The organism is Pseudonocardia broussonetiae (genome assembly GCF_013155125.1).
Lineage (GTDB): Bacteria > Actinomycetota > Actinomycetes > Mycobacteriales > Pseudonocardiaceae > Pseudonocardia > Pseudonocardia broussonetiae.
The window spans coordinates 6,903,557-6,960,150 of record NZ_CP053564.1 but is presented as its reverse complement, the minus strand read 5'-3'; the positions used below and the strand labels follow the sequence as shown (position 1 = coordinate 6,960,150).

Below are 56,594 nucleotides of genomic sequence, written 5' to 3'. Positions count from 1 at the left end.
GGCAGCTGCGGCGCAACCTGCAGTGCAGCTACCACGCGTGGACGTACTCGCTGTCCGGTGAGCTGGTCGCCGCCCCGAACCTCACCACGATGCCCGACGTCGACCGCGCCGCCTACGGCCTGCACGCCGTGCACCTGCGCGAGTGGCTCGGGTACGTGTGGATCTGCCTGTCGGAGGGGGAGGAGCCCCCGTCCTTCGACGACGAGGTGGTCGGCGCGGTCGTCGAGCGGCTCGGCGACCGCGACTCCATCGAGCGCTACGACGTCGGCTCCCTGTCCCTCGCCCGCCGCGTGCGCTACGACGTGGCCGCGAACTGGAAGCTCATCGTCGAGAACTTCATGGAGTGCTACCACTGCGCGACGATCCACCCGGAGCTCACCGAGGTGCTCCCGGAGTTCGCCGACGGCTTCGCCGCGCAGTACTACGTGGGCCACGGCGCCGAGTTCGGGCCGGACGCGGCGGGCTTCACCGTCGACGGCCGCGCCGGCTTCGACCGCCTCCCGGGGCTCGCCGACGACCAGGACCGCCGCTACTACGCCATCACCATCCGGCCCCAGGTCTTCGTCAACCTCGTGCCCGACCACGTGATCGTCCACCGGATGACCCCGCTCGCCCCCGACCGCACCGTCGTCGAGTGCGACTGGCTCTTCGCGCCCGGCGTGAGCGACGTCGACGCGAGCGTGGAGCTGTTCCACCGGGTCAACCTGCAGGACTTCGACGCCTGCGAGCGCACCCAGCCCGGCATGCGCAGCCGGGCCTACCGCGGCGGTGGGGTGCTGGTGCCGAGCGAGCACCACATCGCCGAGTTCCACGCGTGGGTGGCGGAGCGGCTCGCGTGAGATGACGCCCAGCGCTGTCGGGGCCCGACCCCACAGCGCCGGCGGCGATCTCACGGGGGATGGCGCGAAACGCCACGGGCGGACCGGGCGCTCGGCGATGCTCCCGGCGTGTCGATCGTGCCCGTACCCGGCTGGCCCACCGTCTTCCGCGGGTCCACCGCGGTGGCGGCGGGCCTCGTCACCCCGGGCCGGTTGCGCGGGCCGGCGTTCGTGCGCCTGTTCCCGGACATCTACGCGCGGGCCGGCGCCGCGCCGCCCGACCTCCGGCTGCGGTCGGCCGGGGCGTACCTGTTCGCCCGGGGCCGCGGCGTGCTGTCCGGGTACTCGGCGGCGGAGCTGCACCGGGCGTCCTGCGGTCCGCCGGACGCCCCGGCCGAGATCGTCGTGCCGGGCGGCGGGGTGCACCCCTGTCCGGGCCTGGTCCTCCGCCGCGACCGGCTGGGCCCCGGTGAGGTGGAGCAGGTGGCGGGCCTGGCCGTCACCTCGCGCCGGCGCGCCGCCTACGACCTGGCGCGCACCTGCCCGGACCTGGGCGACGCCGTCGCCGCGGTGGACGCGCTCAGCAGGGTCGGGCGGTTCGCGCCCGAGGAGGTGCTGGCGCTGGCGGCGCGGTACCCGCGGGCGCGGGGTCGGCGCCGGCTGCCCCGGGTGGTGGGGCTCGCCGACCGGCGGGCCGGGTCTCCGATGGAGACGCGCCTGCGGCTGCTGCTGGTGCTGGGCGGGCTGCCGGCGCCGGAGGTGCAGTGGGTGGTGCAGGACGTGCGGCGTCGCCGGGCGGTGTGGCTCGACCTGGCGTACCCGGAGCACCGGGTCGGCATCGAGTACGAGGGGGAGGTGCACACCGAGCCGGAGCGCGTGCTGCGCGACATCGGCCGCGGCACCGACCTCGTCGACCAGGGTGGCGGTTGTACCGCTTCACGAAGTACGAGGTGTTCGGCGAGCCGACCGAGATCGTGGCGAAGATCGGGCGCGCGCTCGGCGCGTGAGAGCACACCCAGCGCTCCGCGGGCGGCCCCGCACAGCGCTCGGCGTCATCTCACCCGCCGAACCATCCCATCCGCCGGGAGATCTCCGCCGCCCCCGCCCGCACCGGCTCCACGAGCTCGGCGAGCCGGGCCTCGTCGAGGCGGTAGGCCGGGCCGCTGGCGGAGAGGGCGGCGATCACCTCGCCGCTGCGGTCCACCACCGGCGCGGCGACGGCGTTGAGGCCCACCTCGTACTCCTCCACCGCGATGGCGTACCCCTGCGACGCGACGGCCGCGAGCTCGGCGTCGAGGTCGCGGGCCAGGGTGACGGTGCTGCCGGTGAGGCGCTCCATGCCCGACGCGGCGAGCAGGGCGGCGCGGCGGGGGGCGGGCAGGTGGGCGAGCAGGATCTTGCCGCTCGAGGTGCAGTGCAGGGGGGTCAGGCGGCCGATCCAGTTGTGCGTCGAGACGGTCGAGGGCCCCCGCGCCTGGTCGACGTTGACGGCCCAGTGCTCCTGCAGCACCGCCAGGTTGACGGTCTCGCCCAGCTCCTCGGCGAGGCGCACCAGCACCTCACGGCCCTGCCGGGTGACGTCGAGCCGGTCGGACACCGCGCCGGCCAGGGGGATCAGCCCGAAGCCGAGCCGGTACTTCCCGCGGTCCTCGGCCTGCTCGACGAGGCCGCGCCCCTCCAGCGCCCCGAGCAGGCGGAACGCGGTGGACTTGTGGACGTCGATCTCCAGCGCGACCTCGCTGACGCCCGCCTCGCCCCGCCGCGCCAGGATCTCGAGCACCGAGATCGCCCGATCGACGGACTGCACGCCCCCATCCCGACCAGCAGCGTTGCTCATGGCGAAACTATAAGCGTCAATTGGAGCGCAGTGCTTGACGTGGCGCGTCCGGCGAGGACGATCAACGCGTGCCGAGCCTGCATATCGATGGGACGTGGACCGCCGGATCCGGCGGCACCGACGACGTGATCAACCCGTTCGACGGATCGGTGGTCGAGACCGTCGACCAGGCCGGCCCCGACGACGTGGCGGCCGCGGTGGCCGCCGCCCGCGTGGCCTTCGACACGGGCCCGTGGCGCACGACGCCCGCCCCCGAGCGCGCCGCGCTGCTGCGCCGGATCGCCGACCTGCTCGTGCGTGACAAGGAGTCGATCGCGCACACCGAGACCCTCGACACCGGCAAGACGATCGTCGAGAGCCGCATCGACGTCGACGACGTTACCGCCGTGTTCCGCTACTACGCCGACCTCGCCGACAAGGAGGCCGGGCGCGTCGTCGACGTCGGGAAGGCGCACGTGCTCTCGCGCGTCGTGCACGAGCCGGTCGGCGTCTGCGTCCTGATCACGCCGTGGAACTACCCGCTGCTGCAGCTGTCGTGGAAGCTCGCGCCCGCGCTGGCCGCCGGCAACACGTGCGTGATCAAGCCCAGCGAGGTCACGCCGCTCACGAGCGTGCTGCTGGTGCGGCTGTGCGAGGAGGCCGGGGTGCCGCCCGGCGTCGTCAACATCCTGCTGGGCGGCGGGCGCGACGTCGGCGCCCCGCTCACCGAGCACCCGGCCGTCGACATGGTCAGCTTCACGGGCGGCCTGCTCACCGGACAGGCGATCATCCGGGCGAGCGCGGCCACCGTGAAGCGGGTGGCGGTGGAGCTGGGCGGCAAGAACCCCAACATCGTCTTCGCCGACACCCCGGTCGACCTCGCCGCCGACTGGGCGCTCACCGCGGTCTTCCTGCACGCCGGGCAGGTGTGCTCGGCGGGGGCGCGGCTGATCGTCGAGGAGTCGCTGCACGACGAGCTCGTCGCCGAGATCGGGCGGCGCGCCGAGCTGATCCGGCTGGGCAGCGGGCTGGTCGACGGCACCGAGTCGGGGCCGCTGGTGTCGGCCGCGCAGCGGGACAAGATCGAGCGGTTCGTGGCCGACGCGCTGGCCGACGGCGCCCGGCTCGTCGCGGGCGGGAAGCGGCCCGACGACCCAGCGCTGCAGGACGGCTTCTTCTACCGGCCCACCGTGCTCGCCGACGTCACCCGCGAGATGCGCGTGATCCGCGAGGAGACGTTCGGCCCGATCCTCACCGTCGAGACCTTCCGCACCGAGGCCGAGGCGATCGCGCTGGGCAACGACACCGAGTACGGCCTCGCGGGCGCGGTCTGGACCGCCGACATGGCGCGCGCGCACCGCGTCGCCGGGGCCCTGCGCCACGGCACGGTGTGGATCAACGACTACCACCCCTACGTCCCCGCGGCGGAGTGGGGCGGGATGAAGTCCTCCGGCAACGGCCGGGAGCTGGGACCGACCGGACTGGCCGAGTACCAGGAGCACAAGCACGTCTGGCACAACACCGCGCCGGAACTCGCCGGCTGGTTCACCGGAGGTCAGGGATGAGTACGACGGAGAACAGGCCTTCGGACGACGGGATGGCCGACTTCGGCTACTCCCAGTCCCTGGACCGCAGCATCGGGAAGTTCGCCAGCTTCGCGGCCGGGATCAGCTACATCTCGATCCTCACCGGCACGTTCCAGCTCTTCTACTTCGGCTACGCCTTCGGCGGGCCGGCGTACTGGTGGAGCTGGCCGCTGGTGTTCGCGGGCCAGATCATGGTGGCGCTGTGCTTCGCGGAGCTGGCCGGGCGCTACCCGGTGGCCGGGTCGGTCTACAACTGGTCGAAGCGGCTCGCGAGCCCGATGACGGCGTGGCTGGCCGGCTGGATGATGTTCACCGCGTCGGTGGTGACGCTGACGGCCGTGGTGCTCGCCTACCAGGGCACCCTGCCGCTGATCTGGGACGGCTTCCAGCTCGTCGGCGACGGCACCGGGGAGACCGACTTCGCCGTGTCCGCCGTGATCTGGGGGGCGATCCTGGTCGCGTTCACCACCACGATCAACGCGCTCGGCGTGAAGCTCATGGCCCGGATCAACAGCGCCGGGGTGTTCATCGAGCTGATCGCGGCCGTGCTGCTCGTCGTCCTGCTCGCGGTGAACATCGTGAACCCGCCGACGGTGCTGTTCGACACCCAGGGGCTGGGCGAGGGCACCGACCTCGGCTACTTCGGGGCGTTCCTCGTGGCCGCGCTGGCCAGCGCGTACGTCATGTACGGCTTCGACACCGCCAGCTCGCTGGGCGAGGAGACCGTAGACCCGCGGCGCACCGCGCCCACGGCGATCCTGCGCGCCGTCATCGCCTCGTTCGTCATCGGCGGGCTGATCCTGCTGTTCGCGATCCTCGCCGCGCCCGACCTGAGCGCCCCGGAGATCAGCGAGGTCGGCGGCCTGCAGTTCATCGTGCTCACCGTGCTCGGCGGGCCGCTCGGCATCGCGCTGCTGATCAGCATCGTCATCGCGGTCACGGTCTGCGCGCTGGCCGTGCACACCGCCGCGATCCGGCTGATGTTCGCGATGGCCCGCGACAACGCGCTGCCCGCCGGGGCCCGGCTCGCGAAGATCGACCCCAAGCGCAAGACGCCGGTGGTGCCCGCGGTGCTGATCGGCGTGGCGGCGGTGCTCATCCTCGTGGTGAACATCGGCAGCCCGCAGATCTTCACGGCCGTCACGAGCGTCGCGATCATCATGATCTACATCGCCTACCTGCTGGTCACGGTGCCGATGCTGCGCAAGCGGCTGAAGGGCGAGTGGCCCGGGCCCGGCGCGGGCACCGACGGCTACTTCTCGCTGGGCCGCTGGGGCCTGCCCGTCAACATCATCGCCGTCGTCTGGGGCACCGGGATGGCGATCAACCTGGCCTGGCCGCGCGAGGACGTCTACGGCGCCGGGGTGCTCAGCTTCATCGCGCCGATCTTCATCGGGGCCGTCATCCTGATCGGGCTGGCCTGGTACCTGGCCCGCGGCCGGCACCAGACCGGCACGCTGCCCGAGCACATGGCGAAGAACCTCGAGCAGGCGCCGTGATGCGGCTGCGCCACCCGTGCGTGGCGATCGTGGCCAGGGCCACGATCGCCACGCACGACCACCGGAGGGACGCATGACCGAGCAGTTCGACTACGTCGTCGTCGGCGGGGGGTCCTCGGGCTGCGCGCTGGCCGCGCGGCTGTCCGAGGACCCCGCCGTCACCGTGTGCCTGCTGGAGGCGGGCCCGTCCGACGTCGACGACCCGGCGATCCTCAAGCTGACCGACTGGATGGCGCTGCTCGACTCCGGCTTCGACTGGGACTACCTCGTCGAGCCCCAGGAGCACGGCAACTCCTTCCTGCGCCACGCGCGGGCGAAGGTGCTCGGCGGGTGCTCGTCTCACAACTCGTGCATCGCGTTCTGGACCCCGCGCGAGGACCTCGACGAGTGGGCCGCCCAGGGGTGCGAGGGCTGGACCGCCGATGAGTGCTGGCCGCTGCTGCGCCGCCTGGAGACCAACGACGGCGAGTGGGACGGCCACGGCCGCTCCGGCCCGGTCAACATCCACCACATCGCGCCCGACGACCCGTGCGGCGTCGCGGTGCTGGAGGCCGCGGCGGGCGTCGGGCTGCCCACCGTGAAGTTCAACGAGGGCACGACCGTCACCGAGGGCGCCGGGTTCTTCCAGATCAACCGGTTCCCCGACGGCACGCGGGCGTCGGCGTCGGTGAGCTACCTGCACCCGGTCCTGGACTCGCGGCCCAACCTGTCGGTGATCACGGGGGCGTGGGCGTCGAAGGTGGTCTTCGAGGGCAGGCGCGCCACCGGCGTCGAGTACCAGCAGGACATCGGGCCGGGCCGGCGGACGGTCACCGCGCGGCGCGAGGTCATCCTGTCCACGGGCGCGATCGACACGCCCAAGCTGCTGATGCTCTCGGGCATCGGCCCGGCCGAGCACCTGCGCGAGTTCGGCGTCGACGTGCTCGTCGACGCGCCGGGCGTCGGGTCGAACCTGGACGACCACGTCGAGGGCCTGGTGATGTGGGAGGCCTCGCGGCCGATGGTCACGCGCTCCACGCAGTGGTGGGAGATCGGGCTGTTCACGCGCACCCGCGAGGGGCTGGACCGGCCGGACCTGATGATGCACTACGGGTCGGTGCCCTTCGACCTCAACACGGTGCGCTGGGGCTACCCGACCACCGACAACGGGTTCTGCCTGACGCCCAACGTCACGCGCGGGCGCTCCCGGGGCACGGTGCGGCTGCGCAGCCGCGACTTCCGCGACCGCGCACGGGTCGACCCCCGCTACTTCACCGATCCTCCAGGTCACGACATGGCGGTGATGCTGCACGGGGTCAAGCTCGCGCGGCGCATCGCCGAGCAGCCCGCGCTGAAGGAGTGGATCACCCGCGAGCTGACGCCCGGGCCGGACGCCGTCACCGACGACGACCTGGTCGACTACGTCACCAAGACCCACAACACCGTCTACCACCCGGCGTGCACGGCGAAGATGGGTCCGGCGTCCGACCCGATGGCCGTGGTCGACCCGCAGCTGCGGGTGCGGGGCGTCGAGGGGCTGCGGGTCGCCGACGCGTCGATCCTGCCGTTCCTGCCGGCGATCAACCCCAACATCACCTGCATGATGGTGGGGGAGAAGGCCGCGGACCTGCTCCGTGCCTGACCCGAGGGTGCCCGACCCCTGGGCCCGCCAGCACGCGCTCGCCCGCTCCACCACCGCGTGGGGCGCGGCGAGCGTCGTCGCCGGACTCGGTCTCGCCGCCGCCCGGCGGGGCCCGTTCGTCACGGCGTTCGGGCGGCAGAACGCCGGGTGGGGTGCGGTCGACTTGGCGATCGTGGTGGTGGCCGAGCGGCTGCAGCGCCTCCGGATGGCGCAGCTGCCCGACCCGTACAGCGACGACGCCCTCGCCGCCGAGTCGCGGACGCTGCGGCGGGTGCTGTGGGCCAACGTCGCGCTCGACGCCGCGTACGTCGCGGGCGGCGCGGCGCTGTGGCGGTGGCGCCGCGACCGGCCGGGCGCGGCCGGGGCGAGCGCCGGGATCGTCGTGCAGGGCGCGTTCCTGCTGCTGCACGACGCCCACCACGCGTACTGGTCGGGCCGCCGGTGACGCCGTCCCCCGTCGCACCGGGGGCCGCCGCGGAGTTCCTGGCCGCCCACCCGCCCTTCGACGCCCTCGACGCCGCCGAGCTCGCCGCCCTCGCCGCGCTGGCGGAGGTCGAGGAGCACGCCGCGGGGGCGACCGTGCTCGCGGAGGGGGCGGCGCCGCCCGCGCACCTGCGGGTGGTGCGGACCGGCGCGGTCGAGATCGTCCACGACGGGCGCGTGCTCGACCTGCTCGGTCCGGGGGAGCTGCTCGGGCACGCCCCGATGCTCGCGGGGCTCCCGCTCGGCTTCACCGCCGTGGCCCGTGGTGCGACGACCTGCCTGCGGCTGCCCGGCCCCGCGGTCCGCGACCTCCTCGGGCGCCCCGCCGGGCTCCGGTACGTCACGCGCTCGCTGCTCGCGCCACCGCGCACCGACCTCGGCACCCCGGACCCGGCGCAGCGCCCGGTCGGTGAGCTGCTGCGCGCGCCGCTGTGCACCGCCGAGGAGTCGACGACCGTGCGGGAGGCGGCGCGGCGGATGACCGCGTGCGGGGCGTCGGCGGTGGTCGTGCCGATCGGGCACGGGCGGGTCGGCATCCTCACCGACCGCGACCTGCGGACCGTCGTCGCCGACGGGGTCGACGCCTCGGCCACCCCCCTGCGCGAGGCGATGACCGCGCCCGCGTGGACGGCGGCGGCCGACCGCCTGGGCGGCGAGGTCCTGCTCGACATGCTCGACCGCGGCGTGAGCCACGTCCCCGTCCTCGGCGCGGGCGGGGAGCTGCTGGGCGTGCTGGAGGACGTCGACGTCGTCGCGGCGACGACCCGCAGCAGCGTCGGGCTGCGGACGCGGATCGCGCGGGCCCGGGACGTCGACGAGGTCGTCGCCGCGGCGCGCGAGCTGACCCCGACGATCGTCGCGCTGCACGACGCCCGCGTGGCGCCGGCCGACATCGCCGGCATCACCTCGGTCGTCGCCGACGCGGTGACGCGCCGGCTCATCGAGCTGGCGACGCCCGAGGCGCCCCCGCGGCCGCTGACCTGGCTGGCGCTGGGCAGCCTGGCGCGGCGCGAGGCGGTGCCGTCGTCCGACGTCGACAGCGCCCTGGTCTGGGTCGGCCCCGAGGACGACCCGGTCGCCGCCGCGCACGCCCGCGACCTGGCCGCGCGGGTCATGGCCGGGCTCGCCGCCGCCGGGTTCCGGGCCGACGCGAACGGCGCCGTCGCCACCAACCCGCTCTTCGCCCGCTCCTACGAGGCGTGGGCCGCCGCCGCGCGGAGCTGGCTGCACGACCCGACGCAGGAGAAGGCGCCCATCCTGGTCTCGCTCGTCGTCGACGCGCGGCCGGTGTGGGGCGCCCGGCAGAACCCGGCCGTGCCCGACGTGTTCCGCGACGCCCGCCGCCATCCCGACCTGCTGCGCCTGCTCGGCCGCTACGCCCTCGCGCACCGCCCGCCCACCGGGTTCCTGCGCGACTTCGTCGTCGAGCACAGCGGGCGGCGGCGGGGGCGCCTCGACCTCAAGCGCGGCGGCCTCGTGCCGATCGTCGACCTCGCGCGCTGGGCGGGCATGGCGGCCGGGGTGACCGGGGCGTCGACGCCGGCCCGGCTGCGCGCCGCGGCCGCCGCCGGGACGCTCCCGGCGGCCGCCGCGGCCACGCTGGAGGAGGCGTTCCACCTGGTGCTGGGCCTGCGGCTGGCCCACCAGGTCGACCAGCTGCGCGCCGGGGAGGACCCCGACGACCTCGTGCGGCCCGCCGATCTCAGCGCGGTGACGCGGGCGTCGCTGCGCGAGGCGTTCCGGGCCGTGGCGTCGGTGCAGCGGCGGATCTCCGCGGAGCTCGACCTCGGGATGCGCTGACCGCCGCGTCCTGCGCCTGCATCTCCTCGGCCACCTGGCAGGGGTTCACCGGGGCCGCGCCGAGCGCGATGCGGGCCAGCAGCTCGCGCAGCACGGTGCGCTCCTCCTCGGCCAGCGGCGCCAGGACCCGCTCCTCGGCGCAGCGCAGCCGGCGTTCCAACGTGCAGAGCCGGGCACTCCCGTCGGGGGTGAGCCCGACGCGGCGGGCGCGGCGGTCGGCCGGGTCGGGCCGGCGCTCGACGAGCCCGGCGGCCTCCAGGTCGTCGAGCAGGTAGGTCATCACGGTGCGGTCGACGCCGAGGTGCTGGGCGAGGGCGAGCTGGCTGGACGCCTCGCCGCGCCCCGCGGCGGCCAGCACCTGGTAGCCGCGGGGCCCGCCGGGCACGTCGGCGACGACCTCGTCGATGCCGCGGAGGTAGCTGCGCATCACCGTTCCCAGCGCCCAGCCGAGGTCCGACTCGGGGCGCTCGGGTGTGGTCACCATCGCAGTCTAGCCGGGACGCGCCGGAACAGATTGTCTGTTGCAGCGATCGTCTGCTACACAGAACATCACACGTACCGCGCATCACAGGAGAATCCGATGAGCATGTTCCGCCTCGACAGCAGCATCCGCACCGAGGGCTCCGTGAGCCGCGGGGTCGCCGACACCCTCGAGCGCGCCTACCTCGAGCAGCACCCGAACGCGACGGTCGGGCGCCGCGACCTCGTCGCGGACCCGCTGCCGAACGTCTGGCCGGTCGCCGCGTTCGCCGGGTTCACCCCGGAGGACCAGCGCTCCGACGAGCAGCGCGCTGCGCTCGACCTCACCCGGCAGCTCGCCGACGAGGTGCTCGGTGCCGACGTCGTGGTCATCGCCACGCCGCTCTACAACTTCGGCGTGCCGGCGCACCTCAAGGCGTGGATCGACCTGCTGATCACCGACTCCCGCTTCGGCCCGGGCACGTCCCCGCTGGCCGGGCGCCCGGTCACGCTGGTGATCGCCCGCGGCGGCGGCTACGGCGCCGGCACCCCCCGCGAGGGTTGGGACCACGCCACCCCGTACCTCGTCCGCATCCTCGCCGACGTCTGGGGCGCCGACCTCACCCTCGTCGAGGCCGAGCTGACCCTCGCCCCCGTCACCCCGGCGATGGCCGAGCTCGTGCCGCTGGCCGAGGCCTCGCAGGCGCAGGCCCACGAGCGCGCGTCCGAGGTCGGCAAGGCGCTGGCGGCCCGCACCGCCGCCTGACGTCCTACCGCAGGTCGGGGTCGGCGAACACCGGCGCGCGCCGCTCGAACCGGGCCGTCACGGCCTCGGCCTGGTTCGGGCTGCCGATCAGGGCGCCGATCTCGTCCTGCTCGGCGGCGAAGCCCGTCTCCAGGTCGACGCGGCCGGCGGCATCGAGCAGGCGCTTGGCCGCCCGCACGGCGTGCGGGCTGAGGGCGGCGATCTCGCCGGCCATGGCCAGTGCGGCGGCGAGCGGGTCGTCCTCGACGCGGGTGGCGAGCCCGAGCGCGACGGCCTCGGTGCCGCTCACCCGGCGTCCGGTCAGCGTCAGCTCCTTGGCGACGTCGCGGCCGACCAGCTCGGGCAGCACCTGCGTGCCGGTCATGTCCGGGATCAGCCCCCACTGGATCTCCAGCACCGACAGCACGGCGTCCGGGTGGACCAGGCGGATGTCGGCGCCGAGCGCGATCTGCAGCCCGCCGCCCAGCGCGTTGCCCCGCACCGCGGCGATCACCGGCACCGGGATCCGCGCCCACGCGTGCGCCGCCCGCTGGCCGGTGGCCCGCGCCGGCCCGTCGGCCGGGGGGAGGTCGACCGACGCCGAGAGCCGCTCCCCGTTGCGCATCGCCCGGAACGCGCCGAAGTCGAGGCCCGCGCAGAAGTCGGGGCCCTCGCCGGAGAGCACGACCGCGCGGACGCCGGGCGTCGTGCGCAGGGCCTCGCCGGTGCGGACGATCGCGGCGAACATCGCGGGGTCCAGCGCGTTGCGCTTCTCCGGCCGCGCGAGCCGCACGTCGGCGACGCCGTCGGTGAGGGTGGTCGTGACCCGGGTGGGGTCGACGTCGGGGAAGGCCGTGCCGCTCATCGCGCTCCGTCCGGTCGGGTGAGGCAGCGGGTGCAGGCTAACCCCGCTCCGTCCCCGGGACCCGCCTCCCGGCTCACGTGTGCCCGACACCGACCGCGGTCCTCGCCCGCCCGCCCGCGTTGCCCTGCGCCGCCCTGTGGGTCGTGATCAAGGGCAGATGGTCGCCAGTGGATCACCCGCCGCGACCATCCGCCCTTGATCAGCGGGGTTCACCCCGGCCGGGCCGCCGGTACCCCGGCGACGCCGCCCGCGGGCTGAGCGATGATCGGGGGATGCATCCGCTCGACGACCCGGTGCGCTCCGCGCTCACCGGCACGCACGCCCCCTTCGCCCTGCGCCACGGCTCCGCGCTGCGCTACCCGCCGGAGATGTCGGTCTGGGGCGTGTTCCCCGACGACGCCGACGGCTGGCGCGACGCCGAGGAGTTCGGCGTCGTCGCGACCGCGGGCGACCCGCGCACGGCACCGGCGGGCTGGGAGCGCACGATGCTGATCCCCGGCGTCCAGTACGACGGGTCCGGGATGGTCGTGACCCCGGATCCGGAGGCGGTCGTGCTCGGCCCGGACGACGTGCCCGAGATGCTCGACCTCGTCGAGCGCACCCGGCCCGGCCCGTTCGCCAAGCGCACGATCGAGATGGGCACCTACCTCGGCATCCGGCACGGCGGGGCGCTCGTCGCGATGGCGGGGGAGCGGATGCGGCCGCCGGGCTGGTCGGAGATCAGCGCGGTCTGCACGGCGCCGGAGGCGCGCGGACGCGGGCTGGGGTCGCGGCTGGTGCGGGCGGTCGGGGCGGTGATCCGCGAGCGCGGCGACGTCCCGTTCCTGCACGCCTCCGCGGCCAACACCGGCGCGCTGCGGCTCTACGAGCACCTCGGCTTCACGCTGCGGCGCACCGTCGAGTTCGCCGCCTACGAGCACGTCGCCGGGAGGCCCGTCTCACACCGCTGACGGCGCCCGCGCGACGTAGGGTCGATAGCGATGACAACGACCCTCGCCGCCCCTGTCGGCCACGAACGCGGGACGCCCGGCTACCGCCGGCTCGGCGCGGCGCTGTGGTGCGGCGGCCTGGCGACGTTCGTGCTGGTCTACAGCGTGCAGGGGCTGCTGCCGACGCTGGCCGCGGAGTTCGGCGTGTCGTCGTCGACGTCGAGCCTGGCCCTCTCGGCCACCACCGGCACCCTGGCCCTGGCGATCGTGCCGCTGGCCGCCGTCGCCGAGTCGTGGGGCCGGGCGCGGGTGATGACGTGGGCGCTCGCCGCGTCGGCGGTGCTGGCGCTGCTCGCGCCGCTGTCGCCGACCTTCGCGGTGCTGGTCGGGATCCGGGCGCTGCAGGGCGTCGCGCTCGCCGCCCTGCCGGCCCTGCTCATGGCGCACGTGACGCGCGAGGTGGCGCCGCGCTGGCTCGGCGGCGCGGTCGGCCTGCTCATCGCGGGCAACACCGTCGGCGGGCTGTCCGGGCGGCTGATCGCCGGCACCGTCGCGGAGTTCGGCGGGTGGCGCGCCGGGCTGGCGGCCGTCGGGGTCGTGTCGCTGGCGTGCACGGTCGCGTTCCGGTTGCTGCTGCCGCCGACCGTCGGGGGTCGGGCGCCGCGGATCCGGCTGCGCGACCTGGGCGGCTCGGTGCGCCTGCACCTGCGCGACCCCGGCCTGCGCTGCCTGTTCGGCATCGCGTTCGCGCTGATGGGCACGTTCGTCACCGTCTACAACTTCCTGTCCTTCCGGCTGCTCGACGCGCCGTTCGCACTGCCGGGCGCCCTGGTCGGGCTGGTGTTCCTCGGCTACCTCGTGGGCACCGGCGCGTCGACGACGGCCGGGCGCCTGGGCGACCGCTTCGGTCGCCGCAAGGTCCTCTGGGGCACGGTGCTGATCGCGCTGCTCGGGGCGTGGGTGACGGTGCCCGACGTCCTGCCGCTGGTGCTGGCGGGCGTGCTCCTGCTGACGGTCGGCTTCTTCGGCGCCCACTCCGTGGCCAGCAGCTGGGTGGGCCGCCGCTCGGTGCTGCTGCCGGGCGGCGACCCCAGCCAGGCGTCGTCGCTCTACCTGTTCGCCTACTACGCCGGGTCGAGCGTCGGCGGCCTGCTCGGCGGGGTCGCGTTCGACCTCGCCGGCTGGCCCGGGCTCGTCGGCTACGTCAGCGCGCTGCTGGGCGCGGCACTGGTGCTGGCGGTGCACCTGCGCCACGTCCCCGCGCCCTGAGGCTGCACCTCTCGTGCGGTCACCCGCATCGTGCCGGTGGACACGCCGTCACCGCTGGAGCGCCTGGTGGCCGAGGGGCGGATCCGGCCGAGGTGTCGAGATGGCCGATCACCGACGCTGGTCGCTCCGCCCCTCGTATGACAGTGGAGTGGCTTCACTGCCGCCCAGTGACAGTAAAGCCACTCCACTGTCACTGGGCGGGGCGGGGCGGGGCGGGGCGGGGCGGGCGGGGCGGGCGGGGCGGGGCTGAGGCCTACATGTTGCGCCGGTACTGCCCGCCGACCTCGAAGAACGCCTCGGTGAGCTGACCCAGCGAGCAGACCCGGGCGGCGCGCATGAGCTCGTCGAACACGTTGCCGTCGCCCGTGGCCACGTCCTGGAGGCGGCGGATCGCCTCCTGCGCCTCGGTGCTGTGGCGGCCCTGGAAGTCGGCGAGCCGCTCGAGCTGGCTCTTCTTCTCCGCTTCCGTGGCGCGCATGAGCTCGATCTCGACGGGACCGGCGTCGGGGTCGTCGGGCTTGAGGAACGTGTTGACGCCGATCAGCGGCAGCGTGCCGTCGTGCTTGCGGTGCTCGTAGAGCATCGACTCGTCCTGGATGCGGCCGCGCTGGTAGCCGGTCTCCATCGCGCCGAGCACGCCGCCGCGCTCGGAGATGCGGTCGAACTCGGCGAGCACGGCCTCCTCGACGAGGTCGGTCAGCTCGTCGACGATCGCGGAACCCTGCAGCGGGTTCTCGTTCATCGACAGGCCCCACTCGCGGTTGATGATCAGCTGGATCGCCATCGCCCGGCGCACCGACTCCTCGGTCGGGGTCGTCACCGCCTCGTCGTAGGCGTTGGTGTGCAGCGAGTTCGCGTTGTCGTAGAGCGCGCACAGCGCCTGCAGCGTGGTGCGGATGTCGTTGAAGTTCATCTCCTGCGCGTGCAGCGAGCGCCCGGAGGTCTGCACGTGGTACTTGAGCTTCTGGCTGCGCTCGTTCGCCCCGTACTTCTCCCGCATCGCGACGGCCCAGATCCGTCGCGCGACCCGGCCGATCACCGTGTACTCCGCGTCCATGCCGTTGGAGAAGAAGAACGACAGGTTGGGGGCGAAGTCGTCGATCGACATGCCGCGCGCGAGGTAGCTCTCGACGAAGGTGAAGCCGTTGGAGAGCGTGAACGCGAGCTGGCTGATGGGGTTCGCCCCGGCCTCGGCGATGTGGTAGCCCGAGATCGAGACCGAGTAGAAGTTGCGGACCTTGTGCTCGATGAACCAGGACTGGATGTCGGCCATCATCCGCAGCGAGAACTCCGTGGAGAAGATGCAGGTGTTCTGGCCCTGGTCCTCCTTGAGGATGTCGGCCTGCACCGTGCCGCGGACGTTCGCGAGCGTGAACGCGGTGAGCTCCTCGCGCTCGGCCTCGTCGGGCTCGCGGCCCTCCTCGTCGCGGAAGCGCTGCAGCGTCTGGTCGATCGCGGTGTTGAGGTAGAAGGCGAGGATCGACGGCGCCGGGCCGTTGATCGTCATCGACACCGAGGTGCTGGGCGAGGTGAGGTCGAAGCCGTCGTAGAGGACCTTCATGTCCTCGAGCGTGGCGATCGAGACGCCCGAGGTGCCGACCTTGCCGTAGACGTCGGGGCGGGTGTCGGGGTCGCGGCCGTAGAGGGTGACGGAGTCGAACGCCGTGGACAGGCGCTTGGCGTCGGAGTCGGCGGAGAGGATCTTGAAGCGCCGGTTGGTGCGGAACGGGTCGCCCTCACCGGCGAACATGCGCGCCGGGTCCTCGCCCTCGCGCTTGAACGGGAAGACGCCCGCGGTGAACGGGAAGCGGCCGGGCAGGTTCTCGCGGCGCAGGAAGCGCAGCAGGTCGGCGTCCTCGGTGAGGGCCGGCAGCGCGACGCGGCGGACCTTCGTGCCCGACAGCGTCTCGCGGGTGAGCTGCGTGCGGAGCTCCTTGTCGCGGATCCTCACGACCATCTCGTCGCCCGAGTAGTCCTCGACGACGTGGCGCCAGGTGTCGAGCAGCTCCGCGGCGTCGGCGGGCAGCGCCTTCTCGGCCTTGGCCAGCTCCTCCTCGACGGCCTCGCCGACCAGCTCGCGCGCGGTGCGCAGGTGCTGGCGGACGCGGGCGGCGGCGACGGCCTTCTCGGTGTCGGCGTGGTAGCCGCGCACCGTCTCGGCGATCTCGGAGAGGTAGCGGGTGCGCTGCGGCGGGATCACCGCGGCGTGCTCGGCCGAGGTCTTGCGGTCGGTCCGCGGCAGCCGGCCCTGGACCTCCTCGCCCAGGAGCAGGTCGCGCAGGTGCTGGTAGAGCGCGGTGACGCCGTCGTCGTTGAACGTGGCCGCGGACGTGCCGTAGACCGGCATGTCCTCCCACGTCTTCCCGAACTCCTCGCGGTTGCGCACGAGCTGGCGCCCCACGTCGCGGCGGGCGTCCTCGGCGCCGCGGCGCTCGAACTTGTTGATCGCGACGACGTCGGCGAAGTCGAGCATGTCGATCTTCTCCAGCTGCGACGCGGCGCCGAACTCCGGCGTCATCACGTACAGCGAGCGGTCGACGAGCCCGGCGATGCCGGCGTCGCCCTGGCCGATGCCGGGCGTCTCGACGATCACCAGGTCGAACTCGGCCGCGCGGAGGACGGCGATGGCCTCGGTGAGGTGCTCGGGCAGGCTCGCGTCGGCGCCGCGGGTGGCCATCGAGCGGAAGAAGACCTGCTCGCCGAGGCTGTTCATCCGGATGCGGTCGCCCAGCAGCGCGCCGCCGCCCTTGCGCCGCGTCGGGTCGACGGCGAGCACGGCGATGCGGAGCTTGTCCTCCTGGTCGAGGCGGAAGCGGCGCACGATCTCGTCGGTCAGGCTCGACTTGCCCGAGCCGCCGGTGCCGGTGATGCCCAGGACCGGGACGGGGCGGCGCGGCTCCAGGTCGAGGTCGGCGGGGAGCTTCCCGGCCTCGGCCAGGGTCAGGACGCGGGCGAGCGTGGTGTGGTCGCCGGTGCGCAGCCCGTCGAACGAGTCCGGGGGCGCGGCCGTGAGGTCGACGTCGCACTCGCGGATCATCAGGTTGATCATCCCGGGCAGGCCGAGCTTCTGGCCGTCCTCGGGGGAGAAGATGCGCGCGACGCCGCGGCTGTGCAGCAGCTCGATCTCCGCGGGGACGATGACGCCGCCGCCCCCGCCGTAGACCTTCACGTGCCCGGCGCCGCGCTCGCGCAGCAGCTCGACGAGGTAGGTGAAGTACTCGACGTGCCCGCCCTGGTACGAGCTGATGGCGACGCCCTGGGCGTCCTCCTGGATCGCCGCGGCGACCACCTCGTCGACCGAGCGGTTGTGCCCGAGGTGCACGACCTCGGCCCCCTGCCGCTGCAGGATGCGGCGCATGATGTTGATCGCGGCGTCGTGGCCGTCGAACAGGCTGGCGGCGGTCACGAACCGGACCGGGTTCACGGGCACGTGCAGGTCGGCCATCAGGGTTCCTCTCGGCGGGGCGCGTCGTGGCATTCGTACCGACGGCGCCGACGGATTTAGTCTGACATCCGACTATCGGACGTACAAGCGCCGTGGGAGTGACCCCGCCTGCACCTACGCGGCCGGTTCGAGCTCCGTCTGCTCGGAGGAGACCATCCGGCCCTCGGCGGTGGCGCGCGTCAGGCGCCCGGCCAGCAGACCCGCCACCACCAGGGCCAACCCGGCGACCACGATCGACCCGACCGCGGCCTGGGGTGCGACGAGCACCAGTACGAAGGAGACCCCGGGCCACCAGAGCAGCGCGCGGAGTGGGGCGGGAACCGTCCAGTCGGGTGAATCAGGAGCCACGACAGGTCTCTACCCGATCCCCTCCGGATCCATGCGGACCCCGCGTTAGCGTCTCCCCATGGACCACTCCGCCGCACTCCTGGAGCAGAACGCCCAGCTCGCGACGCGGGTCGCGGACGCCGACCCCGCGACGCCCGTGCCCACCTGCCCGGGGTGGACCCTGCAGCAGCTCGTGCGCCACGTCGGCCGCGGCGACCGCTGGGCGGCCACGATCGTCCGGACCGGCGAGTTCGCCGACCCGCGCGAGGTGGTGGGCGGCAAGCCGGGCGACGACGTCGACGGCTGGCTGCGCGGGAGCCCCCGAGACCTGCTCGACGCCGTGGCGGAGGTCGGCCCGGACGTTCCGGTCTGGACGTTCCTCGGCCCGCGCCCGGCGGCGTGGTGGATCCGGCGGCGGCTGCACGAGTCGACCGTCCACGGCGCCGACGCGGCGCTCGCGCTCGGCGCCGGCGTCGGGCTGACGCCCGAGGTGGCCGCCGACGGGGTGTCGGAGTGGATGGACCTGCTGGCGACGCGGGCGGCGGGCGAGGGCCCCGGCCCGCTCGACCCCGGCACGACCCTGCACCTGCACGCCACCGACGACGGGCTCGGCGAGGCGGGGGAGTGGATGGTGGCGACCGACGACGGGCGGACCGTCCGCTGGGAGCACGGGCACGGCAAGGGCACGGTCGCCGTGCGCGGTGCGGCGGCGGACCTGCTGCTGGCGGTCCTCCGCCGCATCCCCGTCGACGACGGGCGGCTGGCGGTGCACGGCGATCCGGCGGTGCTGGGGACGTGGTTGGAGCGGACGGGGTTCTGACGGGGCGCCGGCGCGGGCCCGACGCGGCCCCCGGAGTTGCAGGAAAGCCACGTTCACGCAATCCGACGGCAGGAACGTGGCTTTCCTGCAACGGGGTGGACGTGCCAAGGTGAGCCTCACCTGACCTGAGGAGCGCCATGTCCGTGTCCCTGCCCGTCGACGACGCCACCCGCCGCGACTTCGTGTTCGGATCGCTCGGGCTCGCCGCCCTGCTGGCCGGCTGCGGCGCCGCGCCCGCGACCTCCGCGGACGCGCCCGGCGCGTACCCCCGCACGGTCACCGACGCCACCGGCACCGACGTCGTGCTCGACGCCCGGCCGCGCCGGATCGCGTGCGCGCAGAACGTCTGGGACCTCGACGCCGTGCTGGCGCTGGGCGAGGTGCCGGTGCAGTTCGGCCTGCGCGACTTCGCCGAGTACACCGGCAGCACGACCACCTCGTGGCCGTGGCACGAGCGGGCGCTCGACGGCGAGCAGCCCGAGCGGGTGTCCGTCGGCGAGGAGCTGAGCGTCGAGGCGATCGCGGCGGCCGCGCCCGACCTCATCGTCGGCGACTCCGCGGTGGCCGACGTGCGCGACCGGCTCGGGTCGCTCGCGCCCGTCGTGCAGATCGCGAGCTTCGACTGGCGGCGCAACCTGCGCATCCTCGGCGAGGCCCTCGACCTGTCCGACGACGCCGAGGCGCTCGTCGCGCAGACCGACCAGCGCCTGGCCACCTCGCTCGACGGCTACGACCTCGCCGGCGCCCGGGTGGCGGTCATCGGCGTGTACGACGCCACGGCCTTCTACTTCTTCGGCAACGACGCGATCCCGGTCGTCGACCTCCTGCGCCGGGCCGGCTTCGGCTCCCTCGACGAGCTCACCGCCGGCGCGACGCCCGACGCGCCGCGCGTCGAGTACTCGGCCGAGCAGTTCGGCCTGCTCGACGCGGCCGACCTCGTGGTCGTGTTCGACTACGGCGACTCGGGTGTGCCGAGCACCGTGTCCACCGACCCGCTGTTCGCGCGTCTGCCCGCCGTGCGGGCCGGGCGGGTCGTCGTCGTCGAGCAGGGGGAGCGGGCGCAGGGGCTGAGTGTGTTCGGCCCGCTGAACCTGCAGCTCGGGCTGGACTTCGTGCGGGAGTGCGCCGAGCTGGTGGTCTGAGGGGCGCCCCCCGGTCTCAGGTCAGGTCGTCGGGCAGCAGGTCCATCAGCAGCCCGTCGTGCCAGCTGCCGTCGAGGCGCCGCTCGTAGCTCCGCATGATGCCGATCGAGCGGAAGCCGACCCGGGTGTAGCTGCGGATCGCGCGCTCGTTGTGCGCCGCCGGGTCGATGACGATCCGGTGGTGCCCGCGGACGTCGAACAGGTAGCGCGCCATCGTGCGCATCGCGTCGGCGCCCAGGCCCTGGCCGTGGGCGTCGGGGTGCAGGGCGAGGTCGATGCCGGCGTGGCGGTGGTCGGCGTCGTCCTCCTCGTAGTAGATGATCAGCCCGACGACCTCGCCGTGCTGCTCCACGGCGTAGCCCTGCGGGCCCAGCAGCTCGCGGCGCACCCGCTCCAGGTCGTAGCCGCCCCACCACTTCGCGACCTCGGGGTGCGAGAGCACCTCCAGGAACCGGGGCACGTGCGCGGCCGTGGTGGGCCGCAGCACGACCGTCTGGCCGGCGATGGCGGCCGGCGTCGTCACCGGGCGACCTCGGCCGGGACGGGGGAGGTGAGCTCCAGGCGCGCGCGCTCGGCCAGCGCCGACGCCGACGTCGGCTGCTCGAAGAACACCTCGGCGCGGCGGCCGTTGATGTCGAGCGTGGCGATCGTGTTGCCGAACAGCGGGCCGGCCAGGCGCTCCCAGTCGACCGCCTTCGGCGGCGCGCCCGCCCGCTCCGACCAGCGCTCGGTGAGCCGGCGCGTGAACCGCGACCAGCCCAGCCGGAACCCCGGCTTCACGAACCACTCGACGTGGTTGTGCACCGGCGAGCAGGTGAGCTGGTGCACCGCGGCGGACGGCTGCGACTGGAGCTCGGCACGGGCGGCGTAGCTGTGGTGGACGTCGCCGGACAGCACGTTCACCGAGGCCACGCCGCTGCCCGCGGCGCGCTCGATCATCGCGGTGAGCCGGTCGAACGACTCGCGGAACGCCGCCCAGTGCTCCAGGTCGGCGCCCTGCCGGATGGCCTCCGCCACCTTGCCCCGAAACCCCGGCCTCGACGCCGCGATCTCGTTGACGGTCTGCAGCTCGCCGATCGCGTGCGGCAGCAGCCACGGCAGCGACGTGCCCAGCACCAGGTGGTCGACCGTGCCGGGCGCGTGCACCGCCGCCTCGATCCAGTCGAACTCGGGGTCGCCCAGCATCAGGTGCTGGCCGTTCTCGAGGATCCGCCCGTTGCGTGAGTCGATCATGACGAACCGGCTGCGGCCCAGGTCCCAGCGGAAGCTGAAGCGGACGCCCTTCGCGCCGTCGGTCTCGGCGTCGGCGCGGTCGGCGAGCTCGACGAGCAGCGGCCAGGTGTCGCCCTCGGCGGCGCGGACGCGCTCCCAGTCGCGGTCGGCCTCCAGCTCGTCGGGCGCGAGGTTGCCCAGGTGCTGGAACACCCAGTACGACGCGAGGCCGCCGCGGATGCGGTCGCGCCACCACGGCGTCGCGCGCATCTCGTCGCGCCACGGCTCGGAGGTGTTCCAGTCGTCGCGGATGTCGTGGTCGTCGAAGATCATCGCCGTGGGAACGGTGGAGAGCAGCCAGCGGATCTCGGGGTCCGACCACGAGTCGCGGTAGAGGCCGACGTACTCGCCGAAGTCGACGATCTCGTCGTCGGGCCAGTCGGGATGGCGGTCGCGGCGGCCCGCGATGCGGCGGCGGTTCATCGGCGTCAGCTCGTCGGCGTAGACCTGGTCGCCGAGCAGCAGCAGGGCGTCGGGCCACTCGCCGGGGTCGCGCCCGACCATCCGGGCGGCGTAGGCGTCCAGCGCGTCGATCCCGAGCTTCGCCGACAGCTTCGGGTCGGCCACCTTCGCGTAGCGGCACGAGCCGAAGATGATGCGGTTCGACCCGTCGCACTCCGCCCCGCGCGTGCGGATGAGGCTGGCCGGGAAGGGCGTGCTGGGCAGCGGCCAGACCTGCTCCCCGTCGATGTGCACCTCGTAGGGGGTGCGGCTGTCGGGTGACAGCCCGGTGACGCCCACGAGCGCGAAGTGGTGGCCCTGCACCTCGAAGGTGCGGGCCTCGCAGCCGAGCACGCGGACCGTCGCCGGACCTGAGGTCTGCACCCAGATCTGAGCGGTGGTCTCGCCGACGTGGCGCAGGACGGGTCCCAGGACGAGCATGTGACCTAGCCTACTGGGATCCGGGCGTCCTCGAGGGCGAGGAGTGCGGCGCCGACCATCCCCGCGTCGCCGCCGAACACGGCCGGCAGGATCGGCGTGGCCTCGCGGGCCTGCGGGGCGTAGGCGAACTCGCGGGCGGCCCGGCGGGCGGGCTCCAGCAGCAGGTCGCCCGTGCTGACCAGCCCGCCGCCGACGATCACCGCCTCGACCTCGAAGATGTTGGCGAGCGAGGCGATGCCGACGCCCAGCCAGCGGCCGAGCCGGCCGAACAGGTCGGTGGCCGTCGGGTCGCCCCGCAGCGCCGCGGCCGTGACGGTCTTGCCGGTGACCTCGCCGTCCTCGGCGCCCAGCCGCGCGATGAGGCCGTCGGGGGAGTCCTCGGCCGCCTCGCGGCCCATCCGCGTGAGCGCGGTGCCCGACGCGTACGCCTCGAAGCAGCCGTGGTTGCCGCAGCCGCACTCGGGACCGTCGGGGTTGAGGACGATGTGGCCCAGCTCGGCGCCACGGCCGGTGGGGCCGCGGTAGATCTGCCCGCCCAGCACCAGCCCGCCGCCGATCCCGGTGCCCACGGTCACGAGCACCATCTCGCGGTAGGGGCGCGCGCCGAGACGGGCCTCGGCCAGCGCGGCCACGTTCGCGTCGTTGTCGATGACGGCGGGGAGCCCCGTGGCCGCCTCGAGCTGCTCGCGCACCGGCCAGTCGCGGTAGGCGTTGTTCGGGGCCCAGATCATCCGGCCCTCCGGCCACTGCACGATCCCCGCCGCGCCGACGCCGACGGCCACCACGTCCGGGTGCTCGGCCCGCAGCCGCGCGACCAGGTCGAGCAGCACCGCGGACACCGCCTCGGCGTCGGAGTCCTCCGGCGTCGGCTCCACCAGCTCCGTCAGCAGGCGCCCGCGCTCGTCCACCACCCCGCCCGCGATCTTCGTGCCGCCGACGTCCAACCCGATCGCCTGTCGTGTTCCCACAGCGGAATGATGGCACCGCCGGTGTTTCGCCCGACCCAGGATGGGGAACTGCCCGACATGCTGCTTCGACGAGTCGCTCGACCCATGCTGGCCGCTCTGTTCATCCAGGGCGGCATCAACGCGCTCAAGGCGCCCCAGGGGCACGTCCAGGTGGCCAAGCCGGTCCTCGACGCGGTCTCCCCGGCGGTCGACAAGGCCGTCGAGGTGGCGCCGATCGACCAGCGGCCCGACGACGAGATGCTCATCAAGATCGACGCCGGCGTGAAGATCGTCGCCGGCTCGATGCTGGCACTGGGCAAGTTCCCGCGCCTGGCCTCCACCGCGCTGGCCGCGTCGCTCATCCCGACCACCCTGGCCGCCCACCGGTTCTGGGAGGAGGAGGACGAGCAGGCGAAGGCCCAGCAGCAGATCCACTTCCTCAAGAACGTCGGTCTCCTCGGCGGCCTGCTCATCGCCTCCGCCGACACCGAGGGCAAGCCGTCGGTGGCCTGGCGGGGCCGGCGCGCCGCCCGTGCCGCCCAGGCCGCGGTCGCCGGGCTGACCGAGACCTCCGGCCCCGGCATCGGCGAGCGCGTCAGCGCGGTCGCGCAGGACGCCTCGGGCGCGGTCGGCGGCGTCGCCGCCGGTCTCGTCGGCATGGCCCCGGGTGCGAGTGCCGCCGTCTCCTCGCTCGCGCAGAAGGCCGGCACGCAGCTCTCCGCGGCGGGCACCGAGGCCTCCTCCCGCGCGTCGGAGCTGTCGCAGGACCTCTCCGCGCGCGCCGCCCGCGCGGCGAAGAAGGCCGAGAAGCGCGGGGCGGCGCTGCAGGTCCTCGCCGAGAAGCGCGGCGCCGATCTGCAGAAGGCCGGGGAGAAGCGCCGCGCCGAGCTGCTCAAGCGCACCGCCAAGCAGCGCAAGCAGCTCGCCAAGCAGGCGGCGAAGAAGCGCCGGGACATGGAGAAGCGCGGCCCCGTCGTGCTCGACCAGGTCGCCACGCAGGCCGCCACGCTGGGCCACGACCTCGCCGCCCGCGCGTCCGCCGTCGGTGCCGAGATCGCCCTCCAGGCCGAGGGTGCCGCCAAGGACGCGCGCAAGCGCGTGCACGCCCTGTCCTCCGCCTGATCCCACGCACGTCCGCCGCGGAGCCGGGCACCCCGACGGGTCGCCCGGCTCCCGCGCGTCGGGGGTCAGTCCAGGCAGAACTCGTTGCCCTCGGGGTCGGCCATGACGATGAAGCCCGCGCTCATCGGCGGCTCGGGCTCGTCGCGCCGGATCCGCGCGGCGCCCAGCGCGACCAGCCGCTCGCACTCCGCCTCCAGCGCCGCCATCCGCTCGTCGCCGCTCAGCCCGGGCGCCGCGCGGACGTCGAGGTGCAGGCGGTTCTTCACGACCTTGTCCTCGGGCACCTGCTGGAAGAAGATCCGCGGGCCGTGGCCGTCGGGGTCCTCGATGGCCGACTTCGCCCCCCGCTCGGCCTCCGGCACGCCGAGCCGTGCGAGGAAGTCGTCCCACGCGGCCAGCGGGTCGGCGCCCTCGGGCACGTCGACGCCGGGCGGGCCGGGGTGGACGTAGCCGAGGACGTCGCGCCAGAACGTCGACAGGGCGCGGGGGTCGTGGGCGTCGAAGGTGACCTGGACGTGGCGGCTCATCGGGCGGCTCCGGTCGTGGGACGGGTGTGGAGGTGCAGGTCGCGCAGCAGGCAGACCTCGGACAGGTGGTGGATCAGCTCGCGCTGGACGTGCAGGACGAGGTCGCCCATCGGCAGCTCCGGGTAGGGCTCCTTCTCGCCCAGCGGCACCAGGAGGCCGTCGTCGCCGAGGGCGCGCACCCCGGCGGTCCAGGTGGCGAGCTGGGTGTGGAGCTGGTCGAGCGCCGTGGCGGCGTCGCCCGCGTACTCCCAGTCCTGGTACGACGCGGGCGGTGCGCCGAAGTGCGCCGCGTTGCGCACCGCGAGCACCCCGACGACGACGTGGCCCAGCCGCCACGCGATCGTCGTGAAGGGGGCGGGGGTCGGCTCGGGGATGGCGTAGTCGATGAGGAAGGCGCCCGCGCCGAACTGCGAGGGCGACGCGCCGCGGGGGCGCACGCTCCAGGCGTCGGGCACGGGCGACCAGAGGTACTCGTCGTCGGTGAGGCCGGCGAGGCGGTCGCGCAGCTGGTGCTCCCAGTGGAACTCCCACTGGTCGCGCACCATCCGGTTCCAGTTCGGTGGGGCGTCCATGGGAACAGCCTGGCACCCCTGGCGGACAGGATCGGTCCGCTATCCGGGGCAGGATGGGACCCGTGGACGCGGAGCGGGGGACGACCGAGCGGGTGCTGACGCTGCTCGGGCTGCTGCAGCAGCGCGCGGTGTGGACCGGGCCGGAGCTGGCCGGGCGGCTCGGCGTCACGCCGCGGACGGTGCGCCGCGACGTCGGGCGGCTGCGGACGCTGGGCTACCCGGTGCACGCCGGGCAGGGCGTCGGCGGCGGCTACCGGCTCGGCGCGGGCCGGGACCTGCCGCCGCTGCTGCTCGACGACGAGGAGGCGATCGCCACCGCGGTCTCGCTGCTGGCCGGCGCGGGCGGGGCCGTCGCCGGGGCGGGCGACGCGGCGCTGCGCGCGCTCACCAAGCTCGACCGCGTGCTGCCGACCCGGCTGCGCCACGAGGTGCGGGCGCTGTCGGGGTCGGTGGAGTCGTTCGACGGCGGCCGCACCCCGGTCGACCCGGACGTGCTGATGACGCTCGCCCGCGCCTGCCGCGACGCGGTCGAGACCGGCTTCGACTACCCCTCGGGCGACGGGCTGCACCGCCGGCGCACCGAACCGCACCGGCTCGTCGCGTCGGACCGGCGCTGGTACCTGCTGGCCTACGACCTCGACCGCGACGACTGGCGCAGCTTCCGCGTCGACCGCATGAGCGACGTGGCCGCCCGGACCTGGTACTTCCGCCCCCGAGACGCCCCCGACGCGGCCGCCTACGTGCAGGAGGGCGTGGCCAGCCGGGTCTACGCCCAGCGGGCGCGGATCCTCGTCCACGCCCCGGCGGAGACGGTCCGCGCGCAGGTCCCCGCGTCGGCGGGGGTGGTGGTGGACCGGGGGAGCGGGCGGTGCGAGCTGCGCACCGGCGCCGCCACCCTCGACCACGTGCTGGTGCACGTGGTGCTGCTCGGGCACGACTTCGCGGTGCTCGACCCGCCCGAGCTCGCCGACCGCTGCCGGGAGTGGGCGCGGCGGCTGTCTGCGGCGAGGGGGTCACCAGATCCGGACGCGCTTGCCGGGCGGGGTGAACAGCGCGTCGGTCTCCTGCACGTCGAACGCCTCGTGGAACGCGTCGAGGTTGGTGACGACGGCGTTGCACCGCAGGTCCGGCGGGGAGTGCGGGTCGAGCGCCAGGCGGCGGATCGCCTCCGCGTCGCGCGTGACGGCCCGCCACACCTGCGCCCACCCGAACAGCACGCGCTGCACGCCGGTGAGGCCGTCGATGACCGGCGGCTCCTGGTCGGCGGTGGCGATCGCGTAGGCCTTGAGGGCGATCGTCAACCCGCCGAGGTCGCCGATGTTCTCCCCGACGGTGAGCGCGCCGTTGACCTTGTGGTCGGGCAGCCCGATCGGCGACAGCGCGTCGTACTGGGCGATCAGCGCCGACGAGCGGCGGTCGAACTCCGCGCGGTCCTCGGGGGTCCACCAGTCGACCATGTTGCCGTCGCCGTCGTACTTGCTGCCCTGGTCGTCGAACCCGTGCCCGATCTCGTGCCCGATGACCGCACCGATGCCGCCGTAGTTGGCGGCGTCGTCGGCCTCGGGGTCGAAGAACGGCGGCTGCAGGATCGCGGCCGGGAAGACGATCTCGTTCATCCGGGGGTGGTAGTAGGCGTTGACCGTCTGCGGCGTCATGAACCACTCGTCGTGGTCGACCGGCTGCCCGATCTTCGCGAGCTGGAAGTCGGTCATCCACTCGCCGGCGCGGGCGACGTTGCCGAGCAGGTCGTCGGCGCGCACGACGAGGGAGGAGTAGTCCTTCCAGGTGTCCGGGTAGCCGATCTTGGGGGTGAACCGCTCCAGCTTGTCGAGCGCGCGCTGCCGCGTCTCGGGGCTCATCCAGTCGAGCGTGGAGATCGACTGCCGGTAGGCCTCGACGAGGTTCGCGACGAGCTCGACCATCCGCTCCTTCGACGACGCCGGGAAGTGCCGCTCGACGTAGAGCTTGCCGAGGTCCTCGCCCAGCGCGTCCTCCACGAGCGAGACGCCGCGCTTCCACCGCTCCCGCAGCGTCGGCGTGCCCGACAGCGTGCGGCCGTGGAACGCGAAGCTCTCCTGCACGACGTCCTCGTTCAGGTAGCCCGCGCAGGCCGACGCGGTGTGCACCGCGAGCCAGGCCTTCCACTGCTCCAGCGGACGCTCGGCCCACAGCCGGGCCGCGGCGGTGACGAAGCTCGGCTGGCGCACGACGACCTCGTCGAACGCTCCGTCGGGCGCCCCGAGCGCGGCGAGGAAGGGCTCCCAGTCGAACTCGGGCGCCGACGCGCGGAGCTCGCCCAGCGTCATCAGCGTGTAGGTCTTCTCGGCGTCGCGGTTGGTGACGCGGTCCCACGACTCCGCGGCCAGCGCCGTCTCCAGCTCCATGACGGTGTCGGCGTGGTCGGGGAGCCCGACGAGCGCGCACAGCCGACGCAGGTGGGCGACGTACTCCTCCCGGATACCGGCCGAGGACTCCTCGCGGTAGTACGACTCGTCGGGCAGCCCGAGGCCGGACTGCGACAGGTGCACCAGGTAGCGCGTGGAGTCCTTCGCGTCGGTGGAGACGAACGCGCCGAACAGCGCCGCCCGCCCCTCCCGCTGCCGGCGGCCCAGCACGGCGGCCAGCGCGGCGCGGTCGGGGGCGCCGGCCGCCTCGTCGAGCAGGGGCGTGAGCGGTGCGACGCCCGCCGCCTCGATCCGCTCGACGTCCATGAACGACGCGTACAGGTCGGCGACGGGACCCGGCCCCGCCTCCTCGACGATCGCGCGGACGTCGGCCTCCGCGTTGTCGCGCAGGACGCGGAAGGCGCCGTCCTGCGCGCGGTCGTCGGGGATCTCGTGCGTGCTGATCCAGCGGCCGTTGACGTGCGAGAACAGGTCGTCCTGCGGACGGGTGCCCGCGTCGACCCACTGCAGGTCCAGACCGCTACGGGTCGACGAGGTCGTGGGGGTCGAAGTCATGCACCCATCGTGCCAGGAGGAGCGGCCCCCGCAGAGGGATCAGTGCTCGTGCGCCTGGTCGTAGCCGAAGTCGCCGCCGTCGAGGTCGAGCTCGCGACCCGCCATCCGGCCGGAGACGGGGGCGCGCCTGCGGCTCGTCGGGAGGTTGAGGATCGCCTTCATCTCGTGGGCGAGGTCGTACCCGTAGTCACCGCTGGCATCATCGTTGACCGGCATGGTCGTCTCCTTGAACGTCGTGGCTTACTGACGCTCCGTGACCGATGTACTTCGGACGGTGCTCAGAAATGATCGCCCGATGCGGTGTCCGGTGGCAAGGGCGTTCCACCGGTTGGAGTCGAACTGGACACCGATGCCCGAACGGGTCGGTCCGGCGCTGACGGACGGGAGCGACGACGGGCGGCATGGGGGCCGCACGGGGTCGGGGATCGGGACGCGGGATCGGCTAGCCTCGCGCCCCGAGGGGCGGTAGCTCAGCTGGTCAGAGCAGCGGACTCATAATCCGTCAGGTCGTGGGTTCGAGCCCCACCCGCCCCACAGCCTCTACCAGTACATACAGGGTTCGAGGCGAATGGCTGTGCAGGTTGCGTGACACGAGTTGTGACACCAACTAGAGGTACGCTCCGGCCATGGCTTCCCACGGTGCAGGGCGGCGTCGCGCTCGTGGCGCAATCGACGTGCTGCCGAGCGGGGGCCTCCGCGTGCGTGTCTACGCCGGCATGGACGCAGTCACCGGGCGGCGGCGGAACCTGGTCGAGCTGATTCCGCCTGGGCCGAAGGCGGCGCGGCAGGCAGAGGCCGCCCGCACCCGTCTCCTGAACCAGGTCGATGAAGAGCGCCAGCCGCGAACCGGTGTGACGATGAACCATCTGCTGGACCAGCACTTCGAGTTGAGCAGGTGGGAACGCAGCACCCGCGAGACCTACAGCGGCTACGCCAGCAAGCACATCAGACCGCTGATCGGGGCTGTTCAGGTCGGAGCACTGAACGCGCGCACCTTCGACTCGTTCCATGCGGAACTGCGGCGCTGCCGGAACCACTGCGGTCGCAAGCGCTATGTCGATCACCGCACCCCCTACGAGCACGAGTGCGACGAGCGCTGCCGGATGCACGAGTGCCAGCCGCTCGGGGCCGCAACGATCCGGCAGATCCACTTCATCATCAGCGGCGCGCTGAACCGGGCAGTGCGTTGGGGCTGGATCTCGTCGAATCCCATCGTCTTCGCCGAGACCCCGCCTGCACCGAAGGCCAAGCCCCGGCCGCCGTCGCCCGAGGAGGCTGCGCGGATCCTGGCTGAGGCCTGGGTCGATCGGGAGTGGGGCACGCTCGTGTGGCTCGCGATCGTGACCGGCGTGCGGCGGGGCGAACTCTGCGCGCTGCGGTGGCGGGACGTGAACCTGTCGACCGGCGTGGTCTCGGTATCGCGGAGCATCGGCCAGCGCAACAGGGACACATGGGAGAAGGACACCAAGGATCACCAACACCGCCGCATCGCCGTCGACGAAGAGACCGTCGACATCCTGGCGGAGCACCGTCAGCGTCTGCAGGACCGCTGCGACGCGCTCGGCGAGCCCGTCCCCGCCGATGCCTACCTGTTCTCGCTCGCGCCGGACAACTCGACATTCATGCGACCGAACTCGGTGAGCGAGCGATACAGCGACCTGGCCGATCGACTCGGCATCGCGACGTCGCTCCACAAGCTCCGGCACTACTCAGCGACGGAGCTCATCGCCGCCGGCGTCGACATCAGGACGGTCGCGGGCCGGCTCGGACACGGCGGCGGAGGGACAACCACGCTGAGGGTCTACGCGGCGTGGGTGTCGGAGTCGGATCAGCGCGCGGCCGGGCACATGGGAGCGCGAATGCCGTCGCGACCGACAGTGCCGCAGCTTCCGGTTTGCGACACCGAACGCAAGCTCTATCCCTACGAGGTGATCGCCGACGCGATTCGCCGGCAAATCGGATCGAGGGAGCTGGAACAGGGACAGTTCCTGCCAGGCATCAAGGCCATCGCAGCTTCACATAACGTCGCCGTGGGTACTGCGCACCGCGCCGTCGCTCTCCTCGTTGATTCCGGGCATGTGACAGTCGTCCGGGGCCGAGGAACTGTTGTCAGCTAATTGCCCTAGCGCAGGACGGTGCCCGCTATGGCCGGGGCCCATCCGGCCAGATGCGCGAAAGCGCGGTCGGGGTCAGAGGGTCGCGATAGGACTCACGGATAAGATGGTGGCTGGTTTCGGATGACGCTGTGTCGGCGAGCCGAACGAACCAGTCGATGCCAGCCGGGTACGACCACAGGTAGCTACGCAGCAGTGGGTCGACCGCGCGGTCGGAAAGCATGTCGCCGATGGCCGGGGATGACCAGAAGGGAACATGAGCGCGGGCGATCTCCACGCACTCCGGCACGCTGGTGCCTCCGTTGATGGCAAGGTGCAGCTTTGACCGGACGAGCTCGAGGTAATGCGCCAGGCGGACCCGCGCAACGAGCGGCTGGTCATTCGGCCTGACGAACAGCGGGAACGCCTGTGCCAGCCCTTCGAAGAGGACCTGCTGCTGAGCGTGCACGGACGTCATGCGCATCCAGGGGACATCCTGTCGCCGGCACCTTTGCGCGTAGCTTGCCCCCTGCAGCCCGTGGCCGAGCAACTCGTGCAGCGCGAACTGGCGCGCCTGTACCTCGGTGAAGCTCGCGTTGCGCGAGTTGATGCGGAGCCGGACGTCCGAACCGGTGCCATCGAGCCAGTAGGCCCAGTAGACGTCGAGGTCGACATGCTCGACGGTCACCGAAAACGGCGCGTCCGTGTCGGCGAGCCGGCGGACGTCGCTCTCCATCTCCCGCGCGTGGGCCTGAATAACCGCGGCCACGTCGTCGTCCGCAATCGGAGCCTCGGTGGCCTTGAGTGCCTTCGCTGTATCGACGTCCCAACCGACGTCGAGGCGATCTAGTTCTGCGACGGAGACCAGGCGCACCGACTCGATGTACTCGTCCGACCAGCCGTTGGCAGAGCAGCCTTGAGTTGCGCGCACGTACTCGTCGAGTGGAAGTCGCACGCCGAGGAGCGCGTCAAGGTAGGCGACGCTCGCGCCGAGCCGGTCCTCGATCTCGATGAGACCGACGCTCCGTGCCTCCGTCTGCAACGCGACCAGTTCAGCCCGGGCGTCGAGCCGGCTGGACACTGTGCGCGGGGCATCAGCGCCTTCGGGATAGCAGTCGAAGTCGATGACAGCTGGAGCGCCGCGCCCGATCTCGTATGAATTCCACGCCCGCAACGCTGCCTCCGCCCGATCGCGCAGCGTCACACGTGCTCCCATCGCAGGGTCGCGTACTGGTTCGGCTCAAGACGCTCACGGGTGAACGTCATGATCAAGTCGTCGCCATCGTAGTCCCAGATGACAGACTCTTGTGCCAGTCTCTCCGCCCCGTCAGGCAGCTCCTCGATAGCCGTTATGCCAGCTACCTCGTGAATGCCGGCGTGGCGCACGTTCAGGACGTAGGCCTGGGTGTGGCGGGCAAACTGTTGACGCCAGTACCAGTCGCCACGGAACTCAGCCCCGGAGCAACGGTATCCGAACAGGGCGGTTTCACCGGGGTGGATGGGCGGCGACAGTTGGCACGCGAACTTCGCGACGTTGTCGGCGGTGTGCAGGCGTTGGATGGCGTTCCTCGTCGCGCTCTCGCGCAGCGCGACTAGGTCGAGCTGCCCGCGGCTGTGCTGGAACCACAGGTCGCGGGGTGCCCGGTGAACCGGCCGGTCTGTGAGGTTGAGGGAGTGGTACCAGTAGGTCACTGAGCAAAGACCATCTGCAGCAATCTGCAGATCGACGGTCACGCTCAGATCCACGAGGTAACCGGCTAACAGGGCGATCTCGGTCGTCTGTTCCCTGGACAGCTCGTGCGGAGGCCGGGCGGGCCGAGTCCGCTACTGGCTCCCGCGCCCAGCTCCTGGCGCCGCCCCGGCGGCTCGCATGCTCACCCCATCGTGGTGCTCGACGAGCCAACGCCAGGGTCAGGTGCCTGGTGGTGATCGACCTCGACGTACCCAAGCCGGGACATAAGATCCCTGATGAGTGGGCGGGAGCCAGCATCACATCCGGTGCCGACGTGCTCACCGTTCTAGCCGAGATTCAGGAGGCGCCCGCCGTCCGTGCGACGTACACCGTGAGTGAGTCCAGAGTGGCCTGCCCGCTTGGTGGATCATTCGGTGCGAGGGTCGAACTGAGGGCCTACCAGCCCCGCGCAAACGTGGCCGTGCACGGACGACGACGGACGCCGGCAGGGCGCTGAGCAGCACGAACCACGTGGCAAATGCTCCCGCCATCATTGCTTCACGCCGATGACGTCACTGGTTCGATCCCAGTATCGCCCACGCAGGTCATCCCGCTTCGAGATCTTCGGACCGGGCCTCTGCCGTTGTTCAGATCTGCCCTTCCGCTGCGGAACGCGGGCCGGACGGCGCGCCGTGGTGCATATTCGGACAGCTCCCTGTCATCGCGCTGCGCTAGCGTCGTTCGTCGGCGTTCCCGCGACCGCCGTTTTTCCGCCTACCGACTGACCGGGTCCTCGACCCGCTGTAGGAAGGGATACGACGGATGTTCGTCTTGGTCGACACCACAGTGCGGCCGGCCACCGTGGCCCTGGCCGAGCCCGAGAACTGCGCCCGGTTCCACCTCGCGGTCACCGGCGGGGATGAGGTGGCCGTGCGCGAGGCGCTCGCGAGCAGCGACACCGGGACGCTGGTCGACCGGGACAGCGCCGTCGTCGCTGTCGAAGCCGTGCGGCGCTTGGCACGGGGCCACGTCGGCGACGACTGGCCCAGCCGCTTCGCCGCCATGCTGGCCTATGCGGAGAAGAAGGGCTGGCTCACCGCCGACGGTGCTGCCGTTCAGGCCCATTGCGAGTGGCAGTAGCGACCGGACCGGCGAGGAGATGACGTGGCGTTCTGCCCGACGGTGTCGAGCTACTCCAACGGTCCGAAGCCGATCGGGGAGCGGCGACCGCACGTGGGGCGGTCCGAGGAGGAGGGGGTCACGCCCGCCCTGCGCGGCCTGGGTCCTCCGGTGGCCCGGACCCGGGGAGATCCCGGTACCACGCGGGTCGGGAGCTGGCCGCGCCCGCGCTCGACGGCACCCGACACGTCGCGCACGGTGTCGGCGCGAGCACCCCGATTCGCCCGTCCGGCGCGGCGCCAGGGGGCCCGGCTGCCGGGTTTCGCCGTGGCGCAGGCCGCGCTGCACCACGGCGGCACCGCAGCAACCGACCACGAGTGGAGGATGACGATGCCCGCACAGCCCGCACCCCTGGAATCGATCGACATCGGCGACATCAAGGTGACATACCTGCCCGACGGCGATGCGACGCTCTCGGCCACCACGGTCTTTCCGGCGTCCAATGACGCGCTGTGGGAGGCACACCGGGAACTGTTCGACGCCGACGGCCGCCTACTGCTGACCCTCGGCGGTTTCCTCATCGAAACCGGTGACCAGAAGGTGATCGTCGACCTCGGTTTCGGGGACCTGACCGTCCCGTTCGACGCGGTCGACGGTGTGTTCCGAGGGGGCAAGCTGCTGTCGAGCCTGCGCCAGGCCGGCGTGCAGCCCGCCGACGTCGACGTCGTCTTCTACACCCACATGCACCTCGACCATGTGGGCTGGACCGCGCAGAACGGCACGCTGACCTTCCCCAACGCCCGACACGTCGTGGGCGACGGGGAGTTCGAGTTCTGGCAGGGGGTCTCCGACCCCGATCTCGCCGGGGTCGGACCGAACCCCGACGCGGTGCTGGCGCCGCTGCTCAACCGGATCGAGTCGGTGTCCGACGGCGCCACTGTCGCGCCCGGGGTCAACGTGCTGGCAAGTCCGGGCCACACACCGGGTCACTGCTCGGCGGTGGTCTCGTCGGGTCAGAGCCGCGCGATCATCCTGGGGGACGTCATGCACTGTCCGCTGCAGCTGTCCGACGGGGATCTGAGGATCATCTTCGACGTCGACCCGGACACCGCGGCGCGCACCCGCGACCACATCGCCGCTGAACTCGAGGCCGACTCCGCGACGATCGGCGCCGACGGGCACTTCCCCGGCTCGGCGTTCGGTCGCGTGGTGCAGGCGAACGGCCGGCGCTGGGTGGGCCTGGCCGACACCGTCGCCCGGTAACCCTCCATCGGCCCGAGCTGCGTGCGGGCGCCGGAGCCTGCCGGGGCGACACGCCGCTCTCCACGGCGACGCTGATACACACCAACGAAGGGACGTGCTCGTGAGCAACCACACCTACCGGGTCACCGACATCGTGGGGTCGAGCCCCGACTCCATAGACGACGCGGTTCGCAGCGGGATCGACCGGGCCGGCAAGACCCTGCGCAACCTCGACTGGTTCCACGTCACGGAGATCCGCGGCCAGCTCCAGGACGGCCAGGTCGGCCACTACCAGGTCACCATGAAGGTCGGCTTCCGCCTCGACGACGCGGACGCGTGAAACCGGCAGCCCAACGGCGGGAGGACGATCGGCCGCTGGAACACGTGTGCCGATGGCGATATCCCCGGATGGCCCGCCCTCCGGCCCGCGCTGCCGTGGCCGATACTTCCCTCCCGCTGATCCGGAAGGGTCCGTATCCGGCGAGAACATCGGCGGTAGCAACCGACGGTGCCCGATGTGCGCCAAGAAGCAGGTCCTGGTCGGCCCGACCAGGACCACGATTCCGTGGGCTGCGTCGCCCGTCCCGAGGTTGTCATCGTGACCCTTTCCGGCGTCGCCGAGCCGTGGGGGGTACGCGTGCCCTCCGGGCTCGACTGGCAGATCACCATCGCGGATCGGTTCGTCGCAGGCGGCGTGGACGTCGCCGCCTTCGTGCCGGACTCGCGGCTCGAGGGCGTTCTGGTCGGGCTCGCCGGACGCGGTGTCCTGCTGCGGTCGCTGGCTCGCGAGGAGGAGTGCGTTGCCTACGCGGCCGGGCAGCGGATCGCCGGGCGGTATCCGATGGTGCTGATGCAGAGTTCCGGCGTCGGCAACGCGCTGAACGCGCTGGGCTCGCTCGCCGTGCCCTACCGCCTCGGACTGCCGCTGGTCGTTTCCATGCGTGGGACGCTCGCGGAGGCTAACCCGGCGCAGGTGCCGATCGGCAGGGCGACCAGGTCGTTGCTCGGTGCGCTGGGGGTCCAGTGCTTCCCGCTGCACCGGGCCGAGGACGCCGCCACAGTGAGCGACGGTGTGCTCGAGCTCGCCTTCGGTGCCCAGGAGTGCGCGGCGATGCTCCTCGAGCCGGAGCTCGGTGGTGGCCGTGAACGTCGTTGAGGCGACGCGGACGGTCGCCGACGTCTTCCCTGATGCGATCATCGTCCCGTCCCTGGGCACGGCCACGTCAGCCACCAGACTGGTCACCGAGGACGGCCCGCACTTCTACTTCGGTGCAGCCATGGGCTCCGCCCTGGCCGCTGCGCTCGGCCTGGCCGAGGCCGTCCCGGAGCGGCAGGTCGTCGCCCTCCTCGGTGACGGCGAGTGCCTGATGGGGGCCAGCACGCTCTGGTCGGTAGCGGCCTGCCGACCACCGAACCTGGTCGTCGTGGTGCTCGCCGACGGCGCGTACACGATCACCGGCGGTCAGCCGGTCGCGCCCGCGCTGCGGCTGGCCGAGGTCGGCGACGCACTCGACGGGCTGGCGGGCGCCTCGGCAGGCTCCGTCGAGGACTTGCGCACCGTGCTCAGTTCGATCACGCAGCCCGGGGTCGTGGAGGTGCGCATCACGGAGCGGGTCTGGCCGGGGCCGTCGCCGTTCGTCGACCCGACCGAGGTCGTCCGTCGTGTTCGGCAGAACGTCGGCGCGCCGTCGGGAGGCCTCGATTCGCGGGTCGCGCCGCCGAGCGCAGGTGTTGTCCGCCAGGCGCACGGACGGGCACCTGCTCCGCCAGACGCCACGTGAGCAGTGATCGATCTTTCGTCGAATCCCAGTCCGGCACCGGTTCCCCGGTCAGCATCATGGAGAACCGGGAGCTGGGGAGTGTGTCGAAGTGGCCAGCACGTCTCTCTTGACGCCCGCGCCCACGCAGCTCTCCGAGGCCGCTGAACGGGTACACGTGGAGGTGCGCGAGTTCCTGGCTGCCGAGCTCGCCGCTGGAAGCTTCACGACCCGCGTCGACACATGGCGCTCCGGCTTGACCCGGTGTTTGCAGGATGCTCGGCGACCGCGGCTGACTGGGCATGACGTGGCCCGAGCAGTACGTGCCGGTTCACGCGGCCCACTGGGTCGCGGACCGGCAATCCGGTCCGAATCTGCTGCGATGTGGCACCGAGGAGCAACGCACGTCGATCCTGCCGCGCACCGCCTCGGGGGGAGTGCTTCTTCGTGATCGGGACGAGTGAGTCCGACTGCGGCTCCGATCCTGCCTCGATCCGTACCAGGGCCACCCGCAACGCCTCCGGTGACTGGGTGGTCAACGGGGCCGAGGTGTGGACGTCGAACGCACACATCAGCCACTACTCGATCACGCTGGTGCGTACCGACCCGCCGGGCGAGGTCTCGCGCGGCAGGCATCAGCGATTGACCCAGCTGCTTCTCGGTCTGTCGACACGAGGCATCACGATCAACCCGATCCGGATACTCGACGGCGGGCACAACGTCAACGAGGTGGTCTTCGACGACGTCGTCGTCCCCGGCGACGTGCTGCTCGATCCGGCACCGCATCGCGTGCGATTTCACGCACTCCACGAAAGGCCCGATTTTGGATCTCACAACCGGGGTCGCGGCGTCATCGGTCGGAGTGCGGTGCGCGGCCAGGTTGACGGGCTCTTCGATCTCGACGGGGCATCCTGGAGTTGGGTCGGTGCGGCGCGCCTGGGTCCCGGTCGTCATTGATTGATGGGAAGTCGATTCTTGTCGATCCCGAGCAGGCGCATCTTGCGGTACAGGGTCGAACGGGCGATGCCCAGCCGCTCTGCGGCGGCTTGCTTGTTGCCCCGTGCCTCGGCGAGTGCCTCGATCACGATGTCGCGTTCCGCTCTCTGCAACGACGTGCAACCGGAGCGGCTGCGGGGCGAACGGTACTCGGGCGGCAGGTGCTCGTGGGCGATGTCCGAGCCCAGTGAGCGGACCGCGGCCGTGGTGAGGACGGCCCTGAGCTCGCGCACGTTGCCCGGCCAGTCGAGCGATGTGAGCGTGCGTAGCGTGCCCGGCTGCAACCGCGGGGTGGGTCGGCCAGTGGCGTCGGGGGCGAGGAGCGCGGGGACGAGGTCGGCGATGTCCTCTGCGCGGTAGCGCAACGGCGCAACGGTGATCGAGATGGGGAAGTGGTCCAGCACCCGGCTCGCCTCGTCGTGCCCGCCCCGTGCGCGCGCCGTGGCGAGCAGACGAGTCGGGGCTGCTTGCTCGACAACCCCTGCCACGCGCGCGGCCAGACGGGGGACGAGTTCGTCGAGGTGCCGCAGGACGACCGTGGCGCCGCTGGTGACGCTGCTGGTGAGCCGCCCCATCCACGCGACGGGATCGTCGTGGGAGGCCCGGGCGTCGAGCACCGTGAGGGGTTCGCCATCGGCCCGTCGCCGATACAGGTGGGTGGCGACGAACAGCTTCCCGGTGCCCACCTCGCCGCAGACCAGCAACGGCCCGCCGGCCGCGATCGCGGCGTCGACGTCCTCGCGCAGGCGTGCGGTCGCGATGCTGCGCCCGGCGAGTTGCCCGTGCGCGTTGTCGCCCGGGTCGCGCCGGGTGCGCGGTCCCACAGCTGCAGGCGGGCTGGGGGCCCGGGGCCGGGGCCGCATCTCGACGACGACGCCGGCCGTGGCACCGGGTTCGCCGACCCGGGTCGCTCGTGCCAGGACGACGACGTCGTGCGCGAGTCGGACCTCACCGTTGCACTCGTCGCGATTGCCGAGGAGCCGGCAGGCCCACTCCCAGAGCATGGCCTGGTCGGACAGGTCAAGCAGACCGGACGCGGCGGTGTTCGCGATGACCACGTCCTCGTTGAGGGTCACCACCGCCGTGCTCGACCGGCGGCCGGCGCGCAGGAAGTGGTCGAGCAGCATCTGCTCGCGACGCGACGCGTCGGCGTAGATCCGGGACTCGATCTCCCGGACGGCGGCGAGCACCAGCGGCTTCAACAGCTCCTGGGTCTCGTCGACCCGACAGGTGACGTCGAGGACGCCTTCGGTCGACCCGGTGATGGGGTGCCGCAACGGGGAACCGATGCAGGTGAACTGCTGCAGGTTGTCCCGGAAGTGCTCCGGTCCGGACACGACGAAAGGTCGGCGCTCCTCCAGGGCGCTGCCAACCCCGTTGGTGCCGGTGTACTCCTCGGCGTAGTGAAATCCCGGTGCGACCATGGCCCTGTCCAGCGCCTGAGCAAGCTTCGGGCTGCCCGGGCGCCGGTCGATGATCTGGGCCTCGGAGTCGGCGAGCAGGATCGAGACCGGGCTGCCCAGGAGTTGTTCGGCCAGCCTGTCGATCACTGGACCCGCGGCCCGGAGCAGCCGGTTTGGCCGTTCGAAGTTCGGCTGGTAGGGGACGTCCTCTCCGGCGTGGGCGACGCCGACGAGCTTGCACCGGCGCCACGAGGAGACGATCTCGTCCCGGAACGACGCCGGACGGCCGTCCTCGCTCGTGAGGGGCCCGTCGAGCATGCGCTCGCGTTCGGCACACAGGTCGCGGTTCACAGAACCTCCTCACCGTTGACGAGGGCGACGACGTCGAGCGCTGACCGCGAAGTCAAGCAGGGCAAGTGTCTCGGCACTGTCCGACTTCGCTACACCGCCGCCAACCGTGTCAACGCGCTGTAGCGAAGTCGGACATTGCCCACGGTCACGGTTCCGCAGACTCCACCCGTGTCCATCTCGAGGAAAGGGTGTCGACCGTGACCGACCGGAAACTCACCCCCGTCGTCGACGGGTACACCTACCTGGAAGGGCCGCGCTGGCACGACGGCCGGCTGTGGATGTCAGACTTCTACTCCCACCAGGTCGTCGCGGTCAGCCCGGACGGCAAGACCGAGCTCATCGCGACCGTGCCCCAGCAACCGTCCGGGCTCGGCTGGCTGCCGGACGGCACGCTGCTCGTGGTCTCCATGCGCGATCGCAAGCTCATGCGCCTGGAGAACGGCAACCTGGTCGAGCACGCCGACCTGTCCGCCACGACCGGCGGTCACATCAACGACATGGTCGTCGACTCCCAGGGACGCGCCTACGTGGGGGACTTCGGGTTCGACCTGATGGGCGGAGCACCGTTCCGGACCACGAACATCACCCGCGTCGACCCGGACGGCACCGTCACCGTCGCCGCCGAGGACCTGATGTTCCCCAACGGCACGGTCATCACGCCGGACGGCAGGACCATGATCGTCGATGAGACGTTCGGCAACCGGGTCTCGGCCTTCGACATCCACGACGACGGCACGCTCGGCCCACGCCGGGACTGGGCGAACTTCGGCCCGATGCCTGACACCGACAACGTCAACGACCTGGTGGCGGCCTCGTCCGTCGGCCCGGACGGCAACTGCCTCGACGCCGAGGGCGCGATCTGGATCGCCGACGCCATCTACCAGCGGTGCATGCGGGTCGCTGAGGGCGGAGAGATCCTCGACGAGATCAGCACCGGCGACGAGGGCGTCTTCGCCTGCATGCTCGGCGGCGATGACGGCCGCGACCTCTACCTGTGCGTCGCGCCGAACTTCGACGAGACCGAACGCACGAGCACGCGGCTGGGACGCCTGGTCAAGACGACCGTGGACGTCCCACACGCCGGCACGCCCTGAACGGCCGATGCACCCATCTCAACGCATCTCCGGACCGTCCTCCGCCCACCATTGCGCCGCGTTCCGGTGAGTTCACGGCCACCTCGATGCAAGGGAGCACCTGCACCATGACCACCACAGCCGACACCGCCGTCGAGGAACTGGACGTTCTCGTGATCGGAGCCGGATTCGCCGGCATCTACCAGCTCGACCGACTGCGCGACCTCGGATACTCCGTGAAGATCTATGAGGCCGGCCAGGAGATGGGCGGCATCTGGTACTGGAACTGCTACCCCGGTGCGCGGGTGGACACCGAGGGACCGATCTACCAGCTTGCCTACAAGGATCTGTGGAAGGAGTGGGAGTACAGCTCGCTGTACCCGGGTTGGAGCGAGGTCCGGGAGTACTTCCAGTACATGGATCGCAAGCTCGGCCTCAGCAAGGACATCCGCTTCGACACCCGCGTCACCGGCGCAGACTTCGACACCGAGCGCAACCAGTGGGTCGTGCGCACCGCCGACGGCTCGACGACCCGCTGCAAATACCTCGTGCCCTGCCTGGGATTCGCCTCCAAGCCCTACATTCCTTCGCTGCCGGGCCTCGACTCGTTCCGCGGCATCTGCCACCACACCGCCCTGTGGCCGCAGGACGGCGTCGACTTCACCGGCAAGCGGGTCGCGGTGATCGGCACCGGCGCCAGCGGTGTGCAGGTCATCCAGGAGGCCGCCAAGGAATCGGTCGACCTGACCGTTTTCCAGCGGACACCGAACCTGGCGCTGCCGATGGGCCAGCGCCGGCTGGCACCGGACGACCAAGCGGAAATCAAGAGGGGCCTGCCGGACCGCTTCGACACCCGAGGCGACACCTTCGCCGGCTTCGACTACGACTTCATCCCGCAGAACGCCGTCGAGATCTCCGAAGAGGAGCGCAACGCGGGCTACGAGGAGCTCTGGCGAAAAGGCGGCTTCCGCTTCTGGCTCGCCACCTACCAGGACACGCTGTTCGTGCAAGAGTCGAACGACTACGCCTACGCGTTCTGGCGGGACAAGGTGCGTGCCCGGATCAACGACCCCGGACTGGCCGAGAAGCTCGCGCCGACCCAGCAGCTGCACCCGTTCGGGGTCAAGCGGCCGTCGCTGGAACAGAACTACTACGAGGCCTACAACCAGGACAACGTCCACCTCATCGAGATCAGCGCGAACCCGATCGATGCCATCACCGAGAAGGGCATCAAGACCCGCGACGGTGTCGAGCACGAGTTCGACATCATCGTGCTCGCGACGGGCTTCGACTCCGTCTCGGGCGGACTGACCCAGCTCGACCTCCGAGGCACCGACGGATCCCTGCTGCGCGACCAGTGGAGCAACGGTGTGGATGCCCACCTCGGAATCGCCACCGCGAACTTCCCGAACCTGCTGTTCATCTACGGCCCGCAGAGCCCGTCCGGTTTCTGCAACGGCCCGACCTGCGCCGAGATCCAGGGCGAGATGATCGTCGAAACACTCCACCACCTGCTCTCCGGCGGTGGCAAGCGGATCGAGTCGACGCCCGAGGCCGACAGGCAGTGGAGCGAGCACGTCTCCGGGCTGGTCGAGCCGACCCTGTTCCCCAAGGCCAAGTCCTGGTACATGGGGGCGAACATCCCAGGCAAGCCGCTGCAGAGTCTGAACTACCCGGGGGGCCTGCCGCAGTACCGGCAGAAGTTCGCCGAGTCGAAGGAGAACGACTTCGCCGGCTTCACCATCTCCTGACCGTGGCGGCTCCGGCCCGGGACCGGCTCCGGCCGGCCCGGGCCGACCGTGTGGGCGGACGACGACGTCAGCTCCTCGGCGACGGCCGCGATGACCTCGTTGTCCGCGGGTCCCACGCAGTTCGAGACCGCCGACACGCAGTACATGGGCGCCGACATCCTCGGCGAGCCGCGGGTGTGCATGCCCAACCTGAGCTTCACCTTCGACGCGAGCAGGCAGGGAGCGACAGCATGATCGACAACCCGTTCTACACCTCCGAGTTCCACGGCGACTACGACATCGTCAGCATCGGGCGGCTGGACCTCGAGGACGGCGGCTCGATCCCCGACTGTCGGCTGGCGGTCACCACCTGGGGCGAGCTGAACGAAGCCAAGGACAACGCAATCCTGATCACCACGTGGTACTCCGGCACGCACCAGATCTGGCGCGACGTCTACGTCGGGTCGAATCATGCGCTGAACCCGGAGCGGTACTTCATCGTGGCGATCAACCAGATCGGTAACGGCCTGTCGGTCGCGCCGCACAATGCCGACGGTCGGAACGCCGAGCTGGCGATGTCGAACTTCCCGAAGGTGCACATCGGCGACGATGTCGTGGCGCAGGAGCGGCTGCTGCGCGAGCACTTCGGAATCGAACTGCTGCAGCTCGTCGTCGGCGGGTCGATGGGCGCGCAGCAGACCTACGAGTGGGCGGTGCGGTTCCCCGACAAGGTGCTGCGCGCTGCGCCGATCGCCGGAACTGCGCAGAACACCCCGCACGATTTCCTCTACACGGAGGCGCTCAGCGAGCAGATCCGGTCCGATCCCGGCTGGGCGGGCGGGGAGTACGAGTCCAACGCCGACGTCGTCGACGGGCTCACTCGGCACGCGCACATCTGGGCGGTCATGGGCTTCTCCACGGAGTTCTGGAAGCAGGAGGTGTGGCGGGCGCTCGACTTCGACTCGAAGGAGGCATTCCTGCAGGGATTCCTCGAGCCGTACTTCACCGTGATGGACCCCAACGACCTGCTCTCCATGGCCTGGAAGTGGCAGCACGGCGACGTCAGCCGTCACACCGGCGGCGACCTGCCTGCCGCACTGCGCCGAATCACCGCCAGGACGTTCGTGATGCCGATCGACGAGGACATGTTCTTTCCGGTGCGCGACTGCAGAGCCGAGCAGGAGCAGATCGCGGGCAGCGAACTGCGCGTCATCGAGGACGTGCTGGGCCACCTCGGCCTCTTCGGGGTCGCACCGACCTACATGCCGCAGATCGATCGCAACCTCGGTGAACTGCTCGCCACCGAAGTCTGAGCCCGGAGCTACGCGCAGGTCAGGAGGGCCGGCTTTCGAGCAGCACTCGCGAACACGCGCTGCTCGCACGGTTCATGTCTGCCGAGACGGTGACGGCCATCCTCGGTGCTGCCGTGACCCGCGGTTGGCGCTGCAGTACGACGGTCACCTGCAGCGCCTCCGGAGGAGACCGTGCTGCCCGATCTCGAGACCGAGCAGGTCCGGCTGCTGCCGGGGTGCGGGGGGTTGCGCCGAGGTCGTGCAGCTGCTGATGCGGATGTCGTGACCCGGCAAGGTGCGCGAGCTCCGATCGGTCCTCCTGCGAAGGCCCGCCGCTGCGCCGAAGGGTACGACGCCAGGGATGGCGCAGGTGCGCCGGGCCGGCGGCTCACCCTGTTCCGGTTCGAACGGGCCGAGGTGCACGCCATTCTCGACGCCCTCGCCGAGATCGCGGGCGACGAGAAGTATGCGGCCGCCCTGCTCGGCATCTCGCGCTCGACCCTGTACCGCGAGTTGCAGGCTGCCGGGATCGATCTGGGGACACGGTCTTCTGAGCGGGCGATAGGTGTCCGGAACTCGGACACTTGCGGCTCACACCGGCTCCTACCATCGAACGATGAGTTATGACGAGGGTCTCGCCACCGGCCCCGACCGGTCGGCACAGGCGGTCGAGGCAGCTCTGGCGGAGCTGCGGCGCGGCCGGATGATCCTGGTCGTCGACGACGAGGACCGGGAGAACGAGGGCGACCTCATCATGGCGGCTGAGCTGGCCAGGCCCGAGGCGATGGCCTTCATGATCCGGCACACCAGCGGGCTGTTGTGCGTGGGGATCACCGAGAAGCGCGCCGAACAGTTGCGGCTGCCGCTCATGGTGACCAACAGCGACGATCCTCGCGGCACCGCGTTCACGGTGTCGGTCGACTTGAGGGTGGGCACCAGCACCGGTGTCTCGGCCGCCGACCGGGCAGCGACCGTGCAGGCGCTGGCCGGGGACCGCACGCAGCCCGAGGACCTGACCCGGCCCGGGCACGTCTTCCCGCTGATCGCCCGTGAGGGTGGGGTGCTGCGCCGCGCGGGGCACACCGAGAGCGCCGTGGACCTCTGCCGGCTGGCCGGGCTCGATCCGGCCGGGGTGCTCGCGGAGGTCACCAACGACGACGGGACCATGGCCCGACGTCCCCAGTTGGCGCGGTTTGCCGCCGAGCACGGGCTGGTCACGATCGCGGTGGCCGACATCGTCCGCTACCGCCGCCGGACCGAGTCCCTGGTCCGCCGCGACGCCTCGGGGCGGGTGCCGAGCGAGCACGGTCCGTTCACCGCCATCACCTACCGATCGCCGGCCGACGACTGCGAGCACGTCGCGCTCGTGCTCGGCGAGGTGAACCAGGCCGGTGCCGAACCGGGCAGTGCGGAGTCCGCTCCGGTCCTGGTCAGGGTGCACTCCGAATGCCTGACCGGTGATGTGTTCGCCTCCCGGCGCTGCGATTGCGGCGAACAGCTCGCGGTGGCCATGACGAGGATCGGCGAGGCCGGCCGCGGCGTGGTCGTGTACCTGCGCGGGCACGAGGGCCGCGGGATCGGGCTGTCTCACAAGCTGCGCGCCTACAACCTGCAGGACGCGGGCCTGGACACCGTCGACGCAAACCTCGCCCAGGGACTGCCCGTGGACAGCCGCGAGTACGGCATCGGGGCCCAGATCCTGCGGGACCTCGGCGTTCGGGAGATCCGGCTGATGACCAACAACCCGGCCAAGTACCGCGGCCTGGCCGGGCACGGGGTGCGCGTCGCCACCCGCGAGTCCATCGTGATCACGCCGAACCCGGACAACATCTCCTACCTGACCGCCAAACGCATCCGGATGGACCACCAGCTCGGCGGGGCCCTCCAGCCCCCCGCGGGCGGGAGCGAGGTGTCGTGACCGCCGACGTGCATCTCCCCGCGGAGTCGGCGTCGTGACTGATCAGGCGCAGGCCTCCGACCAGGCCCAGCTGTTCCGCGACGCGATGGCCTCCTTCCCCAGCGGGGTCACCATCGTCACCACCACCGACGAGGACAGCCGCTGGTGGGGGTTCACGGCCACCTCGTTCTGCTCGGTGTCGATGGACCCGCCGCTGGTGCTGGTCTGCCTGGCCGGTGGTGCGGAGTGCCACCCCGTCTTCGGCCGCGCCCAGCGCTGGATCGTGCACGTCATCCATCCGGAGCACGCCGAACTCGCCCTCCGGTTCGCCACCCGCGGCGCCGACAAGTTCGCCGACGCGGGCTTCGTCGCCGATGAGCGCGGTCTGCCGGTGCTGCCGCGCGCCTGCGTCACCCTCGACTGCACCAAGTACGCCCGCCATCCCGGCGGCGACCACACGATCCTGCTCGGCAGGGTGGAGAACACCCGCGTCGGCGAGGAATTGCCGGCCGTGTACTTCCGTCGCCGGTTCCATCTGCTGGACAGCGCCCGGTAAACGGGTGCCACGCGAATGTCGACATCTACTCTGTATGTGCCATACTGGCATTCTAGTAGGCCAGTAGTCACGGAAGGCGTCGGTTGGCCGTCGAGCCGGAAGAGCTACACGACTAGCACGCTAGTAGGCCAGCAGAGTTTCGTGACCGTACGCACTGGTGCACAGTACGTCGAGCACCTGCAGAAGCATCCGCGGGAGGTGTGGATCAGCGGCGAGCGCGTGGAGGACGTGACGCGTCATCGCGCGTTCATCCGGCCGATCGAGCAGTTGGCACAGCTGTACGACATGCAGCACGACCCGCAGTTCGCACCGGTGTTGACCGCCGAGGGTCCGAACGGGCCTGTCGGACGGGCGTTCGTGGCACCGCGCTCCGCGGCGGACCTGATTGCCCGTCGGGAGGCGTTCCGGGTGTGGTCGGAGGCGACGCTGGGCCTGATGGGCCGGTCGCCGGACTTCCTGAACACGACGCTGATGGCGTTCGCGGAGTCCGCGGACGTGTTCGGGCGGCTCGGGCAGCGGTATGCGGACAACGTGGTGCGGTACTACGACTACGTCCGCGACAACGACCTGTTCCTCACCCACGCGTTGATCACTCCGCAGACCGACCGGTCGAAGACCGCGTCGGATCAGGAGGACCCGTTCCTGCACATGGGGGTCGTGGAGGAGACAACCGAGGGCCTGGTCGTGCGGGGAGCACGAATGCTGGCCACGCTGGCGCCGATGGCCGATGAGCTGGTCATCTACAGCTTGCCGGGGCTGCGTCCGGGGGACGAGAAGCACGCGGCCGCGTTCGCGATCCCGATCGACACGCCGGGGCTGCGGCTGATCTGCCGCGAGCCCTTCGACGACGGCTCCCGCAGCACCTTCGACCACCCGTTGTCCTCGCACTTCGAGGAGGCCGATGCGCTGGTCGTGTTCGACGACGTGCTGGTGCCGTGGGACCGGGTGTTCCTGCACGGCAGCGTCGAGCTCGCCAACGCGATGTACGCCGATACGAACCTGCGCCAGCACACCGCACACCAGACCGGGGTGCGGGGGCTGGTGAAGCTGCAGCTGGTGACGGGCGTGGCGATGCAGCTGGCGCAGTCGGTGAAGATCGACGGCTTCCTGCACGTGCAGCAGCGCCTCGGCGAGTGCATCGCGGTGGTGGAGCAGGCGCGGGCGTTGATCGTGGCGTCCGAGGCGGAGTTCGAGACGAGCGAGTCGGGCGCGGTCCGCCCACGGTTCGGCTCGCTGCAGACGCTGCGGGTGCTGCTGGCCCAGCAGTACCCGAAGCTGGTGGAGGTGCTGCAGACCCTGGGTGCGGGCGGCCTGCTGATGATGCCGTCGGCGGCCGACTTCGGCGGTCCGATCGGCGCGGACGTGGCCAAGTACTACCGCGGCGCGGACGGGCTGCCGGCCGTGGACCGGGTGCGGCTGTACAAGCTGGCGTGGGACCTGTGCGGTGACGCGTTCGGGCAGCGGGCGGTGCAGTACGAGCGCTACTACGCCGGCGATCCGTTGCGGGTGCTGGCCGGCAACTACCTCGGCTACGACAAGACCGACTGCTTCCGCCTCGTCGACCGCGCTCTCGGCCTCGCCGGTGAGCCCGGTGGGTCCGGCGACCCGGCCCAGGCCTGACGGAGAGAAGGACGAGACATGTCCCTTGCTGTGGTGACCGCGTCGCACTCCCCGTTGATGGATCGTGCGAAGCCTGCGCAGGACGTGCTGGACCGGGTCGGCGATGCCCTGGACTCGGCTCGGGCGTTCGTCGGATCGCTCGACCCGGAGCTGGTGATCATCTTCGGGCCGGATCACTACAACGGCTTCTTCTACGACATGATGCCGCCGTTCTGCATCGGCACTGCCGCCACCTCGGTGGGGGACTACGGGCTGCCAGCCGGTCCGCTCCTGGTGGATCGTGAGGCCTCTCGTGAGCTGGCCCGTGCCGTCCTCGGCGCCGGGCTGGACGTCGCCGTCTCCGAGCGGATGCACGTCGACCACGGCTTCTGCCAGCCGCTGCAACTGCTCTTCGGTGCAATCGACACCGTCCCGGTGGTGCCGGTGTTCGTCAACTGCGTCGCCGAGCCGCTCGGTCCGGCGAGCCGCGCCCGACTGCTGGGCGACGCGATCGGCCGGGCCGCCGCGACGTGGGACCGCAGGGTCCTGCTCGTCGGCTCGGGCGGGCTGTCCCACGACCCTCCCGTCCCGCGGCTGGACGGGGCACCGCCCGAGGTCGCGGCCGGGCTCATCGCCGGGCGCAACCCCACCCCGGAGGCCCGGTCGGCCCGCGAGTCCCGCGTGATCGCGGCCGCCGGCGCCTTCGTCGAGGGCACGTCCGGCCTGCGGCCGCTCAACCCTGACTGGGACGCCGAGTTCCTGCACATCATCAGCTCCGGCGAGCTCGAGCGGGTCGACGCGTGGACCAACGAGTGGTGCGTCGAGCAGGCCGGACACTCCTCGCATGAGGTGCGCACCTGGATCGCCGCGTACGCCGCACTCGCGGCGCAGGGGGCCTACACCGTCGAGTCCACCTTCTACGAGGCGATCCCCGAGTGGATTGCCGGTTTCGGCATCACGACTGCGCGAATGGAGACGAAATGAGTATCTGGCTGGACATGTCCGGGACCGAGTACTCGGTGCGCAACGTCGTGGTGGGGGACTGGCGCACCCGCGTGTTGGAGGCCGGTCGGGGCGAGCCGCTGGTGCTCATGGCCGGAACCAGCGGGCACCTGGAGGCCTACGCCCGCAACATCGCGGCGTTCGCCCAGCACTTTCGCGTGATCGCCTACGACTACCCGGGTCACGGCTGGACCACCTTGGCCGACGCCGACCTGGAGCTGCCCGACTACGTCGCACACCTGCGGGGGCTTCTCGACGCCCTCGGCGTCGAACGGGCGCACCTCTCGGGCGAGTCCCTGGGGGGTTGGGTCGCGGCGAAGTTCGCCGCCGAGTTCCCCGAGCGGACGGGCCGGGTCGTGTTGAACACGCCCGGCGGCACGATGGCGACCCCCGAGGTGATGGAGCGCATCCGCACCCTGAGCCAGACCGCCGCGGACGACCCGAGTCCGGAGCGGATCCGGACCAGGCTGGAGTGGTTGATGGCCGACCCCGCGTCGGTCACTGACGAGCTCGTCGACATCCGCCGCGCGATCTATGCCCAGCCCGGGTTCGCCACCTCGATGCGCGCCCTGCTGTGCCTGCAGGACCCCGAGATCCGCAGGCGCAACCTTCTCACCGACGCCGAGCTCGCGGCGGTCACCGGTCCGGTGCTCGTGATCTGGACCAGCGACGACCCGTCCGGTCCGGCCGCCGCCGGGCTGGCGATGGCCGAGCGGATGCCCGCAGCCCGTTTCGAGGTCATCAAGGACGCGGGCCACTGGCCGCAGTGGGAGCAGGCCGACACGTTCAACTCGATGGTGCTCGAGTTCCTCACCGAGGCACGCTGAGGGGTTGCCGCCGTGCTGCGGCGGCGCCACACCGGCGAGTGGAGTCTTGGGATCCGCGGGGGCCACGGGTGCGGGTACCGCGGATCAGTGCCGACCGGGGCCGGCGCTCCGGCGCAGCCACCCGTGCGCTTTGGCTCAGTCGCGGTCAGTGAGTAGTCGCTTCACCTGATGGTGTGCCGGCCGCTGCCCCCGACCACGACGATCGTGGGGCTGCGCGGGCTCGCTGCCACCCCTTGGGGCCGTGCCCCCTGGAGTCAGGATTCGGACCTCTGCTGCTCGAAATGGATCACCGAACCGACGATCTCGACGATGTGCTGCTCCATCTCGCGGCGCGCGGCCTGATGGTCGCCGGCGTGCAGCGCGGCGCGGATGCGCTCGTGGTCGTCGTGCCGCTGCTCGAGCGCGCTGCTGAGCGGCTGCTGGCGGCCGGTGGTGTTGATCAGGAAGTCGCTCAGGTCCCACATCCGGGCACTGGTCTCGGCCATCACGCGCGAGTGCGCCATCGCGTGGATGGTGGTGTGGAAGCGTCGGTTGAGCACCCGGTAGCCGTGCGAGCGCTCCACCGGGTCGATCGCTTCGCACAGTCGGCCGATCTTCTCGGACGACCGGTCCAGCTCAGCGAGCTGGGCGTCGGTGCGGCGCAGCGCGGCGATGCCCGAGATGGTGCCCTCGAAGCCGCCGAACATCACGAAGAAGTCCTCGACCTCGCGCGGGCTGTAGGTCGTCACCTGGCAGCCGACTTGCGGGATGATGTCGACGAGGCCATCGCCTGACAGCCGTCGCAGCGCCTCCATCACCGGCTGCTTGCTGATGCCCCACTCCTTGCGGAGCGCCTCGACGGACAGCCGCTCGCCCCCGCTGTACCGGCCCTCGAGCAGCCGCTCCTTGATCTGGTCGTACACCACCGAGCTGAGCCGGGACGACCCGCGCAGCGACAGCAGCGCAGGTGGAACGGTGCTCGGATGTGAAGTGCTCACGGCAAAAGGGTAGCGGCGACCCCCGCCGCAGGCCCGTCTTCTCTGCATCGCTGCAGCAGGTCGGGCGCCATGTCGCCCGCTCTGCGCGGCCGACAGCGGTGACTCAGACCCACCCCTGGACGTTCCGGGCCCTGGGTCAGAGGTGGATCACGATCCTCTCGCCGTCCGTAGTCACGGGGTAGCTGCGCACTCGCGTGCGGTCCGGGTCGACCCATGAGCGGCCGGTGCGGGCGACGTAGCCGTCGTCGAGGTGGAACACCCCGATCGAGCGCTCATCGACCTCGACGATCTTCCGGCCGCCCACTGGGATCTCACCGACCGTCGCGACCGCGACTCGCCGTCCGCGCTGTGCCGATGGTTCGCTCACGGCCCGAACCGGTACTGGGCGCTGGCGTTGTCGTGCATGATCCGCCGGTGCAGGTCCGCCGGAACCCGGGTGCGGAACGCACGGTGCGGGTCGTCGAAGTCCCAGTGCGGATAGTCGGTGGAGAACATGAGCACGTCGGCCCCGATGTCGCGAATGAGCGGACGAGGTCGCCCGGTCGCTCAGGCTCCTCCATCGGCTGGGTGGTGATGCGGATCCGGTGCCGCAGGTAGTGCGAGGGCGGGTGCTGCAGATCGGGGACCTCTTCGCGCAACCGGTGGTGATCGGCCCCGGGGTGGTGGACGCTGCATGGACTCCCACCGGCAGCCCGGCCCGCGCGGCCGTCTCGTAGATCGGCCAGTAGTGCCGCGTGCCCAGCGGCTGCCGGGTCCGCGGGAACAGCAGCACCTGCACGAAGCCGGGTGGGCGGCGGCGCGGTCGATCTCCGCGGCGGCGAGGTCCGGCGACTCGAACGGCACCGTGATCGAGGCGCGCAGGCGGGGGTCGCGCTCCAGCCAGTGCTCGACCTGCCAATCATGGACCGCGGCGGCCAGCGCCGCGCCGTAGGCGTCGTAGCGCTGCTCGGAGGCCCGGTACAGGCAGTTGAGCACTGCGACGTCGACGCCGTATGCATCCAGCAGCTGCGCGCGCATGAACTCCAGGTCCGATCCCGGTGGTCCGCCCGAGGGCGGCCAGGCGTCGTGCCTGCTCGCGAACCTCGCGGCCTTCGGGTAGGCGTAGCCTTTCGCGAACGGCGAGTAGGTCCGCGACCCCACCAGCTCGAGGTGCCGGCGCCAGCGCGCCGGCAGGTAGGGCAGCAGCGCGGCGTCGGACGGCACCGCGTTGTGGACGTCGCAGTCGATCAGGCCGTGGGTGCGCACGGTGCCTCCTCGTCGAGCCCGTAGAGATCGGTCGCGTTACCGCTCAGCACCTGCGTGCGCTCGGCGGGGGACAGCTGCCCCAACAGGGCGGCAGGTCCATCGCCGTGGTGCCAGTGCGGGTAGTCGCTGGCGTGCAGGAGCATCCCGGCGCCGCCCATCTGGGCCAGGAACCGCTCCGTCCACTCCAGGGTGGCCTCCGGTGGGGCGTCGAAGGGGGCGACGGTGAGCAGCACATGCTCCCGGATGATCCGCGAGGGCGCCCGGTCCACCCACGGCACCTCCCGGCGAAGCGCTTTCCAGTTCTTGTCGAGCCGCCATATGAGCGACGGCAGCCAGGTGACGCCGCTCTCGAGCAGCACCACCCGCAGCCCGGGGTGCGCGGCGAGGACGCCCTCGCACACGAGGCTCGTCAGCTGCGACTGCAGGGTCAGTGCCGCGCCCGCGTAGTCCTCGACGTAGTGCGACGACCAACCCACCGGTGAGAGCGGGTTGGCCCCGGCGACCCCGGGGTGGATCGCCACCGGCAGCCCGGCCGCCTCGGCGGCGCGTAGATGGGCCAGTGCAACCGCTGACCGAGCGGCGCCTGGGACGAGCCGAGGAGCAGGACCTGGACGAACCCGGAGGTTGCGGCGCACCGCTCGACCTCGTCGGCTGCCGCGTGCGGATCGTGCGGGGACACCACGACCGAGGCCCGGAAGCGCCGGTCGGCGGCCAGCCAGCACGCTGCCTGCCAGTCGTTGAGCGCACCGGCCAGTGCGGTCGACCAGTCGGCGTTGTGCAGCGCCTGCACCGCGTAGAGACAGTTCAGGATCGCGTGACCAGCACCGGGCCCGTCGAGTACATGGGCGCGCACCGTGTCCGGGTCGGATCCGGGCGGGCCACTGCCGCCCCGGGCCTCTGGCCGGGCCGACAGCGGTATACCCACTGGCTAGAACGCGGGATCGAACCGTCGACACCGCTCTCCACGCAGTAGTCCACCCAGCGGTCGGCCAGGAACGGGAACAGCGCCGAGAGATCCGGGACGGCGTGGTGCACGTCGCAGTCCACAGGTCGGATCATTACGCCTCCTTGGGTCGCTCTCGCCTCGGTGGCTGTCCTCAGGTGGTGGGGGTACTCGCCCGCCTGCGGAACGACCACATCTGTGGCCCGCGCTCGACCTCCAGTCCCACGTCCCACGACGTCGCGGGCGGGCCGGCCTCGCGGCGGAAGGATGCCGTCATCCGCCGGGACAGCGCCGGGTCCGCGCCGAGCCGGGCGGCGGTCCGGAGTGCCGTCGCCTCGACGTCGGTGTCGTCGACAGCCTGCCATGCCAGGCCGAGGGCGGCGGCCCGCTCGCCGTCGATCTCCTGTCCGAACAGCCCGACCCCCGCGGCGGCGTCCCTTCCGGCGGCCCGGCTCAGCAGCGTGAAGTGCCCGCCGCCGGGGTGCACGCCGATGCGTCCGAAACCTGAGATCAGCCGGGCGTCTCGCGCGACGATGCGCAGGTCGGTGGCCAACACCAGGTTGAGGCCTGCGCCGACGGCGGGCCCGCGCACCGCGGCGATCGACGCCGCCCGGCAGCGGCCGACGCGCAGGAACGATCCGTAGAGGGCGTCGATGTGTCGCTGCGCGTCGTCGTCCAACGGGTCCTGGGCGGCGCCGGACAGCACCCCGAGGTCCGCCCCGGCGCAGAACGAGCCGCCCGAACCACGCAGCACCACCGCGCCGACGTCCTGCCTGGCATCGATCTCGTCGAAAACGGCCTCCAGCTCGGTGGCCATCTCCACCGTCAGCGCATTGCGGCGCTGCGGCGCGGCGAGGGTGACGACGGCGACGCCGGCACTGACCTCGCAAAGCACCTCGACCTGACGGCGCCCGTCGACCTCACCGCGCCCGTCGACCTCACCATGGACCTCTTTCACGTCTCCTCCTCGATGACGGCGCCCGCCGCGACGAGTCCGTCGATATCCTCCGGGCCGTACCCGAGCTCGGCGAGCACCTCGGCACCGTGCTCACCCAGCCGCGGGGCGGGGCGCGGCCGGTCGGGATGGGACCCGCCGAACGAGACAGGGAACCGGGCCAGCCGCAGGGGCCCCTCGCTGGGGTGCTCGACCCGCTCGAACAGCCCGGCGGCGACGAGGTGGTCGTCAGTGAAGAGATCGGGTACCGAGTGGATCGGCGCGGCCGGGATCTCCGCCCTGCTCAGCGCCGCGAGCCACTCGGCACTCGGCCGGGCCAGCAGCTCCTTCTCGACGAGCTGGTAGAGCTCGTCGATGTGCTGGGTGCGCTCGGTGATCGTGCGGTACCGGGGGTCGGCGGCCATGTCGGGGCGCCCGACCAGCGCGAAGAACGTTCGCCACTGGGTGTCGGTGTAGACCATGACGCTGAGGTAACCGTCGGCCGTGCGGTAGGGCTTGCGGAAGGGCGAGGCCGTGCGGGCGTAACCGGCGGCGCCGCGCGGCGGATCGAAGACGTATCCGCCCTGCTGGTCCAGCAGCGTGAAGGTCACCATCGACTCGAGCATCGGCACCTCGATCTCCTGACCACGGCCGGTGCGTTCCCTCGCGAAGAGCGCGGCGTTGATCGCGCTCAGTGCCAGCAGCCCGACCGCCTTGTCGGCCACCGGCGTGCGCACGTAGGCGGGTTCGTCGGCGGCGCCCTGGACCGCGGCCAGCCCGCAGCTCGCCTGGATCACGTCGTCGTAGGCAGCCCGGTCCCGGTACGGGCCCTCACGGCCGTAGCCGCGCAGCGCGCAGTAGACCGTGGCCGCGTTCACCGCGGCGACCTCGGCGTAGCCGATGCCCAGCCGGCGCGCCGCCTCGGGCCGGACGTTGTGCACGAAGACGTCGGCGGTGGTCACGAGCCGCTGCAGCACCCCGCGGCCCGCGGGGGTCTTGAGGTCCAGCGCGACGCTGCGCTTTCCCCGGTTGGCGTTGAGGAACACCGGGCCCATGCCCACGCCGCGGTCGTCGCCGATGTAGCGGACCACGTCCCCGGTCGGTGGCTCGACCTTGATCACCTCGGCGCCCATCTGGGCGAGCAGCAGGGTGCAGTACGGACCCATGAACGTGGATGTGAGGTCCACGACCCTGATCCCGGCGAGGGGACCTGCATGGTGCGTCGTCACGGTCCCCACGGTTCCCTCCCGGCCACCAGGTCGGCCAGCACCTGCTCGGTGTGTGCGCCCAGTTCGGGCGCCGTGCTGCGCACGGTGCCCATCACGGCGCCGTCGCGCAGCACGGGGAACACGACGTGCCGCCCACGGTCGCTGTCCGCGACGATGCCGCGTGCCTGCACGTGTGCGGAGCGGCGCGCCTCACCGACGGACAGCACCTGGTGCGCGGGCACGTCGGCCGCCGCGAACGCGGCGAGCCAGTCTGCGGCGGGTCGAGTGCGCACCGCGCGCCGCAGCAGCGCGACGAGGTCGTCGCCGTGCGTGCGCCGCCCGTCCGCCGACCCGAAACGGGGATCGCCGAGCGCCGGGACCTCCTCGGCGAGCAGGGCGGCGAGCCGCTGCCAGAAGTGTTCCTCGACGGCGCCGATCGCGATCCGTACCCCGTCCGCGGCCTCGAACAGGTCGTTCGACGGGTGCAGGTGCTGGGTCGCCGTGGCGCGATCGTCCAGGCACCGGTCGGCCCTGGTGCTGGCGAAGGAGAGGGCCGCGTCGGTGATCGCCAGGTCCAAGTGGGCCCCGCCGCCGGTGTCCCGGCGCTGGTGCAGCGCGGCGAGGATGGCGATGGCCGCGTAGGTGGATGCCGCCAGGTCGCTGACCGGCACCCCGGGCCGGCGCGGTGGCGGGTCGTCCCAACCGCCCGCGACGGACAGCATGCCGCTGGCCGCGAGGTAGGTGACGTCATGACCGGGTGCCGCCCGCAGCGGGCCGGTCTGCCCGAACCCGGACACCGAGCAGTAGACGATCGACGGGTTGACCGCGCGCACCGCGGGGTAGGACATGCCGAGCCGGTCGACCACCCCGGGGCGGAACCCTTCGACCAACACGTCGGCCCCAGCGGCGAGGGCGCGACCCAGCACCTGCCCCTCGTCGGTCTTCAGATCGAGCACGACGCTGCGCTTGTTGCGGTTCGCTGCCTCGTGGAGGGCGCCGGGCAGTTGCCGCGCGGCATCTCCTCGCGGTCCCTCGACCTTGATGACCGTGGCGCCGAGGTCGGCCAGGATCTGGGTACAGAAGGGGCCGGGCAGGAAGGAGCTCAGGTCGAGCACCCGCACCCCGGTCAGGCACCCCGACAGCATCGGCGTACTTGTCACCGGCGGGCCTCTGCGGGGGGCGGAGTGGTCAGCAGGTTCCACAGCCCGCCCGGGCCGGCGTTCGCGACCCGCGCGCCCAGCTCCGCGGACCACTCGGACTCGTCGCCGTACTCGTCCCGCCACGACATCAGCCTGCGCGTGTGCAGGTGCAGCTCGTGTTCGGTGGTGAAGCCGATCGCACCGTGCACCTGGTGCCCGACGGTGATCGCGACCGAGGCGGCCTGCGCCGCACAGATCTTCGCCGCCATCACGGCCTCGCTGCCGGCGTCGCCTCTGTCGAGGACCGCCACGGCCAGCCCGGCCATGGCCGCCGCCTGCTCGACGGCGCCCGCGAGCGCGGCGATCTGCTGCTGGACAGCCTGGAACCGGTTGATCGGCCGGCCGAACTGCTCGCGCTCCCGCGCGTGGCGGACGGTGAGGTCGAGCACTCGCCGCAGCGAACCGACAATGAGCAGCGCCCGGCCCAGCGCCCCCCGCAGCGTGAGCGCGAACGGGTCCGGACCGCCGGCGGGCAGCCGCGCGCAGGCGACTCCGCCGGCGGGTAGCACGAGGGTGTCGCGTGGTTCACCGGCAAGGTTCGCGCCGTGCTCGACGACGCAGTCGTGCGGGTCGATCACTGCGAGCACGACCCCGTTCGGCTCTCCTGGTAGGGCAATGAGGAGCACGACATGCCGGGTAGCCCTGGCCCAGGGGACCGCGCACAGCTGGCCGTGGACGCGCAGGCCGGTCCCGTCGGGCACCAGCGCGGCGGTTGCGGTCGCGGTGGGCGGCGCGACGGTCAGCGGACCGACCGGCACCGTGAGCCCGGCCGCCGCCAATGCCCACCCGGCGAGCATCGTGGTCTCCACCAGCGGGACCGAGGCAGCGTGGTAGCCGCAGGTCTGCGCGAGCGCAGCGAAATCGCCCAGTTCGCCCCCGGATCCGCCCGCGGACTCCGGAACGGAGACGAGGGTCATCCCCGACTCCTCCAGCAGCGCCCACAGGTCCGCGGTCGATCCCGCCCGCTCCTCCGGGGCGTGGGCGGTGTGCCGGGCCAGCAGCGCCGCCATGGTCGTTCGGAGCAGCTCGCGCTCCTCACCGCCAGAGGTTCCGGACAATTCGGCGGTTGCGGACATCCTCAGGCCTCCAGTCCGCGCGCGATCAGCCCGCGCAGGATCTCGTTGGTCCCGCCGCGCAGGGTGAACGACGGCGCGGCGAGCTGAGCCGCGCCCAGCAGCTCGGACAGCGCGGCGCCACCAGTCCGGCCCGGCCTGCGGTGGGCCGCTCGTCGCGTGATGTCGATGATGTCGCCTTCCAGGCGTGTGCCGAGGTCCTTCACCAGCGCTGCCGCGGTGTCCGTCGGCTGGCCCCGTTCAAGGAGGTCCTGCACCTGCAGTGACAACGAGCGAAGAGCCCAGAGCCGCGCGGTCGCCGAGCCGACATCGGCCAGTGAGGTCTCGCCGTCGGTCGCGCCGCCGGACACCAGCTCGGTCAGCAGTGGGAACGTGCTGAGGTAGCGCTCGGGGCCGCTGCGCTCGTGCGCCAGCTCCGACACCACCCCGCGCCATCCGTCCCCGGCCCGGCCGACCACCTGCTCGGCCGGCACGTCGACGTCGTCGAGGGTGACCTCGGT

Annotated in this window: 53 protein-coding genes, 1 tRNA gene and 2 pseudogenes (2 of these 56 running past the window's edge); 31 read left to right on the top strand and 25 right to left on the bottom strand. The window is 71.9% G+C overall.

Annotation, left to right across the window (positions count from 1 at the left end; genetic code table 11):
* A protein-coding gene (locus HOP40_RS33580; protein ID WP_172167187.1) for an aromatic ring-hydroxylating oxygenase subunit alpha crosses the window boundary here: on the top strand, nucleotides 1-839 show its 3' portion. 283 nt of this gene lie to the left of the window's left edge; only the last 839 of its 1,122 coding nucleotides appear in the window; the start codon falls outside the window, past its left edge; it ends in the stop codon at nucleotides 837-839.
* Nucleotides 840-1,875: 1,036 nt separating this feature from the next.
* Here the strand turns inward: HOP40_RS33580 and HOP40_RS33575 are convergent.
* Nucleotides 1,876-2,625: an IclR family transcriptional regulator gene (locus HOP40_RS33575; protein ID WP_172167185.1), complete on the bottom strand. Its 750-nt coding sequence runs from the start codon at nucleotides 2,623-2,625 to the stop codon at nucleotides 1,876-1,878.
* Between the two features lie 98 nt (nucleotides 2,626-2,723).
* On the opposite strand from HOP40_RS33575, the gene HOP40_RS33570 reads away from it, so the two are divergent.
* From HOP40_RS33570 to HOP40_RS33550, 5 genes are all read left to right on the top strand, one after another.
* Complete coding sequence (locus HOP40_RS33570) at nucleotides 2,724-4,199, top strand: aldehyde dehydrogenase family protein (RefSeq protein ID WP_172167182.1); 1,476 nt, start codon at nucleotides 2,724-2,726, stop codon at nucleotides 4,197-4,199.
* Nucleotides 4,196-5,719, top strand: a complete 1,524-nt coding sequence (locus HOP40_RS33565; RefSeq protein WP_172167180.1) for an APC family permease — start codon at nucleotides 4,196-4,198, stop codon at nucleotides 5,717-5,719. Before HOP40_RS33570 ends, HOP40_RS33565 begins: the two co-directional genes overlap by 4 nt.
* Nucleotides 5,720-5,792: 73 nt before the next feature.
* Nucleotides 5,793-7,340 (top strand): GMC family oxidoreductase, encoded by a 1,548-nt coding sequence (locus tag HOP40_RS33560; protein WP_172167178.1) that lies wholly within the window; start codon nucleotides 5,793-5,795, stop codon nucleotides 7,338-7,340.
* A complete protein-coding gene (locus HOP40_RS33555; RefSeq protein WP_172167176.1) occupies nucleotides 7,333-7,785 on the top strand; it encodes a DUF6992 family protein in 453 nt (150 codons plus the stop codon). Before HOP40_RS33560 ends, HOP40_RS33555 begins: the two co-directional genes overlap by 8 nt.
* Entirely contained in the window at nucleotides 7,782-9,623 is a 1,842-nt protein-coding gene (locus HOP40_RS33550; RefSeq protein WP_172167174.1) for a putative nucleotidyltransferase substrate binding domain-containing protein, read from the top strand. Before HOP40_RS33555 ends, HOP40_RS33550 begins: the two co-directional genes overlap by 4 nt.
* Here HOP40_RS33550 and HOP40_RS33545 read toward each other — a convergent pair.
* Nucleotides 9,526-10,104 carry a MarR family winged helix-turn-helix transcriptional regulator gene (locus HOP40_RS33545; protein WP_240157414.1) on the bottom strand — a complete coding sequence of 193 codons (579 nt, stop codon included), beginning with the start codon at nucleotides 10,102-10,104 and terminating at the stop codon, nucleotides 9,526-9,528. The two genes, HOP40_RS33550 and HOP40_RS33545, sit on opposite strands and share 98 nt — an antisense overlap.
* A 99-nt stretch (nucleotides 10,105-10,203) precedes the next feature.
* Between HOP40_RS33545 and HOP40_RS33540 the strand changes: the two genes are divergently transcribed.
* Nucleotides 10,204-10,848, top strand: a complete 645-nt coding sequence (locus HOP40_RS33540; RefSeq protein ID WP_172167170.1) for an FMN-dependent NADH-azoreductase — start codon at nucleotides 10,204-10,206, stop codon at nucleotides 10,846-10,848.
* A gap of 4 nt (nucleotides 10,849-10,852) precedes the next feature.
* Here HOP40_RS33540 and HOP40_RS33535 read toward each other — a convergent pair whose 3' ends face one another.
* Complete coding sequence (locus tag HOP40_RS33535; protein ID WP_172167168.1) at nucleotides 10,853-11,692, bottom strand: crotonase/enoyl-CoA hydratase family protein; 840 nt, start codon at nucleotides 11,690-11,692, stop codon at nucleotides 10,853-10,855.
* Between the two features lie 272 nt (nucleotides 11,693-11,964).
* Here HOP40_RS33535 and HOP40_RS33530 point away from each other — a divergent pair, with 272 nt between their 5' ends.
* Both HOP40_RS33530 and HOP40_RS33525 read left to right on the top strand, forming a co-directional pair.
* A complete protein-coding gene (locus HOP40_RS33530; RefSeq protein ID WP_172167166.1) occupies nucleotides 11,965-12,642 on the top strand; it encodes a GNAT family N-acetyltransferase in 678 nt (225 codons plus the stop codon).
* 30 nt (nucleotides 12,643-12,672) lie between these two features.
* Nucleotides 12,673-13,890, top strand: a complete 1,218-nt coding sequence (locus HOP40_RS33525) for an MFS transporter (protein ID WP_172167164.1) — start codon at nucleotides 12,673-12,675, stop codon at nucleotides 13,888-13,890.
* 253 nt (nucleotides 13,891-14,143) lie between these two features.
* Here the strand turns inward: HOP40_RS33525 and icmF are convergent, their stop codons facing one another.
* Together icmF and HOP40_RS33515 are read right to left on the bottom strand one after the other, a co-directional pair.
* Nucleotides 14,144-17,338 (bottom strand): fused isobutyryl-CoA mutase/GTPase IcmF, encoded by a 3,195-nt coding sequence (gene icmF / locus HOP40_RS33520; protein WP_172169720.1) that lies wholly within the window; start codon nucleotides 17,336-17,338, stop codon nucleotides 14,144-14,146.
* A gap of 111 nt (nucleotides 17,339-17,449) precedes the next feature.
* Entirely contained in the window at nucleotides 17,450-17,683 is a 234-nt protein-coding gene (locus HOP40_RS33515; protein WP_172167162.1) for a hypothetical protein, read from the bottom strand.
* Nucleotides 17,684-17,741: 58 nt separating this feature from the next.
* Here HOP40_RS33515 and HOP40_RS33510 point away from each other — a divergent pair, with 58 nt between their 5' ends.
* Together HOP40_RS33510 and HOP40_RS33505 are read left to right on the top strand one after the other, a co-directional pair.
* The gene (locus HOP40_RS33510) at nucleotides 17,742-18,482 is read left to right on the top strand and encodes a maleylpyruvate isomerase N-terminal domain-containing protein (RefSeq protein ID WP_172167159.1); all 741 of its coding nucleotides are present in this window, start codon (nucleotides 17,742-17,744) and stop codon (nucleotides 18,480-18,482) included.
* A 137-nt stretch (nucleotides 18,483-18,619) separates the two neighbouring features.
* A complete protein-coding gene (locus HOP40_RS33505) occupies nucleotides 18,620-19,624 on the top strand; it encodes an ABC transporter substrate-binding protein (RefSeq protein ID WP_172167157.1) in 1,005 nt (334 codons plus the stop codon).
* Between the two features lie 16 nt (nucleotides 19,625-19,640).
* On the opposite strand, the gene HOP40_RS33500 is transcribed toward HOP40_RS33505, so the two are convergent.
* The 3 genes from HOP40_RS33500 to HOP40_RS33490 are packed head-to-tail and all read right to left on the bottom strand — an operon-like array spanning nucleotide 19,641 to nucleotide 22,746.
* On the bottom strand, nucleotides 19,641-20,129 hold the full coding sequence (locus tag HOP40_RS33500; RefSeq protein WP_172169717.1) for a GNAT family N-acetyltransferase: 489 nt from the start codon (nucleotides 20,127-20,129) through the stop codon (nucleotides 19,641-19,643).
* Between the two features lie 14 nt (nucleotides 20,130-20,143).
* On the bottom strand, nucleotides 20,144-21,778 hold the full coding sequence (locus HOP40_RS33495) for an alkaline phosphatase D family protein (RefSeq protein WP_172167155.1): 1,635 nt from the start codon (nucleotides 21,776-21,778) through the stop codon (nucleotides 20,144-20,146).
* A 5-nt stretch (nucleotides 21,779-21,783) separates the two neighbouring features.
* Nucleotides 21,784-22,746: an ROK family protein gene (locus HOP40_RS33490; protein ID WP_172167153.1), complete on the bottom strand. Its 963-nt coding sequence runs from the start codon at nucleotides 22,744-22,746 to the stop codon at nucleotides 21,784-21,786.
* Nucleotides 22,747-22,830: 84 nt separating this feature from the next.
* Here HOP40_RS33490 and HOP40_RS33485 point away from each other — a divergent pair, with 84 nt between their 5' ends.
* Nucleotides 22,831-23,847, top strand: a complete 1,017-nt coding sequence (locus tag HOP40_RS33485; RefSeq protein ID WP_172167151.1) for a DoxX family protein — start codon at nucleotides 22,831-22,833, stop codon at nucleotides 23,845-23,847.
* 65 nt (nucleotides 23,848-23,912) lie between these two features.
* Here the strand turns inward: HOP40_RS33485 and HOP40_RS33480 are convergent, their stop codons facing one another.
* Entirely contained in the window at nucleotides 23,913-24,374 is a 462-nt protein-coding gene (locus tag HOP40_RS33480; protein WP_172167149.1) for a VOC family protein, read from the bottom strand.
* Nucleotides 24,371-24,946 (bottom strand): DinB family protein, encoded by a 576-nt coding sequence (locus HOP40_RS33475; protein WP_172167146.1) that lies wholly within the window; start codon nucleotides 24,944-24,946, stop codon nucleotides 24,371-24,373. Before HOP40_RS33475 ends, HOP40_RS33480 begins: the two co-directional genes overlap by 4 nt.
* Before the next feature lie 53 nt (nucleotides 24,947-24,999).
* Here HOP40_RS33475 and HOP40_RS33470 point away from each other — a divergent pair.
* Nucleotides 25,000-25,965 (top strand): annotated as a pseudogene (locus HOP40_RS33470) (helix-turn-helix transcriptional regulator); the annotation flags it as partial.
* On the opposite strand, the gene HOP40_RS33465 reads toward HOP40_RS33470, so the two are convergent.
* Together HOP40_RS33465 and HOP40_RS33460 are read right to left on the bottom strand one after the other, a co-directional pair.
* A complete protein-coding gene (locus HOP40_RS33465) occupies nucleotides 25,960-27,906 on the bottom strand; it encodes a M13 family metallopeptidase (protein WP_172167144.1) in 1,947 nt (648 codons plus the stop codon). The pseudogene HOP40_RS33470 and the gene HOP40_RS33465 sit on opposite strands and share 6 nt — an antisense overlap.
* 39 nt (nucleotides 27,907-27,945) lie before the next feature.
* Nucleotides 27,946-28,122, bottom strand: coding sequence for a hypothetical protein (locus HOP40_RS33460; RefSeq protein ID WP_172167142.1), 177 nt, complete (start codon nucleotides 28,120-28,122; stop codon nucleotides 27,946-27,948).
* A gap of 243 nt (nucleotides 28,123-28,365) precedes the next feature.
* Here HOP40_RS33460 and HOP40_RS33455 point away from each other — a divergent pair.
* Both HOP40_RS33455 and HOP40_RS33450 read left to right on the top strand, forming a co-directional pair.
* Nucleotides 28,366-28,440, top strand: a tRNA-Ile gene (locus HOP40_RS33455).
* A gap of 92 nt (nucleotides 28,441-28,532) precedes the next feature.
* On the top strand, nucleotides 28,533-30,023 hold the full coding sequence (locus HOP40_RS33450) for a tyrosine-type recombinase/integrase (protein ID WP_172167140.1): 1,491 nt from the start codon (nucleotides 28,533-28,535) through the stop codon (nucleotides 30,021-30,023).
* 25 nt (nucleotides 30,024-30,048) lie between these two features.
* On the opposite strand, the gene HOP40_RS33445 is transcribed toward HOP40_RS33450, so the two are convergent.
* Together HOP40_RS33445 and HOP40_RS33440 are read right to left on the bottom strand one after the other, a co-directional pair.
* Nucleotides 30,049-31,203: a hypothetical protein gene (locus tag HOP40_RS33445; protein ID WP_172167137.1), complete on the bottom strand. Its 1,155-nt coding sequence runs from the start codon at nucleotides 31,201-31,203 to the stop codon at nucleotides 30,049-30,051.
* Nucleotides 31,200-31,733 (bottom strand): hypothetical protein, encoded by a 534-nt coding sequence (locus HOP40_RS33440; protein WP_172167135.1) that lies wholly within the window; start codon nucleotides 31,731-31,733, stop codon nucleotides 31,200-31,202. The genes HOP40_RS33445 and HOP40_RS33440 overlap by 4 nt, the downstream gene beginning before the upstream one ends.
* A 760-nt stretch (nucleotides 31,734-32,493) precedes the next feature.
* On the opposite strand from HOP40_RS33440, the gene HOP40_RS33435 reads away from it, so the two are divergent.
* From HOP40_RS33435 to HOP40_RS35700, 6 genes are all read left to right on the top strand, one after another.
* Complete coding sequence (locus tag HOP40_RS33435) at nucleotides 32,494-32,811, top strand: hypothetical protein (RefSeq protein WP_172167132.1); 318 nt, start codon at nucleotides 32,494-32,496, stop codon at nucleotides 32,809-32,811.
* Between the two features lie 24 nt (nucleotides 32,812-32,835).
* Nucleotides 32,836-34,053 carry an MBL fold metallo-hydrolase gene (locus HOP40_RS33430; RefSeq protein ID WP_172167130.1) on the top strand — a complete coding sequence of 406 codons (1,218 nt, stop codon included), beginning with the start codon at nucleotides 32,836-32,838 and terminating at the stop codon, nucleotides 34,051-34,053.
* A 100-nt stretch (nucleotides 34,054-34,153) separates the two neighbouring features.
* A complete protein-coding gene (locus HOP40_RS33425) occupies nucleotides 34,154-34,372 on the top strand; it encodes a dodecin (protein ID WP_172167127.1) in 219 nt (72 codons plus the stop codon).
* Between the two features lie 258 nt (nucleotides 34,373-34,630).
* On the top strand, nucleotides 34,631-35,188 hold the full coding sequence (locus HOP40_RS33420; RefSeq protein WP_172167125.1) for a thiamine pyrophosphate-binding protein: 558 nt from the start codon (nucleotides 34,631-34,633) through the stop codon (nucleotides 35,186-35,188).
* Nucleotides 35,169-35,813 (top strand): thiamine pyrophosphate-dependent enzyme, encoded by a 645-nt coding sequence (locus tag HOP40_RS33415; protein ID WP_172167123.1) that lies wholly within the window; start codon nucleotides 35,169-35,171, stop codon nucleotides 35,811-35,813. Before HOP40_RS33420 ends, HOP40_RS33415 begins: the two co-directional genes overlap by 20 nt.
* Before the next feature lie 423 nt (nucleotides 35,814-36,236).
* On the top strand, nucleotides 36,237-36,746 hold the full coding sequence (locus HOP40_RS35700) for an acyl-CoA dehydrogenase family protein (protein WP_205347021.1): 510 nt from the start codon (nucleotides 36,237-36,239) through the stop codon (nucleotides 36,744-36,746).
* On the opposite strand, the gene HOP40_RS33405 is transcribed toward HOP40_RS35700, so the two are convergent.
* Nucleotides 36,740-38,539, bottom strand: a complete 1,800-nt coding sequence (locus tag HOP40_RS33405; RefSeq protein WP_205347020.1) for a sigma-54-dependent Fis family transcriptional regulator — start codon at nucleotides 38,537-38,539, stop codon at nucleotides 36,740-36,742. The two genes, HOP40_RS35700 and HOP40_RS33405, sit on opposite strands and share 7 nt — an antisense overlap.
* Nucleotides 38,540-38,736: 197 nt before the next feature.
* Here HOP40_RS33405 and HOP40_RS33400 point away from each other — a divergent pair, with 197 nt between their 5' ends.
* The 10 genes from HOP40_RS33400 (at nucleotide 38,737) to HOP40_RS33355 (ending at nucleotide 48,515) form a co-directional block, all read left to right on the top strand.
* Nucleotides 38,737-39,633, top strand: a complete 897-nt coding sequence (locus HOP40_RS33400) for an SMP-30/gluconolactonase/LRE family protein (RefSeq protein WP_172167121.1) — start codon at nucleotides 38,737-38,739, stop codon at nucleotides 39,631-39,633.
* A gap of 107 nt (nucleotides 39,634-39,740) precedes the next feature.
* Nucleotides 39,741-41,363, top strand: a complete 1,623-nt coding sequence (locus HOP40_RS33395; protein ID WP_172167119.1) for a flavin-containing monooxygenase — start codon at nucleotides 39,741-39,743, stop codon at nucleotides 41,361-41,363.
* Between the two features lie 90 nt (nucleotides 41,364-41,453).
* A complete protein-coding gene (locus HOP40_RS33390; RefSeq protein ID WP_172167117.1) occupies nucleotides 41,454-41,597 on the top strand; it encodes a hypothetical protein in 144 nt (47 codons plus the stop codon).
* Nucleotides 41,594-42,655 (top strand): alpha/beta fold hydrolase, encoded by a 1,062-nt coding sequence (locus HOP40_RS33385; protein ID WP_172167114.1) that lies wholly within the window; start codon nucleotides 41,594-41,596, stop codon nucleotides 42,653-42,655. Before HOP40_RS33390 ends, HOP40_RS33385 begins: the two co-directional genes overlap by 4 nt.
* 171 nt (nucleotides 42,656-42,826) lie before the next feature.
* Nucleotides 42,827-43,261: a helix-turn-helix domain-containing protein gene (locus HOP40_RS33380; protein ID WP_172167112.1), complete on the top strand. Its 435-nt coding sequence runs from the start codon at nucleotides 42,827-42,829 to the stop codon at nucleotides 43,259-43,261.
* The gene (locus HOP40_RS33375) at nucleotides 43,251-44,552 is read left to right on the top strand and encodes a bifunctional 3,4-dihydroxy-2-butanone-4-phosphate synthase/GTP cyclohydrolase II (protein ID WP_172169711.1); all 1,302 of its coding nucleotides are present in this window, start codon (nucleotides 43,251-43,253) and stop codon (nucleotides 44,550-44,552) included. Before HOP40_RS33380 ends, HOP40_RS33375 begins: the two co-directional genes overlap by 11 nt.
* A gap of 34 nt (nucleotides 44,553-44,586) precedes the next feature.
* Nucleotides 44,587-45,087, top strand: coding sequence for a flavin reductase family protein (locus HOP40_RS33370; RefSeq protein WP_240157412.1), 501 nt, complete (start codon nucleotides 44,587-44,589; stop codon nucleotides 45,085-45,087).
* A 141-nt stretch (nucleotides 45,088-45,228) separates the two neighbouring features.
* Nucleotides 45,229-46,707, top strand: a complete 1,479-nt coding sequence (gene hpaB, locus HOP40_RS33365) for a 4-hydroxyphenylacetate 3-monooxygenase, oxygenase component (RefSeq protein ID WP_172167109.1) — start codon at nucleotides 45,229-45,231, stop codon at nucleotides 46,705-46,707.
* Nucleotides 46,708-46,725: 18 nt separating this feature from the next.
* On the top strand, nucleotides 46,726-47,670 hold the full coding sequence (locus HOP40_RS33360; protein WP_172167107.1) for a 3-carboxyethylcatechol 2,3-dioxygenase: 945 nt from the start codon (nucleotides 46,726-46,728) through the stop codon (nucleotides 47,668-47,670).
* On the top strand, nucleotides 47,667-48,515 hold the full coding sequence (locus tag HOP40_RS33355) for an alpha/beta fold hydrolase (RefSeq protein ID WP_172167105.1): 849 nt from the start codon (nucleotides 47,667-47,669) through the stop codon (nucleotides 48,513-48,515). The genes HOP40_RS33360 and HOP40_RS33355 overlap by 4 nt, the downstream gene beginning before the upstream one ends.
* Nucleotides 48,516-48,769: 254 nt before the next feature.
* Here the strand turns inward: HOP40_RS33355 and HOP40_RS33350 are convergent, their stop codons facing one another.
* From HOP40_RS33350 to HOP40_RS33305, 10 genes and pseudogenes are all read right to left on the bottom strand, one after another.
* Nucleotides 48,770-49,420, bottom strand: a complete 651-nt coding sequence (locus HOP40_RS33350) for a GntR family transcriptional regulator (protein WP_205347019.1) — start codon at nucleotides 49,418-49,420, stop codon at nucleotides 48,770-48,772.
* 208 nt (nucleotides 49,421-49,628) lie between these two features.
* Nucleotides 49,629-49,796 (bottom strand): Rieske (2Fe-2S) protein, encoded by a 168-nt coding sequence (locus tag HOP40_RS33345; RefSeq protein ID WP_205347018.1) that lies wholly within the window; start codon nucleotides 49,794-49,796, stop codon nucleotides 49,629-49,631.
* Nucleotides 49,797-49,855: 59 nt separating this feature from the next.
* Nucleotides 49,856-50,005 (bottom strand): amidohydrolase family protein, encoded by a 150-nt coding sequence (locus HOP40_RS35695; RefSeq protein WP_275691379.1) that lies wholly within the window; start codon nucleotides 50,003-50,005, stop codon nucleotides 49,856-49,858.
* 33 nt (nucleotides 50,006-50,038) lie between these two features.
* On the bottom strand, nucleotides 50,039-50,737 hold the full coding sequence (locus HOP40_RS33340) for an amidohydrolase family protein (protein WP_205347016.1): 699 nt from the start codon (nucleotides 50,735-50,737) through the stop codon (nucleotides 50,039-50,041).
* Nucleotides 50,719-51,590, bottom strand: a pseudogene (locus HOP40_RS36265) (amidohydrolase family protein). The gene HOP40_RS33340 and the pseudogene HOP40_RS36265 overlap by 19 nt, the downstream one beginning before the upstream one ends.
* A gap of 244 nt (nucleotides 51,591-51,834) precedes the next feature.
* Complete coding sequence (locus HOP40_RS33325) at nucleotides 51,835-52,638, bottom strand: enoyl-CoA hydratase-related protein (protein WP_226370218.1); 804 nt, start codon at nucleotides 52,636-52,638, stop codon at nucleotides 51,835-51,837.
* Nucleotides 52,635-53,843, bottom strand: a complete 1,209-nt coding sequence (locus tag HOP40_RS33320) for a CaiB/BaiF CoA transferase family protein (RefSeq protein ID WP_275691325.1) — start codon at nucleotides 53,841-53,843, stop codon at nucleotides 52,635-52,637. Before HOP40_RS33320 ends, HOP40_RS33325 begins: the two co-directional genes overlap by 4 nt.
* A complete protein-coding gene (locus tag HOP40_RS33315; protein ID WP_172167096.1) occupies nucleotides 53,840-55,024 on the bottom strand; it encodes a CaiB/BaiF CoA transferase family protein in 1,185 nt (394 codons plus the stop codon). The genes HOP40_RS33320 and HOP40_RS33315 overlap by 4 nt, the downstream gene beginning before the upstream one ends.
* Nucleotides 54,979-56,097 carry an acyl-CoA dehydrogenase family protein gene (locus HOP40_RS33310; RefSeq protein ID WP_172167094.1) on the bottom strand — a complete coding sequence of 373 codons (1,119 nt, stop codon included), beginning with the start codon at nucleotides 56,095-56,097 and terminating at the stop codon, nucleotides 54,979-54,981. The genes HOP40_RS33315 and HOP40_RS33310 overlap by 46 nt, the downstream gene beginning before the upstream one ends.
* A gap of 2 nt (nucleotides 56,098-56,099) precedes the next feature.
* Nucleotides 56,100-56,594 carry the 3' end of an acyl-CoA dehydrogenase family protein gene (locus HOP40_RS33305; RefSeq protein ID WP_172167092.1) on the bottom strand. The gene runs 630 nt beyond the window's last position, so 495 of the gene's 1,125 nt are visible here — the last part of the coding sequence; the start codon falls outside the window, past its right edge; the stop codon is at nucleotides 56,100-56,102.

What these genes read in the sequence shown, in the direction of transcription:
- HOP40_RS33460 (WP_172167142.1), bottom strand. Translation starts at nt 28,122, where the DNA reads ATGCCGGTCAACGATGATGCCAGCGGTGACTACGGGTACGACCTCGCC.
- HOP40_RS33465 (WP_172167144.1), bottom strand. Translation starts at nt 27,906, where the DNA reads ATGACTTCGACCCCCACGACCTCGTCGACCCGTAGCGGTCTGGACCTG.
- HOP40_RS33505 (WP_172167157.1), top strand. Translation starts at nt 18,620, where the DNA reads ATGTCCGTGTCCCTGCCCGTCGACGACGCCACCCGCCGCGACTTCGTG.
- HOP40_RS33540 (WP_172167170.1), top strand. Translation starts at nt 10,204, where the DNA reads ATGAGCATGTTCCGCCTCGACAGCAGCATCCGCACCGAGGGCTCCGTG.
- HOP40_RS33360 (WP_172167107.1), top strand. Translation starts at nt 46,726, where the DNA reads ATGTCCCTTGCTGTGGTGACCGCGTCGCACTCCCCGTTGATGGATCGT.
- HOP40_RS33480 (WP_172167149.1), bottom strand. Translation starts at nt 24,374, where the DNA reads ATGAGCCGCCACGTCCAGGTCACCTTCGACGCCCACGACCCCCGCGCC.
- HOP40_RS33565 (WP_172167180.1), top strand. Translation starts at nt 4,196, where the DNA reads ATGAGTACGACGGAGAACAGGCCTTCGGACGACGGGATGGCCGACTTC.
- HOP40_RS33530 (WP_172167166.1), top strand. Translation starts at nt 11,965, where the DNA reads ATGCATCCGCTCGACGACCCGGTGCGCTCCGCGCTCACCGGCACGCAC.
- HOP40_RS33535 (WP_172167168.1), bottom strand. Translation starts at nt 11,692, where the DNA reads ATGAGCGGCACGGCCTTCCCCGACGTCGACCCCACCCGGGTCACGACC.
- HOP40_RS33560 (WP_172167178.1), top strand. Translation starts at nt 5,793, where the DNA reads ATGACCGAGCAGTTCGACTACGTCGTCGTCGGCGGGGGGTCCTCGGGC.
- HOP40_RS33435 (WP_172167132.1), top strand. Translation starts at nt 32,494, where the DNA reads ATGTTCGTCTTGGTCGACACCACAGTGCGGCCGGCCACCGTGGCCCTG.
- HOP40_RS33495 (WP_172167155.1), bottom strand. Translation starts at nt 21,778, where the DNA reads ATGCTCGTCCTGGGACCCGTCCTGCGCCACGTCGGCGAGACCACCGCT.
- HOP40_RS33450 (WP_172167140.1), top strand. Translation starts at nt 28,533, where the DNA reads ATGGCTTCCCACGGTGCAGGGCGGCGTCGCGCTCGTGGCGCAATCGAC.
- HOP40_RS33375 (WP_172169711.1), top strand. Translation starts at nt 43,251, where the DNA reads ATGAGTTATGACGAGGGTCTCGCCACCGGCCCCGACCGGTCGGCACAG.
- HOP40_RS33510 (WP_172167159.1), top strand. Translation starts at nt 17,742, where the DNA reads ATGGACCACTCCGCCGCACTCCTGGAGCAGAACGCCCAGCTCGCGACG.
- HOP40_RS33485 (WP_172167151.1), top strand. Translation starts at nt 22,831, where the DNA reads ATGCTGGCCGCTCTGTTCATCCAGGGCGGCATCAACGCGCTCAAGGCG.
- HOP40_RS33475 (WP_172167146.1), bottom strand. Translation starts at nt 24,946, where the DNA reads ATGGACGCCCCACCGAACTGGAACCGGATGGTGCGCGACCAGTGGGAG.
- HOP40_RS33390 (WP_172167117.1), top strand. Translation starts at nt 41,454, where the DNA reads ATGACCTCGTTGTCCGCGGGTCCCACGCAGTTCGAGACCGCCGACACG.
- HOP40_RS33310 (WP_172167094.1), bottom strand. Translation starts at nt 56,097, where the DNA reads ATGTCCGCAACCGCCGAATTGTCCGGAACCTCTGGCGGTGAGGAGCGC.
- HOP40_RS33355 (WP_172167105.1), top strand. Translation starts at nt 47,667, where the DNA reads ATGAGTATCTGGCTGGACATGTCCGGGACCGAGTACTCGGTGCGCAAC.
- HOP40_RS33385 (WP_172167114.1), top strand. Translation starts at nt 41,594, where the DNA reads ATGATCGACAACCCGTTCTACACCTCCGAGTTCCACGGCGACTACGAC.
- HOP40_RS33525 (WP_172167164.1), top strand. Translation starts at nt 12,673, where the DNA reads ATGACAACGACCCTCGCCGCCCCTGTCGGCCACGAACGCGGGACGCCC.
- HOP40_RS33395 (WP_172167119.1), top strand. Translation starts at nt 39,741, where the DNA reads ATGACCACCACAGCCGACACCGCCGTCGAGGAACTGGACGTTCTCGTG.